Below are 45,611 nucleotides of genomic sequence, written 5' to 3'. Positions count from 1 at the left end.
CTCGCCCGGGGCTGTGCTTCGGGCGCGGAAGCCGCCGGCTTTTTTCTTTTTAAATTTCTTTTCCGTTTTCTTTTTCCATTCTTGATGTATTGTTTATGTTTTAATCTCTTTATTTTTATTTTTTTTCACTATATAATCATTCGAAATGACAAAAGATGACAAGAAAAAAATTTTCTGCCTGTTGAAAAATGCTGCAGATTCACTTTGTGGTTATTCTTCTCCCGATTTTCCTGAACAGACACCTGATTTTGAAGATGATGTTTTTGACAATAATACAGATGTTAATTTTTGCAATATGAATTTTGCAAAAACTGAAGCAGAAAACACTAATAAAACTCATGAAAATTCAACAATCTCAAATATAAATAAAAAAATCTTTGAGTGTAAGCGATGTCAGCTTTGCTCAAACAGGCATAATGTTGTTCCTGGAATGGGAGTAGAAAATCCTCTTGTGCTTGTGATTGGTGAAGGTCCTGGTGAAGAAGAGGATAAACAGGGAAAACCTTTCGTTGGGCCTGCTGGTCAGCTTTTGGATAAAATGCTTGCTGCAATCGGTCTTTCGCGGGATAAGAATTGTTATATAGCAAATATTGTTAAATGTCGTCCGCCTGCAAATAGGAATCCTCTTCCTGAAGAAGCTGATGCTTGTCGTCCTTTTCTTGACGCTCAAATTGCGGCATTGAAGCCAAAGGCTATTTTATGTGCCGGAAGTGTTGCTGTAAAAAATCTTTTGCATTCAAATGACGGTGTAATGAAACTTCATGGACAGATTCTTAACTATAACGGAATTCCTGTGTTGACGACATATCATCCGAGTGCCTTGCTTCGAGCTCCTGAAAATAAGCGTGTTGCATGGGAAGATTTAAAGGTCTTTAGGGGATTGTTGAATAATATTTCTCCTGATTACGAAAAGTAATGCAAAAGAAATTCCTTCAAATTGTATTAAATATTCCTCTCAATCAGTCTTTTACCTATTATGACTGCGATAATCCTGAATCAAAATCTCGTGTAGGCTTTCGTGCTGATTTAAAATTCGGAAATCGACGCATGACAGGTTTTGTGATTTCAGAAAGTGAAAAATTGCCAGAAGACTGTCCTGTTGATGAAAGCAAAATTCGTCCAATACTTCGGATTCTTGATGATGAACCTCTTTTTAACGCCGAATTGCTGAAAACGGCTGAATGGGTTTCCAGTTATTACCTTTGCTCATTGGGTGAGGCTGTTTCTGCAATGCTTCCGAGTGGAAAGCGGGAAAGCGATGCCGGAGGTTTTTCTTTTTTGGAAGAATCTCCTGAAGTTAAAGCACGCAATTTGAGTGATGAACAGAAAAAGGCTGTAGAAGAAATATTAGAAATTAAAAGTGAGGTGGTAGAAAATCCGCTGCAATCCGAATTGTCTCGTTCCAATCTTCATTATCTTTATGGTGCTACTGGTACCGGCAAGACCGAAGTTTTTATGCAGGTTTGCGAGCGGCTTCTTTCTCAGGGAAAAGGGGTTATTTATCTTGTGCCAGAAATAGGTCTGACTAGGCAGGTAATTGAGGCGGTTGTTTCGCGATTCGGGAATACTGCGGCTGTCTTACATTCAGGCCTTACACCAAGTCAAAAATTGAGCGAATGGCGGCGAATTCTTAATAAAGATGCTCGTATTGTAATTGGAGCAAGAAGTGCAGTTTTTGCGCCTGTTCCAGATTTGGGAATGATTATAATCGATGAGGAACATGATGGCTCATATAAGAGCGGAAATGCACCTCGTTACCATGCACGGCAAGTTGCTATGTTCAGGTGCAGACGGCTTAAAATTCCGCTTTTAATGGGAAGTGCGACTCCGAGTGTAGAAGCCTGGAATATGATGAGCGAGGGCGGCATTGAAAAACATCTGCTTACACAGCGTCTTGCCGGTGGGGCAATGCCGAAAATCAAATGCGTAAATCTTTCGCTTTTATCTTCTGATTTCGGTTCAATTTCGCCAGTTTTGCAAAAAGAAATAGAAGAAACTCTTTCTGAAAAACGGCAGGTTATTCTTTTTTTGAATAGGCGCGGGTTTACGCATTTTTTCAGGTGCAATTCATGTGGATTTGAATTGAAGTGCAAAAACTGCTCAGTTTCGCTTACTTTCCATAAGGCTGAAAAGCGTCTTCGCTGCCATTATTGCGGCTATTCTGTTTCTCCTCCACAAAGCTGTCCTGAATGTGGTTCACTTGATGTCGGTTATTCTGGATTTGGAACTGAATTTATTGAAAATGAGGTCAAGGCAAAATTTCCGAATGCAAGACTTGTCCGGGTTGATACTGATTCTTTGACACATAAAGGTGAACTCACAGAAAAACTTGAGGCTTTCAAAAAAGGCGAATATGACATCATGCTTGGAACTCAGATGGTTGCCAAGGGCTTGAACTTTCCGAACTTAAAGCTGGTTGGCGTGGTTCTTGCTGATACAGGTCTTCATCTCCCAGATTTTCGTGCTGCTGAGCGCACTTTTTCCCTTATAACGCAGGTCGCGGGCCGGGCCGGAAGATTTTTTCCTGATGGAAAGGTTTTTGTTCAAACTTATTGTCCTGATTCAGAGCCAATTGCTTATGCTGTGGCTGGAAAAATCAATGAATTTTACGAATCTGAAATCAATCTTCGAAAAATGCTTAATTTTCCGCCGTTCGCACGACTTATTCGTCTTGTGTTCCGTGCCCCTTCTGAAAAGCAGGCCGTTTCTGGAGCAGAAGGGGCGGCTTCAATTTTGCATAAGATTTTGCGGGCGGCACAGCTTTCTCCGTCAAAATTTCAGGAAATTGCCCGGCAGACCGAAATTCTGGGACCGGCGGAATGTCCTCTCTCAAAAATCGCAGCAAATTACAGACAGCAGATAATTTTACGCGGACCATCGGTGTCTCTTCTTCAGTATATGGCTTCAACTTTCCGTGATAATTTCAAGGCTCCTGGCGAAGTTTATATCGAGTATGATGTTGATCCTGTATCTCTTTTGTAAATCGTGCTTTAAAATCGAAAAAGTATTTTAATCCCTGCGAATTTATGTTAATCTGTAGTAATTTCTTATGAGGGTGTTATGAATCAAGTCAATCTTCCGTCTGATTTTTCGGGCGTTCATTTTCATTTTGTCGGAATCAAGGGAACAGGAATGGTTGCCCTTGTTGAAATCTTGTCTGCTCGCGGAGCCGTGATTACTGGAAGTGATGTTGAAGAGCGTTTTTACACGGATGAAATTCTTGAAAAACTTGGAATTTCCGCTCTAACTTTTTCAGGTGAAAATATCACGGATTCTGTGCAGTTTGTGATTTATTCGAGCGCATATTCTGCAGAAAAGAATCCTGACCTTATCGAAGCAAAAAAACGCGGTTTGCCGATGATGCTTTATTCTGAGGCACTGGGAGCTATAAGTCATGCTTCTTATTCATGCGGAGTCTGCGGCGTGCACGGAAAAACAACGACAACCGGTTTGTGCGGCACTTTGTTAAAGGAACTTCCGCTTGCTTCTCAGGTTCTTGCCGGTTCAATCATTAAGTCTTTTGGTGATTCTTGTACTATGACAAAAGGTCATGACTATTTTGTTGCTGAAACTTGCGAGTATCAGCGTCATTTCATGGCTTTCGAGCCTAAAAAGATTATTCTGACCAGTGTTGAAAGTGATCATCAGGATTATTATCCGACTTATGAAGATATTCGCTCTGCTTTTGTTGATTATATCTGCAAATTGCCTTCCGGAGGGCAGGTCATTTATTGTTCGGATGACAAAGGTGCTTGTGAGGCTGTTGAACTTGCAAAAGAAAAGCGCCCTGATATTGATGCGATTGCTTATGGTGAAAAGGCATCCGGGGATTACAGGCTTACTTTTGGCCGAGTTGAAAATGGCCTTCACTATTTTTCTCTTTCGGGATACGGTGATTTTTCAATCTGTGTTCCCGGTGACCACAATGTTCGTAATGCAGCGGCAGCCCTTGCCCTTTCATGTGAGCTTTTAAAAACTTCTGGTAAAAATCCAAACAATTATATAGAAGATTTAAAGCGTGGACTGAAGAATTTTGCGGGCGGAAAGCGACGAAGTGAGATTGTTGGGCGCGCAAAAACTTCTCTTGGGCAGGATGTAATATTTATCGATGATTATGGTCATCATCCTACTGCAATCAAGACTACACTTGCAGGTTTCAGGGAGTTTTACAAAAATCATAAAATAATAGTTGATTTTATGAGTCATACTTATACCCGGACACAGGCTTTGCTGGAAGAATTTGCTTCGTCATTTGAATCAGCTGATAAAGTGATTATCAACAAGATTTACGGAAGTGCGCGGGAAGATGCGAGTGCGGCGAAGGTTACAGGTGAAATTCTGGCTGAAAAAGCAAGGAAATATCACAAAGATGTTTCCTATGCAAAAGAATTTGACGAGGCCGCTGAACTTGCCTTGAAATTCCTTTCCGAGCCGAGCGGTTCTGATTATTCTGACGGATATGTATTTGTCACGATGGGGGCAGGTGATAACTGGAAAGTCGGGAAATTGATTCTTGAACAGCTTTTGGCGAAAAATGATTGAAAACTTGATTAAAATTGTTATAATTTAAGTGTTTGTAAAAACAAAATAGGAGTAATCTATGAAAATTTTGAAAAAATTGACAATTTCTGTCCTGCTTTTTGCGGGAGCATCTGCTTTTACATTTGCTTTGCCTGATGCAGATAAATTTGATGTGCCATATATTGGTAAAATCAACGATGGTCTTGATGATTTTGCAGGGGAACTTGGTTTCGCTGTTCCGCAGGCAGCTGTCGAGCAGAATGTGTATGCCGATGCTTTCATCGGTAAAGTTTTTCCGGCAGTTCCACCTCATTTTGCAGTAGGTTTCAATGCAGGATTTACACATCTTAACACAAGTGGAATCGCTGATGCTGCTGATGCCCTCGGCATTGACGGCGTGAAGTCTGATATGTATTTCCCAGTATTGAACGCTGATGTTCGTGTTGGTGGCGTTTTCCTTCCTTTCGACCTTGGTCTTTCGTTCATGACGCTTGATGTCAGCTCTCTCAACACTATGGATGCTGATTTTACTGCTGAATTCTTCACTTTTGCAGTTGATGCACGATATGCTCTTATTGAAGACGGTCTTATTACACCGGGAGTTTCTGTTGGCGTCGGATATTCAATGAACAAGGGGTCTTTTGGTGCGAGCGACAAATCAGCAGAGGTGAATGTCGACTATGATGTTCAGACTTTGTATGGACAGGTTCAGATTTCAAAGGCATTGAACATTCCTGTAGTAAGAATTGGATTTACTCCATTCTTGGGATTGCGCGGAATCATATCAAATTATAGCAATGACTGGAACTGGAAGGTTCATAATGATACTGTATCAACAGTAATTTCTGCACTGAATGTGAAGACTTCTGGCACAAATGCTTCAGACGGATATGCCGGATTCCAGCCTCAGATTTATGGTGGTCTTGGCTTTAACTTTATGCTGATTCAGGTTACAGCAAGTGCATGTGCTGATTTGCGTCATGTTGGAGGTGATACAAACCTTTGGAGTGGTGCATTGAGCCTTCGACTGAAGATGTAGTTTAATTTTATAGAGATTATAATCGTAATATGGCAGATTTGATTCAACCGAGAGTCCTTAAAGGATTCAGAGATATTTTACCGTCTGCGGAAATTGTCCGCGCGGATTTACAAGAAAAAATTACCCGCGTTTACCGTTCTTTCGGTTTTGTTCCGATTGACACGCCTGTGCTTGAATATTCAGAAATTTTGCTCAGAAAGTCAAATGGTGAGACAGAAAAGCAGGTTTTCAGATTTCTTGATAATGGTAAGCGTGATGTAGCCCTTCGCTTCGACCTTACTGTTCCTTTTGCACGTTTTACGGCAGAGCATGAAAGTGAGCTGTATTTCCCGTTCAAAAGATATCATATTGCAAAGGTCTGGCGCGGTGAAAAGCCTCAGGCTGGTCGTTATCGAGAATTCGTACAATGTGATATTGATACTGTTGGAAGTGATTCTGCTGCAAGCGATTTTGAGATTCTCTCAATTATGCGTGCCGCACTTGCAGAAATAGGAGTCACTGACATTACAATCCATGTGAATCATCGTGGAATTTTCAACCGATTCCTTGCAAAACTGGGAGTTTCTGCTAAGAGCGAGGATATTTTGCGCTCTGTTGATAAGCTTGCAAAAGTAGGTGAGGAAGAGGTCAAAAAGGAGCTTGTTGAATACACTGGTTCTCAGGAAAAATCAGCGGAAATTCTTAAATATATTGCGGGTGCAGGAGATTTTGAAAGCACTCTCAAGATGATTGAGGATATGGCTGGTGGTGAAAGTGAAGACTCAAAACGAATGAAAGAAATTCACGAAATGATGAAGGCTGCAGGGATTGAGTCAACCTATGTTCTTGATCCTTCTATTACACGCGGTCTTGATTATTACACTGGTGTGGTCTATGAAACTTTCCTTAATGAACTTCCTTCAATAGGCTCTGTTTGTTCTGGTGGTCGATACGACAATCTTGCTGGACTTTACACAAAAACAAAACTTCCTGGAGTCGGTGCGTCAATCGGTCTTGACCGTTTGATTGCGGGACTTGAGCAATTGGGCAAGCTTGAAAGCAAAGGCAGTTATCTTGATGCTGAAATTTTCTGCATGGATAAAAATCTTGTTGTCCTTTATCAGAAAGTTGCCGCTGAACTCCGCTCTAAAGGCGTAAAAGTCGAGACTTTCCCTGAGGCCAAAAAGATGAATCAGCAGTATGCTGTCACCGATGCAAAAAAAATCAAGTGGGGAATTTTAATCGGCTCAAACGAAGCTGAGAAAAATGTCGTTACGCTGAAAAATCTTCAGACACGCGAGCAGTTCTCCGAAATCACTGTGGATGAAGCTGCACAGAAAATTTTGGCTTAAAATCTGAGCAATTCAATCAAGAATTACTCATTGCTTCACTAAAACTTTATTCATTAGAGGTGTTCAGAAACTTCTGTTTTTCGAACACCTCTATTTATTTGCATAACGAGTTGTGGAGGAGTTTTTCAAAATCTTCTTCACACATAGGCTTTGCATAAAAATACCCTTGGGCAATGTCGCAGCCCATTTCCTTGAGCTGCCTTGCCTGAGATTCTTCTTCAACACCTTCAGCAACCGTTGTCATTGACAGTTTTTTTGCCATATCAATTACTGAATTTACAATTATATTGTCTTTTTTGGTGTCTTTATGTTCATCTGAGTTTGAAGGAGCTGTGTTCGCAAAAAATTCCTTGTCCAATTTGATTACATTTGCCGGTATGTCTTTGAGGAGACTCAAGGAAGAGAATCCTGAACCAAAATCATCTACCGAAATGTCAAATCCTGCTTTTTTGATTTCATTCATTGCCTTTAATAGACGCTTTTTATTGTCCATCATGAGGCTTTCTGTCAGTTCAAGCTCGATTTTAGATGGTGCAATCTGATATTTAGAGGCAATTTTTGAGTATTCCTGAGCAAATGTCGGATTGTAAAGCTGATATCGTGAAAGGTTGCATGAAATTGTGAGTGGTTTGGGGCAGGTTCCTTCTGGGCCAGATTTGTTCCAGCGGTCGAGAAAGCGGCACACTGATTCGAAAATTTTAATGTCAACTTTTGATATGAATCCGTTGCGTTCAAAAAGTGGTACGAAATAATTCGGTTCAAGCAGGCCTTTTCTGTAGTGCTTCCAGCGCACAAGCGCTTCTGCTCCTATGACCTTACCGTCTGCGAAATTGAATTTCGGCTGATAATAAGGAATGAATTCGTTTGCCTCGAATGCCCTGTTCATATCAAAGATTATTTCTTTTTCATGTTCGCTGCTCAAGTTCATCTGTTCATTGTAAAAACTGATTCTTGAAGGATTGGGGCTGTATTTTCCGGCCGTTCTGGCGGTATTTGCTTTGTTTATCATAAGTTCAATGTCTTCATGAGGATTTGATATTGAATAGACGCCCGTGCTGAATTCAAGCGTATAATGAAGGGGAAGAAGACTTCCCAGTTGAGAAACTACGCTTATCATGCTGAGGACATAATCCTCTATAATTGGTCCAAATGTTTCGTGAAGCAGTATGACGAAATTGTCGGAGTAGCGGCGGCATAGAATTGCTTCTTCCGGAACAACTTTCTTGAAATGTTCGCCAAGAACCCGGAGCACAGAATTTGCTGTCTCCCTGCCAAGAGAATCCGTGAGGTACTGGAATTTATTTATGTCGATGCAGATAAAGGAATATTCATCTGGCTTTGCGTTTGAAAGCAGCTTTTTTGCCTCTATTTTGAATTTTTCAAGATTGAAAAGACCTGTGAGGTCATCAAAATCCAGATGCGATTTTGTGGTTCTTACCATTTTGAGGGCGATAATCAGCGTGAGCATACAGAAACTCAGGCAGACACAACTAAGTAACAAATTAACTGACAGCGAATCCAAAGTGAAAAATCCTCTTTTGATTTCATTTGTAGATGTCTAATAAACTTAATGAACGAATCCCTTAACTTATTAGAATCCTGTTTGGCATAGATTCATTTTAGGCGATAAACTTTCAAAAAACAAATTCTAAAATTCTTTTTTGAAATTCCGATACTTTACATATAGAAAAAGTGAAATTCGTTTTAAGAGGAGTTTTATATGATTCGTGGTTGGTATATCGGTTCCAGTGGAATGAACGCACAGCAAAACAGACTGGACACTATTTCAAACAACCTTGCAAATGTTGATACAGCTGGATTCAAGCGGGATGAGACTGCTACAAAATCTTTCCCAGAACTTCTTTTGAGAAGAAGCCAGGCTGACGGCGTTTACAAAACTCCTTTCGGTTCTGCTGATGTAGCTCCAATCATCGGAAAAGTTGGACTTGGCGTTGAGACCAATGAGAACTTCACCGTATTTGAACAGGGGTCTTTCCGCGGAACAAATACGAACACTGACCTTGCTCTTGCCGGAGAGGGATTTTTTGCTGTGGAAACACCATCTGGCGAACGATATACACGAAACGGAAATTTTATTCTCGGAAAAGAGGGAATTCTGCTTACAAAAGATGGTTATCCGCTTTTGGGTGAAAATGGCGTGATTCGTGTTGAGGACGACAAATTCATCGTAAACGAAGACGGCGTTATTACGACAAAAGACAATGAAGTAATCGACCGAATCAAAATCGTGCGTTTTGACGATGAGAGATATCTTAAAAAGATGGGCAACTCTCTCTGGAACTCAAACAATGTTTCTGGAGAAGCATATATCGCAGAAGGCATGGAAAGACCTAAAATGCTTCAGGGATACATGGAGACCAGCAATGTTAATGTCGTAAATGAAATGGTCAAAATGATTGAAGTAAACCGTGCTTATGAGGCAAGTCAGAAGACAATCCAGAGTGAAGACAGCATGATGAGCACTCTTTGGAATAAAGTCGCTTTGAGCCACTAAGCCGATTTTAGTAATTTGTCGATTACGATATAGACATCTTCGATTCGTAAGTTCAACTTTTTTTCTATCATGTTGATTACGAAATCTTTTAATTCTTCACTGATTTGGGTAAGTTCTTTGCCCAACGGTACATCCACGGTCATAATGAAAGTGTAACCAGACTTTTCATTTTTGACCGTGAGTTTTTTTATACGGACTTCAGAATTAAATTCCCCGATAAAGCCCATTGTCATCTGTGCGAGCACTGCATGTGAGACATCTTTGCGCTCCAGCTGAGAAAATGCCGGACGGACCAGCGATTTTTCGAAAAGCTTTGTATTTTGTGATGGTGCCGCATTCGGCTGTTTTCCGAGGATTTTTGAAAGAATCCCGTTCAGAACCTTGTTTTTGGCTGTGGAAACGCGGATTGAGTCGTAGAAAATCTTTGAGTAGGACTGATTTTTGACTTCATACGCGCGAACCGGGATTACATGCTTTCCTTCGATTTGACGGCTTCGGCGTGCTTCTTCCATTTGCTCCGGCGTAGAGATTTCTTCGATTTTGATATATTTTTCCGGGAGCGGAAGCTGAAGACGGACGGCGATTTTATTCACCATTTTTTCTGATGTGCCAAGAATCAGGATTTTTTTTATTCTGTTTTTCTGAATGGCATGAGCGACTGAATCTCGATGCTCCTTATCGTCAAAAAGAGCAGTGCGTACGGCTCCCATGTAGTTTTTTTCAAGTTTTGCAGATTTGCCTGCAAGAATTTCATCATCCTGAATAAGAAGGCCGTCATCTATGATGACCTTGATTCCATACTGCTGTGCAACCAGCTTTGCCCTGAAACTTTTACCTGTGCCGCTCGGTCCATAGAAAGCAAAAACCGTGGTTCCTTTTTTTTCTAGGCCGAGGATTTCTTTTATTGTTTCAAAATTCATAGAATGCCGTCTTTCCCGAAGGTTCAGTTTTCGAGGTAGTCGGAAACTTCACTATTAATTATAAGGCGGTGAATAAGGATTTTCAATTAAATTTGAAAATTGTTGAATTTTTTTCTAAAAAACGAGATTTATTGAAGAAAAAAAATCTTCTGCTGCTTTACTGATTGGGGCATTTAATTTTTCCGGGAGACCCAAAGGATTGTCAGCGGGAAAATGAAGTTCAAAGGCATGAAGAAAAAAATCCTGAGCGAATTTCTTCGAATCAATCTTAGTTCCGCCATATGCCGTGTCGCCCAAAAGAGGAAAGCCGTGGTAAGCACACTGTGAGCGAATTTGATGCGTGCGTCCGGTTGTAATTAAAACTCGTGCAAGCGTAACTTCATTTCCATTAAAAACAGCATGAGAAACAGGAAAAACTTCCGTATGAGCAAACTTTCCGTCTTCAGAATTCACCGAAACGGTATGAAATCTTTCATTTTCAAATTTTTGTTGTCCACTTTCCAATTTCTGAATCATGTCTTCCCAGACAGTTTCTGCTTCAAATTTACCTTCCAGAAGCGCAAGATATTCTTTTTGAATTGTGTGGGTTTTTATTGCTTCACTGAACCATTTTGCCCCTTCAAGATTCTGAGAAAATGCAATCAATCCTGTGGTTTTTCGGTCAAGACGGTGCAACGGCCCCGTACGGAAAGAAAGCGATGATTTTTTATGAGTGTTTTCGTATTCTTCCTGCACGATTTCTGAAAGGAAAAGTCTGCCTTGCGAGGATGAAGGCTGAACCGGGATGTCGTATGGTTTATTGAGGATTAAAAGGCTTTCGTTTTTAAAAACCGTGATTTTCTCCAAATCGATTTTTGCTCTTTTTAAAATCGGAGAAGAATTTTTGTTATCAGAGGATTTTTCATTTGCTTTTTCAGTCAGCAAAAAATCAGCAATCTGAATGTCGTCGCCATTGCTGATTCTGAAATTTCCTTCGCACTTTTTGCCGTTGACTTTTATTAGGCCTTTTCGCAGGGATTTATATAGAGATGACAGGCTTTCTTCGCTAAGAAATTTGCGCAGAACTCTGTCCAATCGCCTGTCGGAGTCGTCTATGCCTGCCGTAAAGTGTGTGAAAGTCATTTTTCTAAACCCTTTTAAGATGAAAAAATACATTTTTTTTTGAAAAAAATCAACTTTTCCTTGTTTTTGAACTTTTGCGGGTTATAATCCTCGTTAATTAAATGACAGGGAGGATATGTCTATGAATAGCATTAAATTTAAGTTTTTAACCTTAATGTCGGTTTTCTTCTGCGCATTCTCAATCATTTTCACATCATCCATGTTCATGGCATTTCAGTAAAATGTCAGTTGAACATCAAATCGTAAAATTAACGAAATTTTCAGTCTGTTGACTTAGATCAGAAACATCGTTATATTCTGTGCAAGAGTCAAGTGAGCTGCCTTTAAGCGGTGAGCAGAGGCAGTTCATCTGGCTCTTTTTTTATCTTTCTGTCAGACTTTCAAAAATGATTGAAATAAAATCTTTCTCAAAAAAATATTCTTCTCACGCTTCAGGGGTTGCGGTCAAGGATTTTTCAATGACTTGCAGAAAAGGTGAGATTACTGGAATCCTTGGCCTAAACGGGGCCGGAAAAACAACGGTCTTAAAGGCAATTTGTGGCCGTCATTTTGCCACTAGCGGTGAAATCTTAGTCGATGGCGTGAATGTCTCTGAAAATCCTGAAAAAGTGCGTAATTTAACTGGTTTTGTCGCCGAAGTTCCGCAGTTTCCAGAAGAGTTTACTGTATCAGAATATCTGCTTATGTGCGCGCAGCTTCACGGAATCAAAAAAATACCTTCTCTAAAAAATCTGTCTCTTGAGGAACTTTTGCCAAAAAAAATCCGTACGCTTTCAAAAGGGCAGAGGGAGAGGGTCAATTTTGCACAGGCTCTTATCTATGAACCTTCCGTTCTTGTACTGGATGAACCGGCTTCGGGGCTTGATCCGGCGCAGATTATCAATATGCGGAATCTTATAAAATCGCTCAAAAACGACCATACAATTATTCTGTCAACGCATCTTATGCAGGAAGTTGAATCTCTGTGCGATTTTGTTTATATAATCCATAACGGGCGACTTGCTGCTTCTGGTACAAAAGAAGATATTGCCTCGAGTTTTTGCTGTAAAAATCTTGAAGAAGCATTTTTCAAAATCACTTCGGACAAAGGGGCATTATAATGAAGAGAACTTTTGCACTTTACCGGGCTGCTGTCTTTTCTTATCTGATAGATCCTCTTTTTTATGCTTCAGCTTTGCTTACCATTTTTTTCACTGCCTTCCGGTTTTTCTTCGCACGAAAATTTTTTGTCAGTGGCTTAGGTTCAAGCGATTTGCGGCCATTTTTTAATGCGATTCCCTATGTCAGCATTCTCGTTCTGCCTCTTCTTTCTCTGCGTCTTCGCTCACTTCTTCTTGATGACTCTCTGCCTGTTTCGTCTTTTAAAAGGTTTCTGGCCTTGAATCTTGCGGCTTTTTCGGCTTTTATGCTTCCTGTATTGCTGCTTCTTTCAATACCTCTCTGCGTGAATGTTTTCGGTTCTGTGGATTTCGGGCAGTGTTTTTCGGGGTTTATCGGAATCTTTTTCTACGGATTCTGTTCAATCTGCATGACGAACCTGCTTTATGAGATTTTTGCATTTTCGGCTGTTTTTCCGCTTTTACTGTCTAGCGTAATTCTTGCTCTTGTCAATTTTCTTCATCTTCTTCCGCTGTATTTTAAGACGGGGGAAGTCCTTTCGTTTTTGTGCCGAAAACTTTCTTTTGCATGGCATTTTGATTCTTTTGGAAAAGGCATTCTCGATTCACGCAATTTCTTCTATTACATAATACTTTCTTTCATTTTGATTTTGCTTTCGGTTCATTTTGAATTCAGGCGGCTTGATAAACGCTCTTCACGGTTCACGACTTTTCTTATCACTCTGATTCTGATTTTTACCTCCATTTCTGTTAAGAATCTTTATTTCAGGCTGGATATTTCAGCTGGCAGGCAATTTTCGCTTTCAAAGACGAGCCGGACTCTGATTTCTGAACTGGACGGTGATTTACGGATTACTTATTTCCGCTCTAAGGAACTTAAAAATTTGTATCCGCAGACGGATGATGTACTTGAATTCCTTTCGGCGTATGCTCAGGCTGGTAAAAATATTTCCCTTACAGTTGAGACTGCTGATCCTGAAAAACTCAAGGCTCTGGGCAGTCAGGGGCAGCAAATCAAAAATGAGAACGGTACAAAGACCGAATTTGTCACCGTGTATTCTGCGGTGCTTTTACAATATCTCGAAAAATCTTCTATAATTCCGTTTGTTCTTTCGACTTCAACACTTGAATATGATTTGACTGTGCGGATGCAGCAATTTCTTACCCAAAAGGAACGGAAGGTTTATCTTCTTTGCGGAAATGGCAGAAATCTTTCTGAAAGCTATATGTATGTTGAACCTTGGCTTTCTTCACGCGGATTTTCGGTAGAGTCTCTGAATGATTTCAATTCGACCGAGGTTCTGAGGAATCTTCGCGCTGATGATGAGCTAGTTCTCTTTGGAACAAAAAATTTGAGCATGGAACAGTCAATGCTGATTCAAAGGGCTGTTGAGGGCGGAACCAAGCTTTTTGTTGCCACAAGTCCTTTTCATACGATGATTGAAGATGAATGGAAAGTTACGAAAAATGAGAATGACAGTTTGATTTCCTTCTTAAACGGCCGGGGCTTTGCATTTGAAAATTCTCTTGTTGAGGATATTTCGTGCCATCCTATCATGATGGAAAGCGGCTCAGGCTCAAATGCGGAATATGCCACGGTTAATTATCCGCTTTGGCTGCTTATCCTGAGCCAGAAAAATGCGAAGCAGGGGCTTACGCTCTTCTGGGCAAGTCCGATTGTGCCTTATGGTGAAGTTGAGCCGCTTTTGTTTACGACGAATCTTGCATGGTGTCAGCTGCCTGCTAAAGATTCTCCAGACGATTTATTTCTGACAAATCCTTTTCTCTTGCCTAAAACGGCTTCGGCTTCTGATTCAAGAACTTCTCAATTTGTTGTTGCCGCAAGGGATAAAAACATCTCGCTCGTTTCTGATCAGTTTTTCGTTTCATCCCTTATGACAGGCTTTATTTCAGGCGAATCCAGCGGGGATTTCAGAAATTACGACTATCTTACGAAAGAGCTTTTTATCCTTCGTGGAGAAGAGGAACTTGCCTCTTTGATGGAAAAATCTGCTCCTGTCACCGCCCTGCATAAAATCACTGGTGAAGAAGAATTTGAAAAGGCGAAAAAGATAAGTCTTGCTATTAATTTTGTTTTCCTGCCTCTTTTGATTTTATCAATGTTTGTGTTTGTTATTTTATGGCGTAAATCCAGAAATCATTTGATTGCAATGGGCTGGGGCGAATAATATGAAAAAAATTGATTGCATTCTTTTAAAAATACTTCCCGTCTCGATTATTCTTTTTGCGCTTTCCCTTGTTTTTTCACCTGAAAGGGCAAATTCTCAGAAAGCAGAGGAATCAGCTGTCCTAAATCAAAAATACCGTAATGAGGTCCGAAAAATCGTAATTTCAAGGAAAAATGCTGATTCAACTGACGAACTGCTTGAAATGACGCGGCACGGAGATTTTTATCTTCTTTCTGACATGGATTCAAAAATCACTTGTCTTGCGAATTCTAAACTCATTTCATCGTTGCTTGAAAATGCCGTCAAAATCAGAAAATTTTACAGGCTCTCACAAAAATCTTCAGATGCGGAAAAATTTTTGACTGATGAAAGTTCTTCTATTGTGGTTTCGTTTTATGCTTCTGGAGAGGAACCTGTCTCAAAGATATATTTTGGGGCAGAGGATGCGCTTAAAAACAGAATTTATCTTCGTTCACATAAGTCGAATGTGGTTTATGAGTGCGAAAATGATTTCCATCAGTATCTGAATACGGAGTTAGACTATTGGGCTGAAGGAAAAATCTTTGCTGAAGCCGAAAATCCTGTTCAAATAGGCTTTGAAATTCTTTCCGAGAACGAAAAACTGCCTGAAACAAAAAAAATTGATGAAAAATCCGGGGACTTTCAAAAAAAATCTGCTTATCTGCTCGAACTGCGTCATGGAAAAATCGTGGACATGATTCCTTCTTCTGCAAAAAAAATCTCCGTTTTAAGCGTTTATTCTGGTAACGGAAGGATTTCCCGCCTTGATTTCTATGAAGTTAAAAATGGAATGGGCGAGGAGGAGCAGGAGTCATATTTTTACACAAAGAGCGTTATTCCTTCGCAAATTGACGGTCAGGAAAATTCCTTTGCCTTTTATTCAGAAAATGCGGTCTATGAGGTTTCGGCATGGACTTTCGGGCGAATCTGTGATTTGTTTTAAAATTGAAAAACTTTCTTTTTCATGCTATATTTAGCTGATGAACAGCATGACAGGTTACGGCTTTAAAGAAGCCATTGTTGAAGACAGTCAAATCAGTGTAGAGATTAAGTCAGTTAACAACCGTTTTCTTGATTTGAACATAAATCTTCCATACTACTTGAATTCTCTTGAGCAGAAAGTCAGAAAAATCGTTTCCGATAAAATTGTCCGTGGAAAAGTTGATGTAACTATCCGTGTAAAAGATTTGAATTCAAATGCAAAAGTTTCTGTGGATTCTCAGGCGGCAAAGATGTACGCTGATGCAATATCCCAAATTGCAGTTTCGCTTGGTAAAAAAGCAGAGGACATCCCTTTGAGCCTTATTGTTTCTCAGGAAGGTGTCCTGAACATAACTCATGAATATGATGCAGAGTCATATTGGAAGAAAATCGAAGGCATTTTTACCGAAGTCTTCGAGCAGTTTATTTGTGACCGTAAACGAGAGGGCGAAAATCTAAAAAAAGACTTGCTTTCAAAACTTGATCTCCTTGATGAGTGCGCCTCTTTCTTTAAGCAGTGGCAGCCCAAAATGGAGCAGAAATTCAAGGAACAGATTTCGTCACGCTTTAAGGAGCTTCTTGGTGACAGCGTTGACGAAAACCGTATAATGACCGAAGTTGCCGCAATGATGGTAAAATACACTATCAATGAAGAAATCATTCGCCTGCACAGTCATCTTGCGGCTCTCCGAAAGGAATTTTCTGATAATCCGATTCCTGGAAAGAGGATTGACTTTATATGTCAGGAAGCCAATCGTGAAATAAACACAATCGGCAGCAAAAATCAGTTCACGGAAGTCGGTGCCATGGTAATCAATGCCAAGGATGCACTTGAAAATATCCGGGAACAAAGCAAAAATGTAGAGTAAATGAAAGCTGAATTACACGGCTTCCATGCCGTGCATTTGGAGGATGAATGTATAAATTAAAAAAAGAACTTAGGGTTGCGATTTCTGGAAAATCTGGCTGCGGAAATACTACTGTTTCAACTATGCTGGCAGAAAAACTCGGAATAAAATTGATTAACTATACTTTCCGTCAGCTTGCCGCTGAAAAAGGCCTGACTCTTGCACAGGTCATTGAAAATGCAAAGACTGACGACAGCTATGATGTTTATGTCGACACGCATCAGGTTGCTCTTGCGCAGGAAGAATCATGCGTTTTGGGCAGCCGTCTTGCCATCTGGATGCTTAAAGAAGCTGATGTTAAAGTCTATCTTATTGCAAGTGATGACACTCGTGCAAAAAGAATCCTTAATCGTGAAGGTGGCGATTTGCAGCAGATAAAAGACTTTACTGCCATGCGCGATCGTGAAGATTCAGCCCGATATATGAAGCTTTATCAGATTGACAACAGCGAATATGAATTTGCGGATCTTAAAATCGATACAGCTACAAGAACTCCTGAGATGATTGTTGAAATGATTCTTGGGTACCTTGAAAAGAAAGGCTTCATTGAAAAATAAGCAAAGCCGTCCTTCGTGCCTGAACAGGCGGCTTTGCTGAATTTCCTACCAGATTTCTTTTCTCAGTTCGGCACCGTCTTTTTGGGGTAGAAAGACGATATTCGATGTGTCTACACATTTTTTCAGATAATCCATAGTTGAAATCATTTTTCCCTCATATAAAAGAGGGCGCATAAGCCATGTGCCGGTAAGGTAAATGGTTCCGTTCGGCCCCAGTGTTTTGTAAACACTTTCTTCAAGCTGGTCAAAATTTTTCTGCAAGATTTTATCGATAAGTTCTTCTTTTGGAAAAGGAAGTGGAACATCAGGCTTCGCTGCAATTTCTGCGTCAATATTTGCAGAAATCGTATCACGGATTGCAGTGTAGAGAGCAAATTCAATGTCGCCTTCGACGGAGTTTGTCAGTTCCATAAATATATTCGCGAAGTTATTATAAACTAAAAAATGTAGTATAGCAAATAAAAAAAAGCTTCCAAGATAATTCTTAGAAGCTTTTCAGCGGCAGAAGGGAGTCGAATCAAACTGCTTATGCCTAACTCTTTATTTTATAAAGAATTATAATTCAGTAGTAAGTAAATTGGTAAGTAAAATTACCCATACTTACGATTAAGTTCTTACATTTAAATACTACTGTGGGCGCGGTCCGTTGTCAAGCGGCGTTTTACGGGGCTTCACGGCTTCAAGGATTTTGATTTTTGATTATGCTTTCAATTTCTTGCATAACATCAAAATTAACATTCTTATCAAAATAAAAACCGTCATAACATTGCTTTATGTCAATGTTTTTTTCGTGCGCTTTAATCCTTACTTGCAGATAAAGCGCCGATTCATACATAAAAACTTCACTTCCTAATCTTTTGCCTAAAACTTTTTCAATGTTGTCGTATTTTGCATTAACATAGTTTTCTATAAGCTGCGCTTGCTTTTCTTTGGTGCAATCTTTATTTTTATCAAAATACGGCTTTATGCAGAGAAAAAAGATTGCACGGGCTTTTGTTAAATTGTTTTTATGCCTGTCATCAATCTTTATGTCGCCCGTTTCTTGTAACCAGTTATAAAGCGTAGCGTGTTTAAATCCTTTTTTTGTCTGAACGCCATAAAACCATTCATTCCAACTATAAATTGCTTGTGAGATACATTGCTTTTTTGACTTGCAAAAATACAAGCGCATAAAAAACGATTTAAACGCTTCCCGTTCTTCTTTGCTTTTGAATTCTTCGCCGTTTAAGTCCGTGTATAAGTCATAGTCGTTTGGCGTGATTATGCCGTAATTTACAAGCCGCGTAATAAACGGGACGCTGGCTTTTCGGTCCCAGGATTGAAATTCTTTATTAAACGATTCAAGATAAATTTCCCGTGTAAATGTGTCGTGATACTGTTTTTCTAATTCCAGTCTTTTTTCTGAAAAATGTTTTTCTGTCGGCAACGAGCAAAACGGGCTGTAGATACGGCTGAATTCTTTTCCGTTGTTTAGGGTCATTTTTTCATAGTCAGGCAATTCTTTATTTAATTCTGCCATAGCGTTTAACATCTGAATTCTGTTTATGCCAAAATACTTTTTTTCATAGTCAAATTTCTTTGGTAGAATTTCGGTGTTAATGATACATTGCTTATCATTGATTTCTAATTCAATCTTACTATCTTTATCAATCTTACCATTACAATAATCTAATAATGCCTTACATCTATCTTTATAACATAAATAATACTTACAATAGCCCTGAAAATCATAACAATAATCATACAGTTCTTTTGTAGATTCTGATTCAAAAGTGCTTTTTTCGTCAAGGCAGATTAAAACGCCTAAAACTTTTAATCGCTTTATGTAATCGCTTAAAGTCTGTTGCTTTATGTGTAATTTCTGCGCCCAGTAATCTTGTGAAATGTAAAACGGCTGATTTATTTTTTTCGGGGCAAAATGATAAAGTTTTTCAACAAGTTTCTGCATCTTTCTTGCCGTTGAAAAATAACCCTTAAAATAACGGTCTAAATCTTTGGGAAAAGATACGCTTAATAATTCCTGAATTTTGCTTGTTATAAGTTCGTGTGAATAGTGGGCGTAAAAATGATTTTTGAATTCATTTTCCGTTTCATTTGATAAATTGTTTAATGCTTCTAAAAAATTAAAATCCATAAAAATTGCCTCCGCTTTTTAACTTGCTAAATGCCCAGCGCTGGCAAGCAAAAAGCAAAAGCAAGTTTTTATGATTGATACAATAATTTAGTAAAAGCAATTCAATTTCAAAAAAGCCCCGTAAAATTATTTTTTGCCGATAAAATCTATAATTTTGTTGTAATCGCATGCATAACGCCGAACTTCAATTTTGCCGTTTTTGTATTCTGCAAAATCTTTTTTAATCCAGCCGTTAGCATAGCAAAAGCATAAATAGGGGATGTCATCAACCCTGAAAATTAAAGTAGTCGGCATCTTCTTAAACTGCTCGCGGAATTCATTTGCAAAATAAATCCAGCCAAACTGTTTTGTGTCTAATCTGCCTACGCCAGTAAAAACCATAATAATAAAATCTCCTGAATTTTGATTTTATTATTTAGTTTCGCCCGTAGTTTCCTTATAAAAAAAATATTTTTTTGCATTTGCTTTCGGGGCGTGTTTTAACTGTCGCTTTTTCGGCGGTTGCAAGACTTGCAAAGAATTTGGCAATTTTCAATAGTGGTGTGTCCGCCCTTGCTCCACGGCGTTATGTGGTCTGCATCGGCTTCTTCAAAAGTGATTGCTTTTCCGCATTTCTTGCATTTTCCGTTTTGGCTTTCCAAAACTTTTCTTTTTGTTTTATCGTCAAATTTTCTGATTGATAAATGGCTTTCGTCATTGTCAAAAAGATAAAAGAAAATTCCTTTTAAATTTGTGACATCATCATCGTCAATCAGGCGTTTAATTTCTTCTTCCAGTTTTTCCGTATTAACTTCTTTATCTTTATAAAGATTGTATAAAAAGCCCCATTCCACGCCCTTCATAATTTCTTTTCTGTAATTCGGAAAAGTCAGGCGAATCCAGTTTATGACATTCTGAAAATAAGTCCAAAGTTTATTTGCGTTTTGGTCGTGCTGGTGGTCTGCCATAAACTGCCCGACTTTATCAGCTCCGCCCGAAATCCATTTTAGCGTGGTCGCTAAATAATCCTGTCTGATTTCCGAACCCGTTAAAAAGTCTTTTCCTAACTGGTAAGCCGCGCCGCCTTTTCTTGAAAAATACTTTTTTGCATCGGTAAGCCAAGTCCCCGAATAAGTAGCGTTTAACAATTCCTGTGCGTTTAACGGCTCGCCCGATACATTGATTCTGTCAAACCACGCTAATTTTTCGCTGTCATTGCCCTCACACCAATAAACCGTTAATTTGTAATTCAAGATTTTTTCTTGCAAGTCGGCTGGCAAAGTGTGAAAATAAAACGGCGTTTTTTTATCTGTGTCGATAGTAATTGAAAAATAATTATGCACAAACTGGCAGATTGAGATAGAGCGTTGCTGTCCGTCCAAAACTTCAAAATCCGTGTCGGAATTCTTAACCCAGTAAAAGACATTAAGCGGATAATCTTTTAAGATACTGTCTATAACCAAATTTCTTTTTTTATCGTCATAAACGAATTCACGCTGATACTTTGGGCGGATGTTAAGTTTTCCCGAATAGCCGACTACGCCGTTAGTTTCCTTATCTTCAAGATAACCTTCTGCAAGTTCTTTAACCGTGATTTCCTGATAGTTGATTTTCATTTTACTTTTTCCTTTTGATTAAGATTCTTCTATAAGGCACAATCGCTTTTCCGTCTTTTGTATAATAACTTAAATCGGGGTGGCCAGCTTTTATGCTTCCAGTGTTACCTTGTTCAAAATAAACTTTTATGAATTCTGGAGTCATTCCTGAATAATCGTCTAAATAACGACTTAACCCTTTTATTTCAAATTGGTCAGGATTGTATTTATCCAAAAAAGTAATCGGAACGCCCATCCAACCTAAATAATCATTTGGAATTTCTGATACTTTTGATACTTCGATTGCATCGTAATTATCATACTTCGGGTATTTTTCGGGCGTGTAAGTTTCGTATAAAATTAAATCTTCGTGGCGTTTTGTTATGTCTAAATTCGTATACCAGCAAATGTTACCCAAACTTCGCCACTTTTGCCCGTTTTCGTCAATCCAAAATCTTGTTGCGCGTGGTTCATAATAATCAGGAACTCTAAAAGCCATGTCCCCCGTTTTATAACCTAACCACATTTTATTATCTGCAATAAGCGGAAAAATTTCCTTATAGGTAATTGCATTTTGTGAGCCGATTATTATAAATTTCTTTTCGTATTTCATAAGTTGCGCGACATACTCACGAAAAAGCGAAAACGGCGGATTCGTAACAACTATGTCCGCTTGTTTTAAAAGTTCGATACATTCCGCGCTTCTAAAATCGCCATCGCCTTTTAGTTCTTTTAATTCCAGTTCGTCATTTGTGGGGATGTGGTCGCTTTTGCTTCCAGTGTATTCTACATAAACGGCTTTTTCGCAATCGTTTTGGCTGAATAAATCAAAATCCTGATTTTTATAGCAAACGGAGATTAACTTTTTAAGCCCAAAATAATTAAAGTTCAGTGCAAAGTATTTGAAAAAATTAGAGGCCCGTGGGTCATCGCAATTACAAAGAATTGTTTTATTCTTAAAATGTTCTTTATAATTTACAAGTTCTTTTTCAATTTCTGTAAGTTCAGTATAAAACTCATCTTCTTTGTTTTCTTTTGCCGAGTGCAAGTTGCCGTTTTTCATAGCACATGATTATAGCACAAAAACGCAAAATTTTCTATAGATTTTCGGGGCTAAAAAAATAGGGGCTGCAAAAGCCCCGTAAAATCATTTTTTATCACGATTATGTTTTATCATTCTATCAATAATCTCATTCGGCAATTTTTCAAACATTTGGGGTGTTTTGCTTAAAGTTTTTCTTTTCAAGTCAAGCCGTTTTATTTTCCGTTCTTTTTCGGTAATCGGCGGCGTATTTTCCTTTTCTTTTGCTTCCAGTAGGGCGGTGTTAATCTGCTCGGCAATCGTTTTATCGGTCATTGCCGTTTTTGCAAGCTGCCACGCTTCTTTTATGTCTAAGCCTCTTTCAATTATGCCGTAAGTCCAAAAGTTAAAGAATTGTAATTGTTTCGGGGCTGTCGTTTCAAAATAGCCCATTGCTTCTACAACTTTTTCGTGTTCGAGGCTGCGGTCTGCTTTTTCGTAATCGTAATACGATACTAACGGGTCATTGCTTTGCGTGTTTTTTGTTGTGTGGCCCATTAACGCCTCAATAGTCTGCGTGTTGCCCCATACGCTTTGCAAGTGCGTTTTAAACATTTTTCTAAAACCGTAAAAAGTAATTCCGTTTTCTTCTTTAATTTCTTTTATGTCGGTCATTCCGCAAAACTGTCCCCAGTATAAAAGCAATCGGCGGTTGTGGTCATCGTTTTCGTCCAGTTTTGCCCCGTTTTCCTTAACCAAAAAGCCGTTTTCTTTAAGCGTTGCAAAAGCCTTTATAAGCCGTGCCGTCAAGTCTGTAATAGGAATAAGCCTTTTTGCGTTTTCTGTTTTTGTGCCGTTGCAATAAAGCCAAAAGCCCGTGTCTGTCTTTATTATGTCTTTGCTTGTGATACGGTCAATTTCAGAATTTCTAAATCCTGTCGTAAGTTGTATAAAGCCGTATAAACTATAAATTATTTCATTCTGCGTTGTGTTGTAAGTGTCAAAACCAAGCGGCAATTTATGTTTAAATGCGGTGATTTCAAAACAATTCTTTGCGCGTTTTTCGTGCTTCAAGTGATTTCTTTTATAAAACGGGTCTTTGTCGATTTTGTCAGCTCTGAATAAGTATAAATAAATTCTGTGTAGGTGCGTTAAGTAATTGTCAATCGTTTTTCCGCTTAACTTTCCGTTTCCGATTTCACGGCCTTTTTCTTGCAAGTCAATCTGTAATTGCTCAAGCCGTGCGCGTGTCAGGTCTTTAAAGTGGTGGATGTCGGGCGTTAATTCGGTAATACGCGCCATAAAGTTATCTGCTTTAACTCGTTCTTTTTCCGTAAGTTTCAAGCCAAAAGCAAATTCGCGCTTTAAGTGTTCGGAATTTTCTTTATAGTAAGCGTTGATAAGATTATGGAATTCATCGCTAATCGTTCGGCTTCTTCCGCTTCGTGTGTGCTTAATGTTTTCAGGGTGTTGCAGCATCTCCGTTGCCCATTCAAAAGCCCGCTGGCGGTCGCTTGTGCCTGTGCTAATCCTTATTTTTGTTTCCGTGAATTCGGCGTAATAGTTCGGGGAATTTTTCTTCTTAAAAAGCCAAAACGGTCTCTGCATTTTTCCTTTATAGTTCGGGTCTAAAAGTGACACCAGTTGCTTTAAATAATCCAGCCTGTCAATCATAAAAACGCCCCTTTTTGGTAAGTAGTGTAGTAAGTTTTAGTCGTTTTTGGGCGTTTTACTTACCATTTGCGTTACTTACTACTGAAAAGGCGTTTGAAAAGAAAAAAGGCTAAGTCTTTATTATGTAAGAACTTAGCCTTTTCTTCCTTCTGTACAACTATACATTTTTTAAGCGGCAGAAGGGAGTCGAACCCTCGTCATCAGCTTGGAAGGCTGAGATAATGAGCCGTTATATGACTGCCGCATGAGTGCCAGCGATTGGAATCGGACCAACGACAGGCAGATTTTCAGTCTGCTGCTCTACCAACTGAGCTACACCGGCTTGTTGTCGTGTGACGGTGTTAAATATATACTCCTTCAAAAAAAATGTCAACACCTTTTGTAAAAAAAAATTAATTTTTTTTATTTTTTTTCTGGATTCAAAGGCTGCGTTCAATTCGGTATTAGATTATAGACTAAATCATTACAGACTGATAAAATACATTCCATGTTATCGAATGCTGGTGTGCAGCTGCAAAATTTGTTGGGCAGCCCCGTTTTTTTGGCATGTGTGTTCAGCTGGCTGTGCGCGCAGTTCATTAAAACAGTAATCAAGCTTTTTTCTGGAAATGTCCACAGTCTCTCAGAACTTTTTGAACTGCTTTTCTGGCGTACGGGCAGTATGCCTTCGAGCCATTCTTCGATAACGGCTTGTCTTTGTACTACAATTGCATATCGATCCGGTTTTGATTCCGACATCTTCATTCTTTCACTTGTATTTTACCTTGTAACAATTCGTGATGCTGTTGGAGTGAGAAGGGCTAACGGAATGCAGGCCCGCTGTTTGAATGAGGTCGGGGAACTTCTAAAGGACAAGGGCCTTTACGATGATTTCAAAAAACTCAAGGAAGTCAACGGCCACTCTCCGATGGAAGCCTTTGTCGGAAGCCTTCTGGGATTTTTCATAGGGATTGCTTTCTGCGTCCTTTAAGGATTTTGTCGGGTGGGGTAGTTTTATAATGAATTTTGGATTTAAGAAAGTCGTTTCTGTTTTGGTCAGTATTCTGGCTCTTTTTATTATATGTCATTTCAGGACTGTGCCTGTAAGCCAGTTTTGGAAAGGATTCCGCATTTTGTATGTTTATACAGAAGATTTGAGCGAATTTGACATCCTGACTATCCTTGAAAAGCACGGATGCTCTTCTGTAATTTCCAAAGGTGTTCAGCGGCTTCCAGTTGTGTCTCCGGTCGCTCCTGTTCAGGCGCAGGGGGCAGATTCTTATCTTTATAAACGAAATGGATTTTTCACTGATAAAAATAATCGTGCACTTGTATTTTATGTTCCTGATTCGCAGACCGACGAACTTGAAAAGGCAATAAGAGAACTTTCTGCATTTAAGGGGAGCAGTGCCGGTACCGATGGAAAAAGCTCTTTCCCCTGGATTGCGCCTATTGTCTGCTGCTTCCTTTTTGCCGTTCTTTTTTTCTTTTCAAAAAACAGAATTCTTTATACGGCCGGCTCATTCTTTTTTATCCTCCTGGCTTTCTGTCGTCCGCTTTTCACGGTTGGGGCGGCGGTTTCGCTCTTCCTGTTTGCATTCTTTATTTTTCACAGAATATGGGGAAGGGGGGATTTTTTGAGAACTGCTTTGAATTCTCATTATGTGCTTCTTTTTGCACTTTCTCCGCTTTTAGTACTTTTGATTTCTTCTCCTGTAAACGCACTTTTTTATCTTCTTGCGCTTGCTGGAACTGTCTCTGTCCTTGCGTTTTATTATTTTATTCAAACTGAGCGAGAATCATTGTATTCGTTCAAGCCTGTTTTCATCAGAAGTGCGCGCATGATACCGATTATCGGTCATCTTGGAATCCGTCTGCTCGGAGCACTTCTTGTTTTCCTTTGTGTCATTCTGGTTGCTCTTAAATTTTCTGGAAATGTTTCGGAATTTTCAAGTTCACAGGCAATGCCGTCTTTGCCTTCTCCGGTCTCACATTCAGATTCTCAGCTTCCTCAGTTAAAGGATTTGCTTGACTGGAGTTGGAATTCAGTCACTTTCCCGTACAGAAAGATTGGTGAAAATGCAAAGTCTTCTCCGAATGAAGGCGATGTTGTATCAATCACTGATTATCAGAATGTTGACGGTAAACTTGTGCCTGTATCGGTTCCTGCATTTGTATTCAATTCTGATTTCAGGGATTCTGTTCTTAAAACGGTTGATAAACTTGATTATCCGGCTGTTGAGAAGATGCTCATTCATCAGGGAAAAAATGTCAGCTTTGGCTATGCGAAGAGCTCTTCATCATCTTCTTCTGAAAAATTTGCGACTCTTTTAATTCTGATTTTTATTACAATAACTGCCGCATTAGGCATCAATTACATTATAGGAAGGAAGCGCTATGGTCTCAGCGTCTAATTTCATTTCTGTTGACAAAGATATGCTTGTTTCCTCTGTGGACGGATTTCTCCCGAAAATTGCGGTGATTCCGCTTTGTGAGGATGACGATGAACTTTCTGAGGTTCTTGTTTCCGAAGGAACCCGCGTAAGTGAAGGTGATGTCATTGCAAAATCAAACGGACTTTATGTTCATTCTTCTGTACCGGGAATTGTCAAAAAAATCGCGCAGAGGCAGTACAGTAATGGCCGGCACGGTTTATGTGCAGTCGTTGCACTTAGAGGTTCATTCACTTTTTTGGGTAAAAAGGCTGAGGTGCAGGAATGGCAGGATTACGATAAAATGACAATCCGTTTTCTGCTTAAAGAGGCTGGAATCGTAAACACTTTTGACAAAGAAGTTCCGGTGTTTACGCAGATGCGTGATATTCATCAGGAAAACAGCAATATTCTTGTTTTGCGCTTGTTCGATAATGATCCAAGTTGTATTACAGAAAGCTATGTCGCTAGGGAGCATCTTCCGCAGGTGCTTGAAGGTGCTGCTGTTCTAGCTATGGCTTTCGGGGCAAGAAATATTGTCCTTGCATATTCTGTCACGGACGATCCTTCTTTCAAATCCAAAATCGAAGCTTTAATCGAAGAGAAAACGCCGTCCGTATTCGGCCCGGGTGTCAATGTAAAAATTGTCGGTCTTGAAACAAAAAAATATCCAGCTGGTACGATGCATGATATTACTTCAGCTGTAAAAAAATCTTCTAAAGAAGAGCCTTTTTCAATGCTTGGCAAAAAAGACTTGTTTGTTGACAGCGTAACGGCCTTGAACGCTTATCGTGCCGTCGTGCTCAGACGTCCTGTCCTTACATCTTTCGTTCATGTTACCGGTGACTGCCTCAATACTGCGGCTCTTTTGAATGTACGAATCGGAACAACGCTTAAAGACATCGTGGGGCAGTGTGGCGGTTTCAAACGAAAACTTTCAAAAATCATCATAAACGGAATCGTTTTGGGACATGCGGTTTCAAGCCTTGACATTCCTGTAAACAGGGGCGTTAAGTCAATCGAATTCGTTCCCAAAAAGCAGATTTATGTTCCTGCCACAGAAAAATGCATCCGATGCGGAAATTGCCGTAAAATTTGCCCCGTAAAGCTCTGGCCTGGAAATCTTTACAGAATTTTCCATATTGACCGGGCAAAAGTGCTGAATGAAAGTGACATGACCGCTTATAAATCATCTGTTTTGTGTACGGAATGCGGTCTGTGCAATGCAGTATGTCCGTCGCGACTTCCGCTCAGTCAGTCAATTTCTCTTCTAAAGGAGACCTATAATGAAGAATAAAGTTCCCGCACATGAATTTGTTTTTCTGAGTCCGTTCGTATATCTCAAGCCTTCGATTCGCTCTGAGGCTTACACAGTGCTTTTTCTCCTGCTTCTTCAGGTTGCAATGCTTTTTGTGACCAGAAGCTTTTCATCTCTCATCATCATTCTGGCAGCTTTAATTGCTTCTTATGCGGGGGAATTCATTAATGCCGAAAAAAATTATCGTGACAGTTTGACCGTAATTACTAGTACAATTCGGGCACTTGCAATCGGTCTTATGCTGCCAGCAGGATTCCCTCCTTTGGCCGTATTTTTCATCACATTCTTTGTGGTTTTTCTGAACAAGCATACTCTGGGCGGCTTTGCAAATTCCTGGATTAATCCTGTTGCAATCACTGTCGCAATCTGCTGGATTATCGGAATGAATTTTTTCCCGGTTGTCAGCATTTCTGAGCCGGCCTTGCAGTCAAGGAATATTGCGCTGACTTTGATTCAGAACGGAACCTTCCCTATGAATTCATTTGATGTTCCTGTTACGAATTTTCTGAACAGAAGGCTCTTTTCTTTCTTCGGTGTTTCGATTCCTGAAGGGTATTTTTCTCTTTTCTGGGATTCTCATTCACTCATTCCGGCTTTCCGCTTCAATCTGCTTACGATTCTGTCTTCAATCGTGCTTTTAGGTACCGATGTTTTGAATCCGATTATTCCTACTGTCTTTATTTTTACTTATGCGGTTCTCGTAAAACTTCTGGCACCTTTGTTTTATAACGGTTTTTTCCTTCATGGAGATGTGCTTCTTGCACTTCTTTCGAGCGGCACTCTTTTCGGTACATTTTTCTTGCTTTCATGGCATGGCACGACACCATACTCAAATCGTGGAAAATGGTTCTATGGTTTCTTTGCCGGATGTCTTGCATTCTTTATCCTTGGAATCGGGCTGTCACCGGTGGGATTTGCTTTTATCATTCTCGTAACGAATATTTTTTCCCTTGTAATTCAGGAAATTGAAAACCGTTTCATCAGGGATTATACAAATTCCGTATTGGTGCAGAAAGTTAAGGCTGTAAGGGAGGGAATTGATGCGTAAGTTTGTAATTGATGACGAAAGAAAAAGAACTTTCTTAAAGTTTTCAGTGATTTTCGGCATGGTTTTTGGAATGACGGTGATTCTTGCCGTTTTCACCCTTGTCTCTCGCAATTCATGGAAGGCTTCGCTTGCATTTGAGGTTCAGAATGTTCTGGATTCTTATTCGGATTCTCAGTTCACTGTGTCAAACGCCCTTCAGCTCAATTCCAGCTTTTCTACCAGTGCGGCAGTATACAGTCTGCTCAAAAAGGATGAACGGGTTGCCGGTAAATATTACGGAGTTATCGTAAGGGTTCCTTCAATTGTAGGACCTTTGCCTGCCGTTTTTATTTATCGTGAGGGTGGTGGAGTAACATTTGCGGGCTATGCTATTGATAACGGAAAGGCTTCTGATACCGTAAAACTTCAGCTTTCAACAAATGTGCTTAGGTATTGGGAAGATATGATTCCAAAAATTGTTGCAAAAACCGTGGTTGTAAAGCCTGAGAGGTCAAGAAAATGATTACCAATAACAAAAGACTGTACTTTTACATCGCTTCAAATCTCGCTTTTTTGATTCCTTTTCCGGGGCGATTTGCATATTCCATCATCATGGTAGTTCTATTTAATATTCAGATGGCTTTGGTCACTCTTTTCTTTCATGCCATTCATCGTCTGGATATTGCCAGTATGCGAAACGGACTTCTTTCACTTGCAATTATTTCCCTTGCGATTCTGTATAAGCAGATTCTTGCGATTATCTGTCCGATTGCGGCCCTTACTCTTGGTTTCTGCTTTTTCCTTCCGACCCTTACATCGGTTATAATCGAATTTTTCTTTCTGGATTATGAGCACGGTTTTAAGAACCATCTCTTTGTAAACATGAAGAATTCTTTCTTTATGAGCATTTTTGTGCTTATCTTTTTCTTTATCAGGGATGTCTTTGGCTACGGAACAATCACCCTTCCTGCATGGAAGAGAATCATAGTAATTCCGCTCTCATACAATCCTCAGTCTATCGGGGCAAGCGTATTCCTTGCAACGATTCCTGGAAGTCTCGGTCTTGTCGCGATTTTCCTTGCGGTTTATATTTTTGTCATGAGGAAAATCAAGATTGTGAGCAATGTGGGTGTAGATTTGCTTTCAAAAAGTGATTCTAAATCAGAAAAATAAGAAAAAAAGGACAAATAAAGTGATTGATTTAATAGTTTACTATCTTTTTTCATCATCCGCGGTACTTTTTTACGGAATTGGCATTAACAAGTCGATTTCCCATAAAGAAATTTTCTCTGCCTCTTCACTTACATGTTTTAAATCTCTTTTTTCTGCAAGTTCAACGACTGCGGTCAGCTATCTTCTTATGAACTGGCTTCTGATTCCTCTTCAGCTCACGGAACTCGCACCTTTCATTGCGACTCTTGTTTTCATCCTTTTCTCAACCCTCACGGAAATTTTCATCGGTATTGGTGTAAAGCAGTCTCCTGTTGAATTTTCAATTCCTCTTTTATCCGTGATTCTTGCCCTCAATGAGGGAAGTTCAATAGGATTTGCTGTTGTAATTTCCTGCATTTGCATTTTTTCATTCTACCTCATGCTCATCATTTCCCATTGTGTTCGTGAGCGCATTTATTTTTATATTGGCGAAGAAGACCTTAAAATGTATTGCGTTCTTCTCGTCTGTCTTGCGGTAGTTGTTGTTGCAATCTGCGGCTTCAATGTCTCATGGTTCAATCTTTATCTTGGCGGGGGTGCACAATGATTCTTGCATATTTCTTCCTTTTCCTGATGCTTCTGATTATTGTTGCTCTTATTTTCTATCTTTTCTGCTTTTTCCTGCCGGCATTAAAGCTTAAATACGAAGGCATTACTGATTCCCTTGCGACAGAAATGCATTTTCCTGATAATACTTCAGAGGAACTCATAAAAACAGACTGTTCAAATGTTGCTGTAATTAATGATGCTGAAACTGAAGGTGACAAAAAAATTAATAGAAGGCTGTTCTACAAAGGTGAAAAAAACTGCCGTCTTTTCCATGAAACTTACGGTTCTGAATACACGAATCCAAATATCTGCATAGGTTTTGGTGACTGTGTTAAAATCTGCCCGCAGGAGGCGATTTTTATCCGAAACAAAAAGGCTGTCGTTTCAAATTTGTGCAACGGCTGCGGAAAGTGTCTTGATTATTGTCCAAAAAAGATTATATCGCTTGTTCCACGCACAAAAAAAACTGATGAAACGAGCAAAAAATACTTTAAATTTTGGTCGGCTTGCTATAAACTTCTAAAGGTGGTGAGAGGGGAATAGTTGGGTTGTTTTCAAAGTTTCATTTTTGAAGTAAACTCATATCTTTATTCGCCGTATGAAAGTTTTAAATATCTGTTTCTATATAACAGGAAGAGCCTCTATCCTTTCTCATCATGAAGAATTTGAAGAAAAGTACCAGAATATCTATAAAAATATGGTATCTTTTCTTTTTGAAGAACCTGACAGTCATTTTTCACTTTCTTTTTCAGGCCCGCTTGTTTCGTGGATTGATCGAGAGCATTCAGAATTCACCCAGCTTATTTCAAAACTTATCGGTAAAAAACAGACTGAAATCATTGGTTCAGGATATTACAATCCGGTTTTTCCATTGCTTTTTCCTCAGGACAGAAGCGGTCAGATTGATTTGATGACAGCGGAATGCCGTCGTTGCGTGGGTAAACGGCCTCGCGGCATGACTGTGTTCAATTCGGTCTGGGACAATAACCTTGTGCCGTGTTTCCAGTCCTGCGGCATGGAATATCTTTTTTTAGACTCATCTCTTATCCCAAAAGAAAAGCAGTGTTATCTTCCGCTTCTCCTTTCAGAGCAGGGCAAGAGCATCAGCGTTCTCCCTGTAAGCCGCGAATTTATTCCGAACATGCTCATCGCACCAAGGGAGTATTTGCGAAATCTTTTTGATACAATCAATTATCTTACAAAGGATGATTCATACAATATTCTGACAGATGAGCGCGTTGTTGCCATAAAAATCGATGAGCATCAGTTTAAAAAGCTTTATGAATCGAAATGGCTTGCAAAGCTTTATGCCACAGCAAAAGAATATTTTTCTGATTCTGTAAAAATAACGCTTCCTATTGAATATCTTCATCGCGAGCAGACTCGTGTGCCTTCTTACATTGCGGCGGGCATTCAGTCCGATGTTGCAAAATGGGCAAGAAAGCCTTATGAAGAATCGGTCGAGCATTATTCATCCCGTGCTTCAATTTTTGACTTTTTGCTCACATACCGTCAGAACAAGGCTCTTTATGACCGTATGCTTTACATTTCCCTTCTCATTAATCAGTGCAAGGGCGACAAGGCAAGAAAAAAAATTGCGAGGGAAAAACTCTGGATTGCGCAGAGCGGTGAAGGCTATATCTGTGATCCGAACGGTGTTTTTGCAAATAATGCCGTCCGTCAGCATGCCTACCGCAACCTGACTGAGGCCGAAAAGCTTGTTCGTGACGCACAGAAAGACGCTTTCAATGAGACTGTATCCAGCTATGATTATAACGGCGATGGTTTCAATGAGTATATCTGCGCGATGAAGCAGTACAATGCCTGTATTTCACTGCATGGCGCTCAAATTTCGGAGCTTGACATAATCCACAACACGGGTAATTATGCCGATTCGCCGAGCCGCATCAAGCAGTTTGACAAGGTTGACGACAAGTACCAGCGTGGTCTTTTTGTTGACCACCTTTTTTCACTTGAGGAATTCGCTGAATACAAAAAGGGCGTGCCTACAGGTTCTGGAATTTTCTCTCAGACCATTTTCCGGCAGGCAGATTTTGATGCGCACCGTCATGAGATAAAACTTTCGGGAACTGGTGAATTTTCTTCAATCAATGCAAAGGTTACTCTTGTAAAAAAATATATCGCCAAGTCAGGAAGCCTCACTGTTCAGTATATTCTCAAAAATGACAGTCCTTTTGACTTGAAGGGCGTTTTTGTTGTGGAATCAAGCTACGCTCAGACGGATTTTTCTTCGGTAAAGGCAAATTCCTACAAGGTTGAGCTTGTCTCAAACGACGAGGCTGGCGAAATTGATGCAAAGGAGTCTCCCCGTTCTGTCAAAAAAGTCAGCTACCTGCAGATTACCGATACTTCCAATGATATTCTCTTTGGCTATGAACCAAATGAAATCTGCGATATCGTTTGTCTGCCGATGATTTTCCGAAGACCTTCTGTTGGAAGCGATGTGCCGACAATTTCGGGCAATTCTTTCGTGGCTTCGCTTTGCTGGAACATTGAGCTGATGGCAGGCAAGGAAATCGAAAAAAACATTACCTATTCAATCACCGTGCCCAAAAAGAAGCGTAAGTCAAAGTAAAATCCGTCCTGTTCGTAAAGCTGAAATTTCCGTACGGGGCTGGTAATTCAATCAGTTACTCAGCACTTCCCTAAAATCTTTCATTTCTATACAATTCCCTTTTGTATGAAAATTGCGATGTTCACCGACGCGTATTATCCGCGAATCAACGGTGTTACAGTTTCAGTACACTCTTATGCCACGGAACTTTCCAAACTCGGCCATGAAGTCTGCATCGTCTGCCTCGAATATACCGAGGAGCAGCAGAAAAGTTCTTTTTTTGACGAAAAAGAAAGCGATGAGTCTTCTCCCTTCAAGGTGGTTCGAATTCCTTCCTGGTCAATGGGGCTTCTTTCAAAAGAAGACCGTATTGCAAAATTTGACAAATGGCGACGCGTTAAAAAAGCTATGGATTCGTTCCGTCCGAATGTGATTCATATAAATACAGAATGGGTAATCGGGTATTTCGGGGCTTTGTATGCCCTGCATCGAAAAGTGCCTTTTGTCTTTACTTTTCATACAATGTGGGAAGATTATCTCATTAACTATGTCAACTTTCTTCCAGAACTCAGCCTCAGACGAATCGGGCGTTCCGTCGTAAAATTCTACCTCAAACGGGCAGATGTAATTATCGCTCCGACTCAAAAAATTGCCTCTGTCGTGCATGACTACGGAATTCAGAAAAATGCTGAAATCCTGCCAACGGGAATCCCTGACGGTGGCGAAAAGTATTCTATAATCAGGCAGACACAGATTTCAATGCAACTTTCAAAAAAATGCCCTCAAATCAAAGGCAAGAAAATCCTGCTTTTTGTCGGCCGAATCGTAAAAGAAAAGAACCTTTCCTTCCTGTATGATGTGCTCGAGCTGGTACAGAAAAAAAATCCAAAGACTGCGTTGCTTTTTGTCGGCGGCGGTCCTTATCTTGAGGAACTAAAGGAACTTGCTCAGGAGCGCGGGCTTTCAAAATCTGTGGCATTTTCCGGCTACATTCCTTCAAATGACATTGTTTACTTCTATAAGCTGGCTCAGGTTTTTGTTTTTCCGAGCAAGACCGAAACTCAGGGACTTGTTACTGTTGAGGCGATGCTCGCGGGCATTCCGGTTGTTGCAATCGGGGAGCTTGGAACTGTCGATGTCATGCAGGGGGATCACGGCGGCTTTATGGTTGAAGATAATCCCGTGGTTTTTGCGGATAAAGTCCTTCAGCTTCTGAACAACCAGCAGCTCCGCAAACAGAAGTCTCAGGAAGCTTTAAAATGGGGCGAAAAATGGAAAATATCAGCACTTACGCCTCGCCTCGTAGAGTGTTATGTTCGTGCGGTTCATGTCCGCTGTGATAAAAATCTTGGAATCGTAAATGATTAAAATATGGGCGTCTCCCCGCTTCGCGCGGCCGGCTGTTCCGTGGCTCGCTGACGCTCGGTGCTAACGCACTGGCTTTGCCACCACTCCATAGCCTGACGCTTTATAAATAGGAGTTTTTTCGTATTATGAAAAAGTATTTTGCTTTAGTATTGTCAGTTTTTGCCTTTCAATTTTCAGTTTTTGCACGCGGCGCACAGGAGCTCGTAGAAAGCGGTCACTGGATTTATGATTCGCTTACCGCAATTTCTCTGGAAGCTGGAATTCTGAATTTTTCAGGAACTGCTCCCGTCACTGTCAAACAGATTCAGCTTTATCTTGATGAAATCGATTATGACTCATTGAGCGAGTCTGCCCGTGCGGACTATGACAGAATAGAACGCTATCTTGCAGAAGAGCCTTTAAAAATCGTGAATTCAGACATTCTTTTTGTTGGTTTTGAGCCTTCTCTGAATTTCTCTGGTTTTTACAAAACGAATGATGACCTTGAATGGGTTTATGACCGCTATAATCGGGAACCTATGATTGACCTTCCTGCAACGATTGGTTGCGGTGATTATGTCACCATGAAAATGGATGTAATTCTTGCACAGAATAAGGGTGCTTCACTACGCAATGACAATTACACCAATATCCTTTACTCTCCGGACGATTTTGACATCAATTTCCCTGACAACGGCTATTTTTCGAGCGGGCTTATGTTCACCGAAAAGACAGGCCTCGGCTTTCAGATTGGTAAGGGCTGTCGTTCTGTTGGACGCACTCTTACAGGTTCAATGATCTGGTCAGATTATCTCACTGGAGTATCTTATGCCCAGCTTGAGTTGTATTCGCCTTCATTCAAATATACCGGCGGCATTTCTCAGTTCAATGTTGATAAATACATGTATCATCATCAGCTTGATGCACGCTTTTTCAAGAAATTTCAGATTACATTTGTTGAGGGCCTTCTCGTGAACGCTCCGATGGAGCTTCGCTATATGAATCCCTGGATGATTTTTCATGGAATTGCGGCATGGCGCGAATATGAGCCTGAAGAGTCTGACCCGGAATCGCATACCTGTGATTACTTCGGAATTAATTTGCAGTTTACCCCAGTTAAATATTCAAGATTTTACGGCACTTTTGCCATGACTCAGTATCAGACCCCGTACGAGACTTCAAATTATGGAGACAGTCCTACACCGAACGGTCTTGGTGCGCAGCTTGGAAACGAAACTTATGTTCCTCATGGCAGAGGCAGATGGCATTTCGCTCTTGAAGGAAGCTGGGCTGATCCATACCTTTACATAAAGGAAAGTCCGAACTGGTCAATGGTTCGTACTTATAGCGAGAACATGGGTGATAAGGCGATTTTCTATGAATGGATTGGTTCTCCTTTTGGTCCTGACACGATTTCCTGCACGCTTTCAGCAGGCTATGAGGTTTCAGAAAAATGGTCGGTTGATTTCATTTATCTCTACATGGCACGGGGAGAGCAGAGCGGCACTAATGTGTTCAAAAAACTGAACAAAGACAAGCATCGCTGGGGCGGCCAGAAGACTGCTTTTGACATGAATCCAAACTGGTATGATAAAGATGGAAATCGAATCGACAATGAGTATTTGAAGAACTGGGCGTACCCGGATAATGAAAATCAGTCTAACTGGGAAGAGCTTCGTGATGCATTTTCTCCGAGCGGTACTCCGGAATTCGTTAACAGACTTTCTGTGCGTGGTATCTGGCAGGCCACTGAAGCCATAAAATTTACGGTACAGCCGTCATTTGTGGCTATCTTTAATCACAATAACCAGCAGGGCGAAAAAGCTTTCGGCTTTGAGGTTGCCGCAGCACTTAACATTAATCTTCTGAAATTTTAAGAATAGCGGGGGTAAGGGGAGATTTTATTATTTTAGTCTTCCCAGCTTCCTGTGCGTATTTCTTCCCTGATTCGCTGCCAGCTTTCGAATCGCTCTTCACTGATTACACCTGACTGAACGGCTTCGAGAATTTTGCAGCCTGGTTCCCGTTCGTGACGGCAGTTCGTGCCGAATTTGCATTTTCCGACAAGAGGCTCCATTTCACGGAAATAAAGCGCAAGATTTTCTGCTTCAATGTCGTTCAGTACGAATCTTCGCACTCCAGGAGTGTCAATGATTGAAGCGTATACATTCTGCTGACCGCCCACAATCGATTCGTTCAGGTGAATGTGCATGAGTGTGCCTTTTGTTGTGGTGTGACAGCCTTTACCGTATTTTTGACTCAGACTGCCTGTTTTTAAGACACATGAATTATCAAGTACATTTACAAGTGATGATTTTCCGATTCCTGATTGCCCGACGAGTGCACTGAGTTTTCCTGTAATCAGCTCTGCAAGCTCGGTCAATCCTTCTCCGGTTTTTGCTGAAATACGAAGCACCTTGTAACCGAGTTCTTCCCAGATTGAAAGCATATTTTGAAAATCAGGATCCTGTGCTTCGGGAAGGTCGTATTTGTTTACAACTATGATTGGCGTGAGATTCTGGTATTCTGCCTGAACAAGTTCCCTGTCTATGAAGCGGGGCCTGAATTCAGGTTCACCAGGTGTTGTTACAAGAATTATGTAGTCAAGATTTGCGGCCAAAAGCTGCGGGGCACGGCCTTTTACATTCCAGCGGATAAAAGCATTTTTGCGTGGGCAAAGCGAAAGAATCTGCCCCTTTTCGTCGGACTCGTCTTCAATTTCAATCATTACACGGTCGCCGGGGGCAAGAGGGTTGTAATATTTAGTGTCCAGTTTAAGTCTTTTGCTTTTAAAAGAACAAAGCCGTTTTATGTGATTACCGTCGTCATCTGAATCGTCACATTCGATTTCAAAAACATTGTTGCTGCCGCTTAATACAGTGCCAGTTAATTGTGCCATATTATTTAATTTTAAGTGAGATTTCGGATTTTTGCAAGGATAAATAAAAAACTTGAGAAGGATTATTTTGTCTAAGGCTGGGGACTGTTGTTTTTACACGAGATTTTACTGGAATTATAGACATAAATAACTATTTTTTGTATACTTTTGTGATTATCAACGGAAGGCACGAAAATTTCTTTTCAAGTGTTTTTCCGATTTTTCTGAGGTTTTTGTAAATTATGGAAATGACTGATGTTTTTGAAAAACTAAAATCTTTGCAGGATGTTCTGGTCGAAAAATACGATCTTAAGAAAAAGATTGATTCTTCACCAAAACAGCTTGATTCTCAGGACGAACTTCTTTCTCGTCTTAAAAAAGAATACATCGAAAAGAACAAAAACTATGAAGAAGTCAAGTCTAATGTAGAATATCTCCGAAGGGAGCTTGCTCAGGCAGAGGCTGCCCGTGAGTCTGGCGAAAAAAGCATGGACAATATCACTTCACACCGTGAATATGAAGCCCTTGACAAGCAGATTAGCGAGGCTACAGAAAAAGAAGCTGCTGTCCGAAAAGATCTTCTTCATGAAGAGAAAAAACTTGCTGAACTCGATGAGTCTCTCAAAGCTGACGAAGCAATGATTTCTTCTCAGGAGTCAGATTTGAACTCCAGCAAGGCTGAGCTTGAGCGACAGATTTCTGAATACAAAAATCAGTTCGATAATCTTGAGACCGAAGAAAAAAACATAACTGAAGTTTTGAATTCAGGTCTTAAAGAACTGAACCTTGATTCTGAAACCGTATATAAATTCCAGCGTATCATTCAGCGAAACTCACAGGGTATCGTTGCTGTAAAAAATGGTGTTTGTACCGGCTGTCAGATGATTCTTCCGGGGCAGTTCGCAAATGAAGTTCGTGCTGGCGAAAAGATTCTTTTCTGTCCGTACTGCTCTCGAATCCTCTTCTATCAGGAAGTCAACGAGGATGAAGTTGAAGATTATTCAACTCTTGAGGAAACAGGTAGCCTTGCCGACTTCGAAGATGAATTTGCTGATGAGCGTGAGGATGAAGACCTCGAAGAAAACGAAACTGAAAATGATATGGGCGAAGAAAGCTCTGTTGCTTTCGGTGACGACTAATAAATTAAAATAAAATTATTCAGAAAAGATATAACCGTGCCCGCCCTGCTCATGACAGCAGAAGCGGGTGAGGAAAGTCCGGGCTCCACCGGAAAAAACGCCGGGTAATTACCGGGCAGAAAAGGGAACTTGTTTTTTGGTTCAAACCTGAACATAAGCCTTTTTTCTGACAGAAAGTGCCACAGAAAATAAACCGCCGTCAAAGGTAAGGGTGAAAAGGTGAGGCAAGAGCTCACCGCGGCTTTGGTAACAAGGCCGGCAGGGTAAACCTCGTTTGGAGCAAGGCCAAGCAGTAGCTAAGGTTTCCGGCCTTTTGGCTACGGGTAGGCTGCTAAAGGCTTCTGGTAACAGAAGTTTCGGATAGATGGTTATGCGTGCTTTCATCTTTTTGGAAGTGCAGGACAGAACCCGGCTTATTTTCTTTTCTGTTTTTTTATTATAGCGGTGGGAAAATGAAATTAAGGCGCTTGCAGACAAGAGAAATTTTCAGAAAAAAGAGCCACTTTTTTAAGAAACTTGCTGTCTTTGCCTGCCTTTCTGCCGTTCTTACTGTAGGCGTTTATTCCCTTGTCCGCGTTTTTGACTCAAAAATCAATAACGGTAATTCAATCATAAATCTGAAATCAAAGTGGAAACTGATAAATTCCCGGTCAAAATGGGCTGATTTGGGATATAATGATGTTTCAGAAATTTACAAGGATGTCTACGACATCAGTGCCGCAATCCTTTACAAATCTCCATTTAATACGAGTGCACGGACATATAATGGCTATGCCGCTTTTTTCCTTGCCGTTTCTCAGTCGGATTTAGTTCAGGCACTTAATTATATTGATGAATCAATAAATTCCCTTCGAATTGCACTGCAGACTGCAAAATTTTCTTCGGTTGCGCAAATTGAATATATGCTTGGAAAGGCATATTTTTACAAGAATTTTCAATCTTCTTACTATTATTATGCTGATTTGGCCGTGGATTATCTTTTAAAGGCCAAAAAAGACGGTTACAAGCCTTCAGATCCTAAAAATGACGATATTCCGGAACTTTTGGGATTGAGCTATGCTTCCCTCGGAATGACGATGGAAAGTATTTCTGCTTTTACAGAGGCTCTGCTTGTCCGTGAGTCGGATATTCTTCTTCTTTCAATAGCTGAGCAGTATCACAATGTCGGACAGGATAATGCAGCGGAACAGTATCTTTACCGAATTTCACAAGATTGTAAGGATGAGCAGGTTATCCTTAAAAGTCATCTTCTGCTTGGCAATATTTACCTCGACAGGGGGCTTTTGGAAGAGGCAGAGCGCGAATTTAATTTTATTTTGGAAAAAAATGAAAATTCTGCTGACGCATACTATGGATTGGGTGTAATATATGAAAATCAGGGGGATTCTGCAAAGGCCCGTGCTGAATGGCGAAAAGCTCTGCGTGTGCAAAACAATCATCCTCTTGCATTGAAAAAAATGGCCGATTTGAAGTAAAATATAAAATAGATTCAAAAAGTTTGGGAGGACTTTTTTATGGGTTTTTTGGACCGATTCTCTACAGATATTGGTATTGATTTGGGAACATGTAACACATTGATTTATGTTCGTGGAAAGGGAATCATTGTTGATGAGCCGTCCGTTGTCGCGGTAGAGAAGGGCACAAAACATGTATGTGCCGTTGGTGCCGAGGCAAAAAGGATGCTTTGGAAAACTCCTGGAAATATCGAGGCAATTCGTCCGCTTGCTGATGGTGTAATCGCTGACATTGACAGCTGCGAGAAGATGATTAAATATTTTATCTCTAAAGTTATTTCGCGACATCAGCTTTTTAAATCAACCCGAATGAAAATCGGTATTCCGTCATGCATAACTCAGGTTGAACGCCGTGCGGTTATTGAGACTGCTCTAAAAGCTGGCGCAAAGGAAGTCGATGTAATTGAAGAATCTCTTGCTGCCGCTATCGGTGCTCAGATTCCAATCAACGAGCCGGCCGGTCACATGATTTGCGATATCGGTGGTGGTACAACAGAAGTTTCTGTCATCTCTTTGGGTGGCATGGTTGTTACTAAGGCAATTCGTGTCGGCGGTGATAAATTCGACGAAGCAATCATGAAATATGTTCTCAATGTCCACAACCTTCGTATCGGTCAGCAGACAGCAGAACGCCTTAAAATTCAGATTGGTAATGCCCTTTCTGATAAAGACAAGGCAATCGAAAAAATGGAAATCCGCGGAACTGATGCGATTACGGCACTTCCTCGTCGTCTTGAAATTGACAGTGTTGAGATGCGCGAGGCATTAAAATCTACTGTTAACGAAATCGTTGAAATCATCAAGGTAACGCTCGGTGAAACACCGCCGGAACTTGCTGCAGATATCGTTGAGAGAGGCATTGTAATGTCAGGTGGTGGAAGTATGCTTAAAGGCCTTCCTAAACTCATTTCCAAGGAAACCGGAGTTCCTGTCATTCTCGTTGAAAAACCGCTTGAGTGCGTTGCTCTTGGTGCTGGTCAGGCATTTGACTTGTTCAAGGATATGTCTTCTGACCGTGCAATTTACGACAATCTTAACGACTAATAAACTGTAAAATTCATGGCTTCTTCATCTAAACATTCGTTCAGATTCGGTTTGGCGGAAATTGTTCTCATAGTTTTTGTCCTGTTTTCTGGTGTCATGCTGGCATTTCATTCAGGTGGCTTTGTCGTCAATTTCCACAGCCTTGGCTTTACGGTTCTTTCTTCCATGCAAAAAGGTGTCACTGCCGTTGCAAAGGGAATTGGTGACACTTTTAATGCGGTACATGAACTTGCCCGCCTCAGGGATGAAAATCGTGAGCTTACCGAACGCCTGAAGAATTATGAGGTTCTGCAAAGGGCAAATTCTGATATTCGAAAGGAAAATGAACGACTCAAGGAGCAGCTTGATTTTTCTGCTACTTTCCGTGAAAAAAACTATCCGGCACAGATTATTGCCCGCAATCCGGACAGCCTTTATTCTGCATTTACAATTAATAAGGGAACCCGCCATGGAATCCGCAAAAACATGTCCGTGCTTGCGGTTCAGCAGGGTGTCGTGGGGCTTGTCGGAAAGGTTGTTACTGTCGGTGCTTTAACAAGCCTTGTAATGCCGATTTATGATTCAAAATGTTCTGTTTCTGCCCGTATTCAAAATACCAGGGATATCGGTCTTGTTTCTGGTGACGGTTCTTCTGACCTCCCTTTAAGAATGAGCTATATAAAGAAGCGTGTTCTTGATGAACTGAATTACGGTGATTTGGTCGTTACAAGCGGTGAGGGCGGAAATTATATCGGTGACATTCCAATCGGTTCTATTTCTGAGATTCAAGTTTTGGATTACGATTCTTCGTTGAGCATAAAGCTTACGCCTGTAATTGATTTTGACCGTATCGAGATGGTCATAGTCTGTGACAGGACTGAGCTGAATGATGCTTTAACCGGACTGTCAAAATAGGAGAATGGGATATGCTGAAATCTTTTTCTGTTTCTTCTTTGATTATTCTTTTCTTTGTGGTCTTTGAGACTGCAATTCTCTCAAATCTCATGGTTCTTCCTGCCGTACCGGATTTGCTTCTTATCGTAACGCTTTTTGTTTCTGTTCATAACGGAAGACTTTTCGGCGTTTCTTCTGGATTTTTGTCAGGACTTTTCCTTGATTTTTTGAGTGCCTCTCCCTTTGGGCTTAACTGCCTTTTGAGGACTATAATCGGATATGTCGCAGGGCTTTTCAATAAAACGCTCAACATGGGCGGAATTTTTCTCCCGATTCTGATTGGATTCCTTGCAACTCTTCTAAAAGTTCTTCTTGTCGGTATGATTTCCTTTGTTTTTGTCGATTCTGTTGTTTCCTATACGCTTTTTTCAAAGGAATTCCTGTTTGAAATCGCTGCAAATTCTTTGCTTACGCCGCTTGTATTCAAATTCTTAAATCTCTTCAGTGGTGTAATCCTTCTGAATCCGGAGAAAGTCTCATAAAATGACAAATTTTTTTGAGTCCGAGAACGGCTCTGTTGAACAGAATGCGAAAGTTGTGATTCTCTTTTTCGGAATTTGTGCGATTTTTGCTGCCTACATATTAAAACTGTTCTCCCTGCAGGTTATTGAAGGTGCTCAGTATCGTAAGCAGTCGCAGACAATCTCCAGTCAGGTTAAGCCGATTGATGCTCAGCGCGGTGAAATCTTTGACCGTAATGCGTCAATGCCAATGGTCATCAATACAGATTCTTTCGCTGTTGCCCTGACTCCTGCTGAAATTCCGCAAGGATATTATGATTCTGTTACTTCACGACTGGCTTCTTTCATCGGCATTTCAAAAAAAGAAATCGACAAAAAGGTTCCGAATTATCTTCGTCATTCATATACTGCTGTTGAAGTCCGCTCAAACATTCCTTTTTCTGTAATCTCGAATATTGCCGAAAACATTACTGACTTGCCGGGCGTTTCATGGCGAAGTAAGCCTGTCCGTAACTATGTTGAAACCGGCTCTATTTCTCATGTTGTCGGTTATGTCGGTGATATTACAAAAGAAGAAATCAAGGTCATGTACAACAAGGGCTATAAGGCAAACGCTATTGTTGGAAAAACCGGTATTGAAAAGCAGTATGACTCGCTTTTACAGGGGGTTCAGGGGCGTGAAAGCCGTACTGTCGATGTTCGTGGACATATCATTTCTGATGCACCGATTATTGAGCCTCCTCAAATGGGAAAAAATCTTGTTTTAACCGTTGATATGCGGATTCAGGAACTTGCCGAAAAGGCTCTTGGTGAGCGAGTCGGTGCTGCCGTTGTTCTTAGGCCGAGTGACGGTGAAGTGCTTGCCATGGTTTCATATCCTTTTTATGATCAGAATCTTTTTAGTGATGACAATGCGGCTGCCCAGTATAATCGTCTCGCAGAAGATGCAAACAGACCTCTTTTGAACCGTGCGGTTAATGCTGCATATCCTCCGGCTTCTACATTTAAAATCATCATGTCTACGGCTATGCTTGCTGAAAAAGCCTTTCCTTCGGTAAAGGATATTGAATGTACTGGCCGTGTTGATTACGGAAACCGAATATTCCACTGCCATCAGAAATGGGGTCACGGTTATCTCAACATGAAGGAAGCCCTTGCACAGTCATGCGATGTTTACTATTGGATTGTTGGCCGTGACTATCTTGGTGTCGATAAAATTTCTTCATATGCAAAGGAATTTGGCTTCGGTGAAAGCCTCGAAATTGATTTGCCGGCACAACAGTCTGGATTCGTTCCTACGGCACCATGGAAAGAGCGTAAATTCCATCAGAAATGGCTTGGTGGTGATACGATGAACATGTCAATTGGACAAGGTTACACTCTTGTAACGCCACTTCATATCGCCAACATGGTTGCAATGGTTGCAAATGAAGGTAAAATCTACAAACCTCATCTTTTAAAAGAAATTCGTGATCCTGCTACTAATGAAGTTATTGAAGAAGTAAAACCGCAAATTTTGCATGAATCAAATCTCGATGAAGCTGTCTGGCATGAAGTTCAGAATGCGATGCGTTATACCATCACAGATGGAACTCCGGCTTTTCCTCTCAACAATAAGGTTGTTCAGATTGCAGGCAAAACCGGTACTGCCGAAGTTGGTTCAATCGATCACTGGCACTCATGGATGGCCTGTTATGCACCGTTCAATGCGCCGGTTGAGGAGCAGGTTGTTGTCGTTGTTCTTGTTGAGGCCGCAAATGAATGGGAATGGTGGGCTCCTTATGCAACGAACATTATTTTCCAGGGAATATTTGCAAATCAGAATTACGAAGAAGCTGTAGCATCTCTCCCTGCAAATGTGCGTGAAGTTATTCGCTCTCGAAAACACGCTCGCGGAAGAGCTGAGTAAATGGGTAAAATATGAAGTTAAATTTTAAGTTCCTGCAGTATTTTGATTTCATCCTCTTTTTTTGTGTAGTTTCACTCGTTACTTTCGGTGTTCTTTTCATTTATTCTTCTGGAATCAACTCTGAGGGAATCAATGTTTCGACGGAGTATGTAAAGCAAATCATCTGGGGCGGAAGCGGCGTGCTTCTTATGCTCATAGTTTCGCTTTTGGATTACAGGCGATTTACTCGCTATGTCCCGCATTTGTTTATAGCGGCATGTGGTGTCCTTCTTTTTACAAAATTTTTCGGACGCTATGTTAATGGCGCAAGAAGCTGGCTCGGAATCGGACCTTTTGGAATCCAGCCCTCCGAATTCACTAAAGTCATCTTCATTCTTTTTCTTGCCTGGTATCTTGACAGGACGAAAAAATCACAGGACCAGAGAAAGCGCTTTATTATTTCACTGATGATTATGTTTGTTCCCATGGGGTTGATTCTTGCTCAGCCTGATTTGGGAACATCCCTCGTTTATTTCCCGATTTTCCTTACTATGGTTTTTATTGCGGGAATTCCAATCCGTTATATCGTTTTCATTTTTGCTGGCGGAATGCTTACGATTGTATTTACGGTTCTTCCGATTTGGGAAAGCCAGATTGCGCACAGTTCCGTGGTTTTTATTCGGGTTCTGACTAATTTCCGCTTGCGATTGATTTTGATTTTTGCGACCGGTGCCGTTTCAGTTCTCGGTTTTATGGGAATGTTTTTCTATCGCCACAACAAGTACTTTTTCTGGATTTCATATTGGGCTTCAATTGTCTGCGGCGCTTTGGTTTTGTCATATTTTGCCGGAAAAGTCCTCAAAGATTATCAGGTTATGCGTCTTATCGTATTCATCGATCCTTATGCAGATCCTCGTGGTGCCGGCTGGAACATCATTCAGTCAAAGACTGCAATCGGTTCAGGGAATCTTCTTGGTCGCGGCTACCTTCAGGGAACGCAGAGTCATTACCGCTTTTTGCCTGAACAGAGCACTGACTTCATTTTCAGTATTTTGTCCGAGGAACTTGGTTTTGTCGGATGCATGAGTGTTTTTGCACTTTATTTTCTGATTTTTATCCGTACGATTTTTATCATCAAGAATGCCTCAAATACTTTCGGTCTTCTGATTGCTTCAGGTGTTCTAGGAATGTTTGTTTTCCATTTTATTGTAAATGTCGGAATGGTCATGGGCATCATGCCGATTACAGGAATTCCGCTCTTGTTTTTGTCTTACGGTGGTTCCTCCTTGTGGACTGCTATGATTTGTGTAGGACTTTTGATGAGTGTCAGCAGCCGTAAATTCGGATTCTAGTCAATTTCTTTTTTCTATGAGATAGGCCTGTTCGTGAAAGTGAAGTTAGCGAACAGGTCTTTTTTTTACTTTAGTAAAATTTATAAAAAAAATTAAATTTATTTTGCAAATTCCTTAAAGTAGATTATAATAAAAGAATCTTTATTAAATAGAGAGGTTTGCATGGACATCCAGGTACAAGATTTAATCGAAAAGATTAAAAAAGACGGTGTCGCAGCTGCCGAAAAATCTGCTTCCGAAGTAAAGGCTCAGGCTCAGGCTGAGGCTGAGAAAATCATCGCTAATGCGAAAGAAGAAGCAGAAAAAATCATCAAAGCAGCAAAAGATGAAACAGCACG

The 45,611-nt window shown here is 40.4% G+C and carries 39 protein-coding genes, 2 tRNA genes and 1 other RNA gene; 30 read left to right on the top strand and 12 right to left on the bottom strand.

Annotated features, from left to right (window positions below):
- The first annotated feature begins 145 nt into the window (after positions 1-145).
- The 5 genes from Q0Q74_RS08690 (at position 146) to hisS (ending at position 6,891) form a co-directional block, all read left to right on the top strand.
- Positions 146-916: a uracil-DNA glycosylase gene (locus Q0Q74_RS08690; RefSeq protein ID WP_294429995.1), complete on the top strand. Its 771-nt coding sequence runs from the start codon at positions 146-148 to the stop codon at positions 914-916.
- On the top strand, positions 916-2,982 hold the full coding sequence (priA, locus tag Q0Q74_RS08685; RefSeq protein ID WP_294429993.1) for a primosomal protein N': 2,067 nt from the start codon (positions 916-918) through the stop codon (positions 2,980-2,982). Before Q0Q74_RS08690 ends, priA begins: the two co-directional genes overlap by 1 nt.
- 78 nt (positions 2,983-3,060) lie before the next feature.
- A complete protein-coding gene (murC, locus tag Q0Q74_RS08680; RefSeq protein ID WP_294429992.1) occupies positions 3,061-4,542 on the top strand; it encodes a UDP-N-acetylmuramate--L-alanine ligase in 1,482 nt (493 codons plus the stop codon).
- 58 nt (positions 4,543-4,600) lie between these two features.
- Complete coding sequence (locus tag Q0Q74_RS08675) at positions 4,601-5,560, top strand: hypothetical protein (protein ID WP_294429991.1); 960 nt, start codon at positions 4,601-4,603, stop codon at positions 5,558-5,560.
- Positions 5,561-5,589: 29 nt separating this feature from the next.
- On the top strand, positions 5,590-6,891 hold the full coding sequence (gene hisS / locus Q0Q74_RS08670; protein WP_294429990.1) for a histidine--tRNA ligase: 1,302 nt from the start codon (positions 5,590-5,592) through the stop codon (positions 6,889-6,891).
- Positions 6,892-6,985: 94 nt separating this feature from the next.
- Here the strand turns inward: hisS and Q0Q74_RS08665 are convergent, their stop codons facing one another.
- Positions 6,986-8,359: a bifunctional diguanylate cyclase/phosphodiesterase gene (locus Q0Q74_RS08665; RefSeq protein WP_294429989.1), complete on the bottom strand. Its 1,374-nt coding sequence runs from the start codon at positions 8,357-8,359 to the stop codon at positions 6,986-6,988.
- Between the two features lie 252 nt (positions 8,360-8,611).
- On the opposite strand from Q0Q74_RS08665, the gene flgF reads away from it, so the two are divergent.
- Entirely contained in the window at positions 8,612-9,406 is a 795-nt protein-coding gene (gene flgF, locus Q0Q74_RS08660; RefSeq protein ID WP_294429988.1) for a flagellar basal-body rod protein FlgF, read from the top strand.
- Here the strand turns inward: flgF and Q0Q74_RS08655 are convergent.
- Positions 9,403-10,326, bottom strand: coding sequence for a hypothetical protein (locus Q0Q74_RS08655; RefSeq protein WP_294429985.1), 924 nt, complete (start codon positions 10,324-10,326; stop codon positions 9,403-9,405). The two genes, flgF and Q0Q74_RS08655, sit on opposite strands and share 4 nt — an antisense overlap.
- Before the next feature lie 114 nt (positions 10,327-10,440).
- A complete protein-coding gene (locus Q0Q74_RS08650; RefSeq protein WP_294429984.1) occupies positions 10,441-11,448 on the bottom strand; it encodes an RluA family pseudouridine synthase in 1,008 nt (335 codons plus the stop codon).
- A 386-nt stretch (positions 11,449-11,834) separates the two neighbouring features.
- On the opposite strand from Q0Q74_RS08650, the gene Q0Q74_RS08645 reads away from it, so the two are divergent.
- The 5 genes from Q0Q74_RS08645 to cmk are packed head-to-tail and all read left to right on the top strand — an operon-like array spanning position 11,835 to position 17,222.
- Positions 11,835-12,548: an ABC transporter ATP-binding protein gene (locus Q0Q74_RS08645; protein ID WP_294429983.1), complete on the top strand. Its 714-nt coding sequence runs from the start codon at positions 11,835-11,837 to the stop codon at positions 12,546-12,548.
- The gene (locus Q0Q74_RS08640; RefSeq protein WP_294429982.1) at positions 12,548-14,755 is read left to right on the top strand and encodes a GldG family protein; all 2,208 of its coding nucleotides are present in this window, start codon (positions 12,548-12,550) and stop codon (positions 14,753-14,755) included. Before Q0Q74_RS08645 ends, Q0Q74_RS08640 begins: the two co-directional genes overlap by 1 nt.
- A 1-nt stretch (position 14,756) precedes the next feature.
- Positions 14,757-15,719: a DUF4340 domain-containing protein gene (locus tag Q0Q74_RS08635; RefSeq protein ID WP_294429981.1), complete on the top strand. Its 963-nt coding sequence runs from the start codon at positions 14,757-14,759 to the stop codon at positions 15,717-15,719.
- A 37-nt stretch (positions 15,720-15,756) separates the two neighbouring features.
- Complete coding sequence (locus Q0Q74_RS08630; protein ID WP_294429980.1) at positions 15,757-16,626, top strand: YicC/YloC family endoribonuclease; 870 nt, start codon at positions 15,757-15,759, stop codon at positions 16,624-16,626.
- A gap of 47 nt (positions 16,627-16,673) precedes the next feature.
- Positions 16,674-17,222, top strand: a complete 549-nt coding sequence (cmk, locus tag Q0Q74_RS08625) for a (d)CMP kinase (protein ID WP_294429978.1) — start codon at positions 16,674-16,676, stop codon at positions 17,220-17,222.
- Between the two features lie 45 nt (positions 17,223-17,267).
- Here cmk and Q0Q74_RS08620 read toward each other — a convergent pair whose 3' ends face one another.
- The 8 genes from Q0Q74_RS08620 to Q0Q74_RS08585 form a co-directional block, all read right to left on the bottom strand.
- On the bottom strand, positions 17,268-17,633 hold the full coding sequence (locus Q0Q74_RS08620) for a hypothetical protein (protein WP_294429977.1): 366 nt from the start codon (positions 17,631-17,633) through the stop codon (positions 17,268-17,270).
- A 268-nt stretch (positions 17,634-17,901) separates the two neighbouring features.
- Positions 17,902-19,356, bottom strand: coding sequence for a hypothetical protein (locus Q0Q74_RS08615; RefSeq protein WP_294429976.1), 1,455 nt, complete (start codon positions 19,354-19,356; stop codon positions 17,902-17,904).
- 126 nt (positions 19,357-19,482) lie between these two features.
- The gene (locus Q0Q74_RS08610) at positions 19,483-19,737 is read right to left on the bottom strand and encodes a hypothetical protein (RefSeq protein WP_294429975.1); all 255 of its coding nucleotides are present in this window, start codon (positions 19,735-19,737) and stop codon (positions 19,483-19,485) included.
- 98 nt (positions 19,738-19,835) lie between these two features.
- The gene (locus tag Q0Q74_RS08605; RefSeq protein ID WP_294429974.1) at positions 19,836-20,951 is read right to left on the bottom strand and encodes a DUF262 domain-containing protein; all 1,116 of its coding nucleotides are present in this window, start codon (positions 20,949-20,951) and stop codon (positions 19,836-19,838) included.
- 1 nt (position 20,952) lies between these two features.
- On the bottom strand, positions 20,953-21,993 hold the full coding sequence (locus Q0Q74_RS08600) for an adenine-specific methyltransferase EcoRI family protein (protein ID WP_294429973.1): 1,041 nt from the start codon (positions 21,991-21,993) through the stop codon (positions 20,953-20,955).
- Positions 21,994-22,077: 84 nt separating this feature from the next.
- The gene (locus Q0Q74_RS08595) at positions 22,078-23,625 is read right to left on the bottom strand and encodes a tyrosine-type recombinase/integrase (protein WP_294429972.1); all 1,548 of its coding nucleotides are present in this window, start codon (positions 23,623-23,625) and stop codon (positions 22,078-22,080) included.
- 171 nt (positions 23,626-23,796) lie between these two features.
- A tRNA-Gly gene (locus Q0Q74_RS08590) sits at positions 23,797-23,869 on the bottom strand.
- 5 nt (positions 23,870-23,874) lie between these two features.
- A tRNA-Phe gene (locus Q0Q74_RS08585) sits at positions 23,875-23,947 on the bottom strand.
- 219 nt (positions 23,948-24,166) lie between these two features.
- On the opposite strand from Q0Q74_RS08585, the gene Q0Q74_RS08580 reads away from it, so the two are divergent.
- From Q0Q74_RS08580 to Q0Q74_RS08530, 11 genes are all read left to right on the top strand, one after another.
- Complete coding sequence (locus tag Q0Q74_RS08580) at positions 24,167-24,595, top strand: divergent PAP2 family protein (protein WP_367268340.1); 429 nt, start codon at positions 24,167-24,169, stop codon at positions 24,593-24,595.
- 28 nt (positions 24,596-24,623) lie between these two features.
- The gene (locus Q0Q74_RS08575) at positions 24,624-26,018 is read left to right on the top strand and encodes a hypothetical protein (protein ID WP_294429968.1); all 1,395 of its coding nucleotides are present in this window, start codon (positions 24,624-24,626) and stop codon (positions 26,016-26,018) included.
- The gene (locus tag Q0Q74_RS08570) at positions 26,002-27,333 is read left to right on the top strand and encodes a 4Fe-4S dicluster domain-containing protein (protein ID WP_294429966.1); all 1,332 of its coding nucleotides are present in this window, start codon (positions 26,002-26,004) and stop codon (positions 27,331-27,333) included. Before Q0Q74_RS08575 ends, Q0Q74_RS08570 begins: the two co-directional genes overlap by 17 nt.
- Entirely contained in the window at positions 27,323-28,402 is a 1,080-nt protein-coding gene (locus Q0Q74_RS08565; protein ID WP_294429964.1) for an RnfABCDGE type electron transport complex subunit D, read from the top strand. Before Q0Q74_RS08570 ends, Q0Q74_RS08565 begins: the two co-directional genes overlap by 11 nt.
- Positions 28,395-28,904, top strand: coding sequence for a hypothetical protein (locus Q0Q74_RS08560; RefSeq protein ID WP_294429962.1), 510 nt, complete (start codon positions 28,395-28,397; stop codon positions 28,902-28,904). The genes Q0Q74_RS08565 and Q0Q74_RS08560 overlap by 8 nt, the downstream gene beginning before the upstream one ends.
- Positions 28,901-29,554: a hypothetical protein gene (locus Q0Q74_RS08555; protein WP_294429961.1), complete on the top strand. Its 654-nt coding sequence runs from the start codon at positions 28,901-28,903 to the stop codon at positions 29,552-29,554. Before Q0Q74_RS08560 ends, Q0Q74_RS08555 begins: the two co-directional genes overlap by 4 nt.
- 19 nt (positions 29,555-29,573) lie before the next feature.
- On the top strand, positions 29,574-30,140 hold the full coding sequence (locus tag Q0Q74_RS08550; RefSeq protein WP_294429958.1) for a hypothetical protein: 567 nt from the start codon (positions 29,574-29,576) through the stop codon (positions 30,138-30,140).
- A complete protein-coding gene (locus Q0Q74_RS08545; protein ID WP_294429956.1) occupies positions 30,137-30,685 on the top strand; it encodes a 4Fe-4S binding protein in 549 nt (182 codons plus the stop codon). Before Q0Q74_RS08550 ends, Q0Q74_RS08545 begins: the two co-directional genes overlap by 4 nt.
- A gap of 55 nt (positions 30,686-30,740) precedes the next feature.
- Positions 30,741-32,738 carry an alpha-amylase/4-alpha-glucanotransferase domain-containing protein gene (locus tag Q0Q74_RS08540; protein WP_294429955.1) on the top strand — a complete coding sequence of 666 codons (1,998 nt, stop codon included), beginning with the start codon at positions 30,741-30,743 and terminating at the stop codon, positions 32,736-32,738.
- A 105-nt stretch (positions 32,739-32,843) separates the two neighbouring features.
- Positions 32,844-34,085: a glycosyltransferase gene (locus Q0Q74_RS08535; protein ID WP_294429952.1), complete on the top strand. Its 1,242-nt coding sequence runs from the start codon at positions 32,844-32,846 to the stop codon at positions 34,083-34,085.
- A gap of 125 nt (positions 34,086-34,210) precedes the next feature.
- Entirely contained in the window at positions 34,211-35,941 is a 1,731-nt protein-coding gene (locus Q0Q74_RS08530) for a hypothetical protein (RefSeq protein ID WP_294429950.1), read from the top strand.
- A gap of 32 nt (positions 35,942-35,973) precedes the next feature.
- Here Q0Q74_RS08530 and rsgA read toward each other — a convergent pair whose 3' ends face one another.
- Positions 35,974-36,963 carry a ribosome small subunit-dependent GTPase A gene (gene rsgA / locus Q0Q74_RS08525; protein ID WP_294429949.1) on the bottom strand — a complete coding sequence of 330 codons (990 nt, stop codon included), beginning with the start codon at positions 36,961-36,963 and terminating at the stop codon, positions 35,974-35,976.
- A 227-nt stretch (positions 36,964-37,190) separates the two neighbouring features.
- Between rsgA and Q0Q74_RS08520 the strand changes: the two genes are divergently transcribed.
- The 8 genes from Q0Q74_RS08520 (at position 37,191) to rodA (ending at position 45,273) form a co-directional block, all read left to right on the top strand.
- Entirely contained in the window at positions 37,191-38,081 is an 891-nt protein-coding gene (locus Q0Q74_RS08520; RefSeq protein WP_367268338.1) for a zinc ribbon domain-containing protein, read from the top strand.
- Between the two features lie 20 nt (positions 38,082-38,101).
- An RNA gene (gene rnpB / locus Q0Q74_RS08515) (RNase P RNA component class A) lies at positions 38,102-38,513 on the top strand.
- Positions 38,514-38,533: 20 nt separating this feature from the next.
- Positions 38,534-39,556: a tetratricopeptide repeat protein gene (locus Q0Q74_RS08510; RefSeq protein ID WP_294429946.1), complete on the top strand. Its 1,023-nt coding sequence runs from the start codon at positions 38,534-38,536 to the stop codon at positions 39,554-39,556.
- A gap of 39 nt (positions 39,557-39,595) precedes the next feature.
- Entirely contained in the window at positions 39,596-40,639 is a 1,044-nt protein-coding gene (locus Q0Q74_RS08505) for a rod shape-determining protein (protein ID WP_294429945.1), read from the top strand.
- Between the two features lie 15 nt (positions 40,640-40,654).
- Positions 40,655-41,533, top strand: a complete 879-nt coding sequence (mreC, locus tag Q0Q74_RS08500; RefSeq protein WP_294429944.1) for a rod shape-determining protein MreC — start codon at positions 40,655-40,657, stop codon at positions 41,531-41,533.
- A gap of 11 nt (positions 41,534-41,544) precedes the next feature.
- Complete coding sequence (mreD, locus tag Q0Q74_RS08495) at positions 41,545-42,054, top strand: rod shape-determining protein MreD (RefSeq protein ID WP_294429943.1); 510 nt, start codon at positions 41,545-41,547, stop codon at positions 42,052-42,054.
- Between the two features lies 1 nt (position 42,055).
- The gene (gene mrdA, locus Q0Q74_RS08490; RefSeq protein WP_294429942.1) at positions 42,056-43,942 is read left to right on the top strand and encodes a penicillin-binding protein 2; all 1,887 of its coding nucleotides are present in this window, start codon (positions 42,056-42,058) and stop codon (positions 43,940-43,942) included.
- Between the two features lie 11 nt (positions 43,943-43,953).
- Positions 43,954-45,273, top strand: coding sequence for a rod shape-determining protein RodA (rodA, locus tag Q0Q74_RS08485; protein WP_294429941.1), 1,320 nt, complete (start codon positions 43,954-43,956; stop codon positions 45,271-45,273).
- Positions 45,274-45,611 lie beyond the last annotated feature (338 nt).

The organism is uncultured Treponema sp., assembly GCF_946187725.1.
GTDB lineage: Bacteria > Spirochaetota > Spirochaetia > Treponematales > Treponemataceae > Treponema_D.
Note: the sequence above shows the minus strand (reverse complement) of the source record. Positions and strands in the feature narration are given on the sequence as shown.

What these genes read in the sequence shown, in the direction of transcription:
- Q0Q74_RS08560 (WP_294429962.1), top strand. Translation starts at nt 28,395, where the DNA reads ATGCGTAAGTTTGTAATTGATGACGAAAGAAAAAGAACTTTCTTAAAG.
- Q0Q74_RS08635 (WP_294429981.1), top strand. Translation starts at nt 14,757, where the DNA reads ATGAAAAAAATTGATTGCATTCTTTTAAAAATACTTCCCGTCTCGATT.
- Q0Q74_RS08645 (WP_294429983.1), top strand. Translation starts at nt 11,835, where the DNA reads ATGATTGAAATAAAATCTTTCTCAAAAAAATATTCTTCTCACGCTTCA.
- Q0Q74_RS08505 (WP_294429945.1), top strand. Translation starts at nt 39,596, where the DNA reads ATGGGTTTTTTGGACCGATTCTCTACAGATATTGGTATTGATTTGGGA.
- Q0Q74_RS08520 (WP_367268338.1), top strand. Translation starts at nt 37,191, where the DNA reads ATGACTGATGTTTTTGAAAAACTAAAATCTTTGCAGGATGTTCTGGTC.
- Q0Q74_RS08570 (WP_294429966.1), top strand. Translation starts at nt 26,002, where the DNA reads ATGGTCTCAGCGTCTAATTTCATTTCTGTTGACAAAGATATGCTTGTT.
- mreC (WP_294429944.1), top strand. Translation starts at nt 40,655, where the DNA reads ATGGCTTCTTCATCTAAACATTCGTTCAGATTCGGTTTGGCGGAAATT.
- Q0Q74_RS08650 (WP_294429984.1), bottom strand. Translation starts at nt 11,448, where the DNA reads ATGACTTTCACACACTTTACGGCAGGCATAGACGACTCCGACAGGCGA.
- Q0Q74_RS08615 (WP_294429976.1), bottom strand. Translation starts at nt 19,356, where the DNA reads ATGGATTTTAATTTTTTAGAAGCATTAAACAATTTATCAAATGAAACG.
- Q0Q74_RS08600 (WP_294429973.1), bottom strand. Translation starts at nt 21,993, where the DNA reads ATGAAAAACGGCAACTTGCACTCGGCAAAAGAAAACAAAGAAGATGAG.
- Q0Q74_RS08605 (WP_294429974.1), bottom strand. Translation starts at nt 20,951, where the DNA reads ATGAAAATCAACTATCAGGAAATCACGGTTAAAGAACTTGCAGAAGGT.
- Q0Q74_RS08640 (WP_294429982.1), top strand. Translation starts at nt 12,548, where the DNA reads ATGAAGAGAACTTTTGCACTTTACCGGGCTGCTGTCTTTTCTTATCTG.
- mreD (WP_294429943.1), top strand. Translation starts at nt 41,545, where the DNA reads ATGCTGAAATCTTTTTCTGTTTCTTCTTTGATTATTCTTTTCTTTGTG.
- Q0Q74_RS08665 (WP_294429989.1), bottom strand. Translation starts at nt 8,359, where the DNA reads ATGCTCACGCTGATTATCGCCCTCAAAATGGTAAGAACCACAAAATCG.
- Q0Q74_RS08675 (WP_294429991.1), top strand. Translation starts at nt 4,601, where the DNA reads ATGAAAATTTTGAAAAAATTGACAATTTCTGTCCTGCTTTTTGCGGGA.
- Q0Q74_RS08655 (WP_294429985.1), bottom strand. Translation starts at nt 10,326, where the DNA reads ATGAATTTTGAAACAATAAAAGAAATCCTCGGCCTAGAAAAAAAAGGA.
- rodA (WP_294429941.1), top strand. Translation starts at nt 43,954, where the DNA reads ATGAAGTTAAATTTTAAGTTCCTGCAGTATTTTGATTTCATCCTCTTT.
- Q0Q74_RS08595 (WP_294429972.1), bottom strand. Translation starts at nt 23,625, where the DNA reads ATGATTGACAGGCTGGATTATTTAAAGCAACTGGTGTCACTTTTAGAC.
- Q0Q74_RS08555 (WP_294429961.1), top strand. Translation starts at nt 28,901, where the DNA reads ATGATTACCAATAACAAAAGACTGTACTTTTACATCGCTTCAAATCTC.
- flgF (WP_294429988.1), top strand. Translation starts at nt 8,612, where the DNA reads ATGATTCGTGGTTGGTATATCGGTTCCAGTGGAATGAACGCACAGCAA.
- Q0Q74_RS08530 (WP_294429950.1), top strand. Translation starts at nt 34,211, where the DNA reads ATGAAAAAGTATTTTGCTTTAGTATTGTCAGTTTTTGCCTTTCAATTT.
- Q0Q74_RS08565 (WP_294429964.1), top strand. Translation starts at nt 27,323, where the DNA reads ATGAAGAATAAAGTTCCCGCACATGAATTTGTTTTTCTGAGTCCGTTC.
- hisS (WP_294429990.1), top strand. Translation starts at nt 5,590, where the DNA reads ATGGCAGATTTGATTCAACCGAGAGTCCTTAAAGGATTCAGAGATATT.
- cmk (WP_294429978.1), top strand. Translation starts at nt 16,674, where the DNA reads ATGTATAAATTAAAAAAAGAACTTAGGGTTGCGATTTCTGGAAAATCT.
- Q0Q74_RS08620 (WP_294429977.1), bottom strand. Translation starts at nt 17,633, where the DNA reads ATGGAACTGACAAACTCCGTCGAAGGCGACATTGAATTTGCTCTCTAC.
- murC (WP_294429992.1), top strand. Translation starts at nt 3,061, where the DNA reads ATGAATCAAGTCAATCTTCCGTCTGATTTTTCGGGCGTTCATTTTCAT.
- Q0Q74_RS08610 (WP_294429975.1), bottom strand. Translation starts at nt 19,737, where the DNA reads ATGGTTTTTACTGGCGTAGGCAGATTAGACACAAAACAGTTTGGCTGG.
- mrdA (WP_294429942.1), top strand. Translation starts at nt 42,056, where the DNA reads ATGACAAATTTTTTTGAGTCCGAGAACGGCTCTGTTGAACAGAATGCG.
- rsgA (WP_294429949.1), bottom strand. Translation starts at nt 36,963, where the DNA reads ATGGCACAATTAACTGGCACTGTATTAAGCGGCAGCAACAATGTTTTT.
- Q0Q74_RS08690 (WP_294429995.1), top strand. Translation starts at nt 146, where the DNA reads ATGACAAAAGATGACAAGAAAAAAATTTTCTGCCTGTTGAAAAATGCT.
- Q0Q74_RS08535 (WP_294429952.1), top strand. Translation starts at nt 32,844, where the DNA reads ATGAAAATTGCGATGTTCACCGACGCGTATTATCCGCGAATCAACGGT.
- Q0Q74_RS08630 (WP_294429980.1), top strand. Translation starts at nt 15,757, where the DNA reads ATGAACAGCATGACAGGTTACGGCTTTAAAGAAGCCATTGTTGAAGAC.
- Q0Q74_RS08545 (WP_294429956.1), top strand. Translation starts at nt 30,137, where the DNA reads ATGATTCTTGCATATTTCTTCCTTTTCCTGATGCTTCTGATTATTGTT.
- priA (WP_294429993.1), top strand. Translation starts at nt 916, where the DNA reads ATGCAAAAGAAATTCCTTCAAATTGTATTAAATATTCCTCTCAATCAG.
- Q0Q74_RS08510 (WP_294429946.1), top strand. Translation starts at nt 38,534, where the DNA reads ATGAAATTAAGGCGCTTGCAGACAAGAGAAATTTTCAGAAAAAAGAGC.
- Q0Q74_RS08540 (WP_294429955.1), top strand. Translation starts at nt 30,741, where the DNA reads ATGAAAGTTTTAAATATCTGTTTCTATATAACAGGAAGAGCCTCTATC.
- Q0Q74_RS08575 (WP_294429968.1), top strand. Translation starts at nt 24,624, where the DNA reads ATGAATTTTGGATTTAAGAAAGTCGTTTCTGTTTTGGTCAGTATTCTG.